53 protein-coding genes and 1 tRNA gene (1 of these 54 cut by a window edge) are annotated in these 56,828 nt (G+C 62.5%); 21 read left to right on the top strand and 33 right to left on the bottom strand.

The window, feature by feature from the left end; genetic code table 11:
• Positions 1-776: the 5' portion of an outer membrane protein assembly factor BamD gene (locus tag B7Y49_RS05480; RefSeq protein ID WP_374126567.1), read on the bottom strand. Its footprint begins 25 nt before the window's first position; the window shows 776 of its 801 coding nt (coding positions 1-776); its start codon is at positions 774-776; its stop codon lies beyond the left edge, outside the window.
• 156 nt (positions 777-932) lie between these two features.
• Here B7Y49_RS05480 and B7Y49_RS05475 point away from each other — a divergent pair, with 156 nt between their 5' ends.
• The 3 genes from B7Y49_RS05475 to B7Y49_RS05465 all read left to right on the top strand — a co-directional run bounded on the left by B7Y49_RS05475 (position 933) and on the right by B7Y49_RS05465 (position 3,469).
• A complete protein-coding gene (locus B7Y49_RS05475; protein WP_374126566.1) occupies positions 933-1,757 on the top strand; it encodes a class I mannose-6-phosphate isomerase in 825 nt (274 codons plus the stop codon).
• Between the two features lie 66 nt (positions 1,758-1,823).
• Positions 1,824-2,252 (top strand): hypothetical protein, encoded by a 429-nt coding sequence (locus tag B7Y49_RS05470; RefSeq protein WP_374126565.1) that lies wholly within the window; start codon positions 1,824-1,826, stop codon positions 2,250-2,252.
• Between the two features lie 32 nt (positions 2,253-2,284).
• A complete protein-coding gene (locus tag B7Y49_RS05465) occupies positions 2,285-3,469 on the top strand; it encodes a glycosyltransferase (RefSeq protein ID WP_374126564.1) in 1,185 nt (394 codons plus the stop codon).
• A gap of 128 nt (positions 3,470-3,597) precedes the next feature.
• Here the strand turns inward: B7Y49_RS05465 and B7Y49_RS05460 are convergent, their stop codons facing one another.
• From B7Y49_RS05460 to B7Y49_RS05435, 6 genes are all read right to left on the bottom strand, one after another.
• Positions 3,598-4,800, bottom strand: a complete 1,203-nt coding sequence (locus B7Y49_RS05460; RefSeq protein WP_374126563.1) for a DUF3089 domain-containing protein — start codon at positions 4,798-4,800, stop codon at positions 3,598-3,600.
• Positions 4,801-4,876: 76 nt separating this feature from the next.
• On the bottom strand, positions 4,877-5,260 hold the full coding sequence (locus B7Y49_RS05455) for an Mth938-like domain-containing protein (protein WP_374126562.1): 384 nt from the start codon (positions 5,258-5,260) through the stop codon (positions 4,877-4,879).
• Positions 5,260-6,240 (bottom strand): protein translocase subunit SecF, encoded by a 981-nt coding sequence (gene secF / locus B7Y49_RS05450; protein WP_374126561.1) that lies wholly within the window; start codon positions 6,238-6,240, stop codon positions 5,260-5,262. Before secF ends, B7Y49_RS05455 begins: the two co-directional genes overlap by 1 nt.
• Before the next feature lie 15 nt (positions 6,241-6,255).
• Positions 6,256-7,854 carry a preprotein translocase subunit SecD gene (gene secD, locus B7Y49_RS05445; protein WP_374126560.1) on the bottom strand — a complete coding sequence of 533 codons (1,599 nt, stop codon included), beginning with the start codon at positions 7,852-7,854 and terminating at the stop codon, positions 6,256-6,258.
• 8 nt (positions 7,855-7,862) lie between these two features.
• Entirely contained in the window at positions 7,863-8,198 is a 336-nt protein-coding gene (gene yajC, locus B7Y49_RS05440; RefSeq protein WP_374126559.1) for a preprotein translocase subunit YajC, read from the bottom strand.
• 99 nt (positions 8,199-8,297) lie between these two features.
• Entirely contained in the window at positions 8,298-9,170 is an 873-nt protein-coding gene (locus tag B7Y49_RS05435) for a LysR family transcriptional regulator (RefSeq protein WP_374126558.1), read from the bottom strand.
• 112 nt (positions 9,171-9,282) lie between these two features.
• Here B7Y49_RS05435 and B7Y49_RS05430 point away from each other — a divergent pair, with 112 nt between their 5' ends.
• From B7Y49_RS05430 to B7Y49_RS05415, 4 genes are all read left to right on the top strand, one after another.
• Entirely contained in the window at positions 9,283-9,657 is a 375-nt protein-coding gene (locus B7Y49_RS05430) for an antibiotic biosynthesis monooxygenase (RefSeq protein WP_374126557.1), read from the top strand.
• Positions 9,657-10,670, top strand: coding sequence for a zinc-binding dehydrogenase (locus B7Y49_RS05425; protein ID WP_374126556.1), 1,014 nt, complete (start codon positions 9,657-9,659; stop codon positions 10,668-10,670). Before B7Y49_RS05430 ends, B7Y49_RS05425 begins: the two co-directional genes overlap by 1 nt.
• Positions 10,663-11,103: a PaaI family thioesterase gene (locus B7Y49_RS05420; protein WP_374126555.1), complete on the top strand. Its 441-nt coding sequence runs from the start codon at positions 10,663-10,665 to the stop codon at positions 11,101-11,103. The genes B7Y49_RS05425 and B7Y49_RS05420 overlap by 8 nt, the downstream gene beginning before the upstream one ends.
• 44 nt (positions 11,104-11,147) lie before the next feature.
• Positions 11,148-11,224, top strand: a tRNA-Pro gene (locus tag B7Y49_RS05415).
• A gap of 158 nt (positions 11,225-11,382) precedes the next feature.
• Here the strand turns inward: B7Y49_RS05415 and B7Y49_RS05410 are convergent.
• A complete protein-coding gene (locus B7Y49_RS05410) occupies positions 11,383-13,665 on the bottom strand; it encodes a penicillin acylase family protein (protein WP_374126554.1) in 2,283 nt (760 codons plus the stop codon).
• A 135-nt stretch (positions 13,666-13,800) separates the two neighbouring features.
• Between B7Y49_RS05410 and B7Y49_RS05405 the strand changes: the two genes are divergently transcribed.
• The 4 genes from B7Y49_RS05405 to hslU all read left to right on the top strand — a co-directional run bounded on the left by B7Y49_RS05405 (position 13,801) and on the right by hslU (position 17,788).
• Positions 13,801-14,691 carry an alpha/beta hydrolase gene (locus B7Y49_RS05405; RefSeq protein ID WP_374126553.1) on the top strand — a complete coding sequence of 297 codons (891 nt, stop codon included), beginning with the start codon at positions 13,801-13,803 and terminating at the stop codon, positions 14,689-14,691.
• A gap of 178 nt (positions 14,692-14,869) precedes the next feature.
• Positions 14,870-15,424 carry an ATP-dependent protease subunit HslV gene (gene hslV, locus B7Y49_RS05400; RefSeq protein WP_374126552.1) on the top strand — a complete coding sequence of 185 codons (555 nt, stop codon included), beginning with the start codon at positions 14,870-14,872 and terminating at the stop codon, positions 15,422-15,424.
• 16 nt (positions 15,425-15,440) lie between these two features.
• The gene (locus tag B7Y49_RS05395; protein WP_374126551.1) at positions 15,441-16,499 is read left to right on the top strand and encodes an aldo/keto reductase; all 1,059 of its coding nucleotides are present in this window, start codon (positions 15,441-15,443) and stop codon (positions 16,497-16,499) included.
• Positions 16,496-17,788: an ATP-dependent protease ATPase subunit HslU gene (gene hslU / locus B7Y49_RS05390; RefSeq protein ID WP_374126550.1), complete on the top strand. Its 1,293-nt coding sequence runs from the start codon at positions 16,496-16,498 to the stop codon at positions 17,786-17,788. Before B7Y49_RS05395 ends, hslU begins: the two co-directional genes overlap by 4 nt.
• A 50-nt stretch (positions 17,789-17,838) precedes the next feature.
• Here hslU and B7Y49_RS05385 read toward each other — a convergent pair whose 3' ends face one another.
• The 13 genes from B7Y49_RS05385 to murC all read right to left on the bottom strand — a co-directional run bounded on the left by B7Y49_RS05385 (position 17,839) and on the right by murC (position 27,856).
• Positions 17,839-18,651: a hypothetical protein gene (locus B7Y49_RS05385; RefSeq protein WP_374126549.1), complete on the bottom strand. Its 813-nt coding sequence runs from the start codon at positions 18,649-18,651 to the stop codon at positions 17,839-17,841.
• A gap of 51 nt (positions 18,652-18,702) precedes the next feature.
• Entirely contained in the window at positions 18,703-19,434 is a 732-nt protein-coding gene (gene gloB / locus B7Y49_RS05380) for a hydroxyacylglutathione hydrolase (RefSeq protein ID WP_374126548.1), read from the bottom strand.
• Positions 19,434-19,862 carry a VOC family protein gene (locus tag B7Y49_RS05375; protein ID WP_374126547.1) on the bottom strand — a complete coding sequence of 143 codons (429 nt, stop codon included), beginning with the start codon at positions 19,860-19,862 and terminating at the stop codon, positions 19,434-19,436. Before B7Y49_RS05375 ends, gloB begins: the two co-directional genes overlap by 1 nt.
• Positions 19,863-19,946: 84 nt before the next feature.
• A complete protein-coding gene (locus tag B7Y49_RS05370; RefSeq protein ID WP_374126546.1) occupies positions 19,947-20,726 on the bottom strand; it encodes a tetratricopeptide repeat protein in 780 nt (259 codons plus the stop codon).
• Positions 20,723-21,448, bottom strand: coding sequence for a S9 family peptidase (locus tag B7Y49_RS05365; RefSeq protein WP_374126545.1), 726 nt, complete (start codon positions 21,446-21,448; stop codon positions 20,723-20,725). Before B7Y49_RS05365 ends, B7Y49_RS05370 begins: the two co-directional genes overlap by 4 nt.
• Positions 21,449-21,650: 202 nt before the next feature.
• Positions 21,651-22,727 (bottom strand): M48 family metallopeptidase, encoded by a 1,077-nt coding sequence (locus B7Y49_RS05360; RefSeq protein ID WP_374126544.1) that lies wholly within the window; start codon positions 22,725-22,727, stop codon positions 21,651-21,653.
• A gap of 15 nt (positions 22,728-22,742) precedes the next feature.
• The gene (locus B7Y49_RS05355; RefSeq protein WP_374126543.1) at positions 22,743-23,834 is read right to left on the bottom strand and encodes a YjgN family protein; all 1,092 of its coding nucleotides are present in this window, start codon (positions 23,832-23,834) and stop codon (positions 22,743-22,745) included.
• 81 nt (positions 23,835-23,915) lie between these two features.
• Positions 23,916-24,851, bottom strand: a complete 936-nt coding sequence (locus B7Y49_RS05350; protein WP_374126542.1) for an alpha/beta fold hydrolase — start codon at positions 24,849-24,851, stop codon at positions 23,916-23,918.
• 5 nt (positions 24,852-24,856) lie between these two features.
• Positions 24,857-25,057, bottom strand: coding sequence for a helix-turn-helix transcriptional regulator (locus B7Y49_RS05345; protein WP_374126541.1), 201 nt, complete (start codon positions 25,055-25,057; stop codon positions 24,857-24,859).
• A complete protein-coding gene (locus B7Y49_RS05340) occupies positions 25,054-25,485 on the bottom strand; it encodes a hypothetical protein (protein ID WP_374126540.1) in 432 nt (143 codons plus the stop codon). The genes B7Y49_RS05345 and B7Y49_RS05340 overlap by 4 nt, the downstream gene beginning before the upstream one ends.
• On the bottom strand, positions 25,482-25,895 hold the full coding sequence (locus tag B7Y49_RS05335) for a hypothetical protein (RefSeq protein ID WP_374126539.1): 414 nt from the start codon (positions 25,893-25,895) through the stop codon (positions 25,482-25,484). The genes B7Y49_RS05340 and B7Y49_RS05335 overlap by 4 nt, the downstream gene beginning before the upstream one ends.
• 263 nt (positions 25,896-26,158) lie before the next feature.
• Positions 26,159-26,413: a DUF6356 family protein gene (locus B7Y49_RS05330; RefSeq protein WP_374126538.1), complete on the bottom strand. Its 255-nt coding sequence runs from the start codon at positions 26,411-26,413 to the stop codon at positions 26,159-26,161.
• Positions 26,414-26,455: 42 nt separating this feature from the next.
• Positions 26,456-27,856: a UDP-N-acetylmuramate--L-alanine ligase gene (murC, locus tag B7Y49_RS05325; protein WP_374126537.1), complete on the bottom strand. Its 1,401-nt coding sequence runs from the start codon at positions 27,854-27,856 to the stop codon at positions 26,456-26,458.
• A 52-nt stretch (positions 27,857-27,908) separates the two neighbouring features.
• Between murC and B7Y49_RS05320 the strand changes: the two genes are divergently transcribed.
• Together B7Y49_RS05320 and B7Y49_RS05315 are read left to right on the top strand one after the other, a co-directional pair.
• Positions 27,909-28,727, top strand: a complete 819-nt coding sequence (locus B7Y49_RS05320; protein WP_374126536.1) for an LD-carboxypeptidase — start codon at positions 27,909-27,911, stop codon at positions 28,725-28,727.
• A 23-nt stretch (positions 28,728-28,750) separates the two neighbouring features.
• Positions 28,751-30,118 carry a M28 family metallopeptidase gene (locus tag B7Y49_RS05315; protein ID WP_374126535.1) on the top strand — a complete coding sequence of 456 codons (1,368 nt, stop codon included), beginning with the start codon at positions 28,751-28,753 and terminating at the stop codon, positions 30,116-30,118.
• Between the two features lie 157 nt (positions 30,119-30,275).
• Here the strand turns inward: B7Y49_RS05315 and B7Y49_RS05310 are convergent, their stop codons facing one another.
• From B7Y49_RS05310 to B7Y49_RS05300, 3 genes are all read right to left on the bottom strand, one after another.
• Entirely contained in the window at positions 30,276-31,280 is a 1,005-nt protein-coding gene (locus tag B7Y49_RS05310; RefSeq protein ID WP_374126534.1) for an alpha/beta hydrolase, read from the bottom strand.
• Between the two features lie 102 nt (positions 31,281-31,382).
• Positions 31,383-32,039: a CPBP family intramembrane glutamic endopeptidase gene (locus B7Y49_RS05305; protein WP_374126533.1), complete on the bottom strand. Its 657-nt coding sequence runs from the start codon at positions 32,037-32,039 to the stop codon at positions 31,383-31,385.
• A gap of 432 nt (positions 32,040-32,471) precedes the next feature.
• Positions 32,472-33,320, bottom strand: coding sequence for a dienelactone hydrolase family protein (locus tag B7Y49_RS05300; RefSeq protein ID WP_374126532.1), 849 nt, complete (start codon positions 33,318-33,320; stop codon positions 32,472-32,474).
• A gap of 400 nt (positions 33,321-33,720) precedes the next feature.
• On the opposite strand from B7Y49_RS05300, the gene thrS reads away from it, so the two are divergent.
• Together thrS and infC are read left to right on the top strand one after the other, a co-directional pair.
• On the top strand, positions 33,721-35,715 hold the full coding sequence (gene thrS, locus B7Y49_RS05295) for a threonine--tRNA ligase (RefSeq protein ID WP_374126531.1): 1,995 nt from the start codon (positions 33,721-33,723) through the stop codon (positions 35,713-35,715).
• Between the two features lie 86 nt (positions 35,716-35,801).
• Positions 35,802-36,335: a translation initiation factor IF-3 gene (gene infC, locus B7Y49_RS05290; protein WP_374126530.1), complete on the top strand. Its 534-nt coding sequence runs from the start codon at positions 35,802-35,804 to the stop codon at positions 36,333-36,335.
• Positions 36,336-36,363: 28 nt separating this feature from the next.
• Here the strand turns inward: infC and B7Y49_RS05285 are convergent, their stop codons facing one another.
• From B7Y49_RS05285 to B7Y49_RS05265, 5 genes are all read right to left on the bottom strand, one after another.
• Positions 36,364-36,687 carry a hypothetical protein gene (locus tag B7Y49_RS05285; RefSeq protein ID WP_374126529.1) on the bottom strand — a complete coding sequence of 108 codons (324 nt, stop codon included), beginning with the start codon at positions 36,685-36,687 and terminating at the stop codon, positions 36,364-36,366.
• Positions 36,688-36,731: 44 nt separating this feature from the next.
• The gene (locus B7Y49_RS05280; protein ID WP_374126528.1) at positions 36,732-37,115 is read right to left on the bottom strand and encodes a VOC family protein; all 384 of its coding nucleotides are present in this window, start codon (positions 37,113-37,115) and stop codon (positions 36,732-36,734) included.
• Between the two features lie 29 nt (positions 37,116-37,144).
• Positions 37,145-39,895: a [protein-PII] uridylyltransferase gene (locus B7Y49_RS05275; protein ID WP_374126527.1), complete on the bottom strand. Its 2,751-nt coding sequence runs from the start codon at positions 39,893-39,895 to the stop codon at positions 37,145-37,147.
• A gap of 60 nt (positions 39,896-39,955) precedes the next feature.
• Positions 39,956-42,085 carry a hypothetical protein gene (locus tag B7Y49_RS05270; protein WP_374126526.1) on the bottom strand — a complete coding sequence of 710 codons (2,130 nt, stop codon included), beginning with the start codon at positions 42,083-42,085 and terminating at the stop codon, positions 39,956-39,958.
• A 79-nt stretch (positions 42,086-42,164) separates the two neighbouring features.
• Positions 42,165-42,332, bottom strand: a complete 168-nt coding sequence (locus B7Y49_RS05265) for a hypothetical protein (RefSeq protein ID WP_374126525.1) — start codon at positions 42,330-42,332, stop codon at positions 42,165-42,167.
• A 146-nt stretch (positions 42,333-42,478) separates the two neighbouring features.
• Between B7Y49_RS05265 and B7Y49_RS05260 the strand changes: the two genes are divergently transcribed.
• Positions 42,479-44,044: a methyl-accepting chemotaxis protein gene (locus B7Y49_RS05260; RefSeq protein WP_374126524.1), complete on the top strand. Its 1,566-nt coding sequence runs from the start codon at positions 42,479-42,481 to the stop codon at positions 44,042-44,044.
• On the opposite strand, the gene mutS is transcribed toward B7Y49_RS05260, so the two are convergent.
• The gene (gene mutS, locus B7Y49_RS05255; protein ID WP_374126607.1) at positions 44,030-46,618 is read right to left on the bottom strand and encodes a MutS family DNA mismatch repair protein; all 2,589 of its coding nucleotides are present in this window, start codon (positions 46,616-46,618) and stop codon (positions 44,030-44,032) included. The genes B7Y49_RS05260 and mutS overlap by 15 nt on opposite strands.
• 131 nt (positions 46,619-46,749) lie before the next feature.
• Between mutS and B7Y49_RS05250 the strand changes: the two genes are divergently transcribed.
• The 3 genes from B7Y49_RS05250 to B7Y49_RS05240 all read left to right on the top strand — a co-directional run bounded on the left by B7Y49_RS05250 (position 46,750) and on the right by B7Y49_RS05240 (position 51,476).
• On the top strand, positions 46,750-49,014 hold the full coding sequence (locus tag B7Y49_RS05250; protein WP_374126523.1) for an NADP-dependent malic enzyme: 2,265 nt from the start codon (positions 46,750-46,752) through the stop codon (positions 49,012-49,014).
• 357 nt (positions 49,015-49,371) lie between these two features.
• Positions 49,372-50,196: a DUF2971 domain-containing protein gene (locus tag B7Y49_RS05245; RefSeq protein ID WP_374126522.1), complete on the top strand. Its 825-nt coding sequence runs from the start codon at positions 49,372-49,374 to the stop codon at positions 50,194-50,196.
• Positions 50,197-51,071: 875 nt separating this feature from the next.
• Positions 51,072-51,476 (top strand): host attachment family protein, encoded by a 405-nt coding sequence (locus tag B7Y49_RS05240; protein WP_374126521.1) that lies wholly within the window; start codon positions 51,072-51,074, stop codon positions 51,474-51,476.
• Positions 51,477-51,534: 58 nt separating this feature from the next.
• On the opposite strand, the gene B7Y49_RS05235 is transcribed toward B7Y49_RS05240, so the two are convergent.
• Together B7Y49_RS05235 and B7Y49_RS05230 are read right to left on the bottom strand one after the other, a co-directional pair.
• On the bottom strand, positions 51,535-52,323 hold the full coding sequence (locus B7Y49_RS05235; protein ID WP_374126520.1) for an SDR family oxidoreductase: 789 nt from the start codon (positions 52,321-52,323) through the stop codon (positions 51,535-51,537).
• 116 nt (positions 52,324-52,439) lie between these two features.
• The gene (locus B7Y49_RS05230; protein WP_374126519.1) at positions 52,440-53,585 is read right to left on the bottom strand and encodes an acyl-CoA dehydrogenase family protein; all 1,146 of its coding nucleotides are present in this window, start codon (positions 53,583-53,585) and stop codon (positions 52,440-52,442) included.
• A 151-nt stretch (positions 53,586-53,736) separates the two neighbouring features.
• Between B7Y49_RS05230 and B7Y49_RS05225 the strand changes: the two genes are divergently transcribed.
• Together B7Y49_RS05225 and B7Y49_RS05220 are read left to right on the top strand one after the other, a co-directional pair.
• On the top strand, positions 53,737-54,564 hold the full coding sequence (locus B7Y49_RS05225) for an SDR family NAD(P)-dependent oxidoreductase (protein WP_374126518.1): 828 nt from the start codon (positions 53,737-53,739) through the stop codon (positions 54,562-54,564).
• Between the two features lie 2 nt (positions 54,565-54,566).
• Positions 54,567-56,003 (top strand): MFS transporter, encoded by a 1,437-nt coding sequence (locus B7Y49_RS05220; protein ID WP_374126606.1) that lies wholly within the window; start codon positions 54,567-54,569, stop codon positions 56,001-56,003.
• 3 nt (positions 56,004-56,006) lie between these two features.
• Here B7Y49_RS05220 and B7Y49_RS05215 read toward each other — a convergent pair whose 3' ends face one another.
• Positions 56,007-56,708 carry a fatty acid desaturase CarF family protein gene (locus B7Y49_RS05215; RefSeq protein ID WP_374126517.1) on the bottom strand — a complete coding sequence of 234 codons (702 nt, stop codon included), beginning with the start codon at positions 56,706-56,708 and terminating at the stop codon, positions 56,007-56,009.
• Positions 56,709-56,828: the final 120 nt, after the last annotated feature.

Genomic DNA, 56,828 nt, shown 5'->3' with positions numbered 1-56,828 from the left:
CGGGGCTTATACTCGCCCATCAGCTTATACGCGCGTTCGTACCAGTCCGTGCCGGGATAGTTGGCACCAAGTACGGCGGCGGTTTTCTTCGCTTCTTCGGGCACGCCAAGCGCGAGATAGGTTTCGGTCAGCCGCATCAACGCTTCGGGAACGTGCGTCGTCGTCTGATAATCCTCGACCACATGGCGGAAGCGCATCGATGCGGCGAGCCAGTCGCCGCGTTCTTCGTAAAAACGACCGACTTGCATTTCCTTGCCGGCCAGATGGTCGCGGACCAGATCGGTCTTCAGCCGGGCATCGGCGGCAAATTTCGTTTGTGGATAGCGGCGCTGCAGTTCGCCAAGCGCATCAAGGGCCTGTTGGGTGATCCGCTGATCGCGCGTCACGTCAGAGATCTGCTCGTAATAGCCAAGCGCGATCAAATAATAGGCATAAGGCGCATCGCGATTGCCGGGGTGGACCGACAAAAAGCGCTGCGCGGATTCGATCGATTTGGCGTAATCGGCGTTCAGATAATAAGCGAAAGCCCCCATCAGCTGCGCCCGTCGTGCCCAGATCGAATAGGGGTGCTGGCGTTCGACTTCATCGAAAAGCGCGGCGGCTTCCTGATAGCGATTCTGGTCGAGCCGGGTCTTGGCCGCAGAATAGAGCGTACCAACGTCGCGCGCGACATAGGGCAGATCCCCCTTGCTCTTCCCACCGGCGCAGCCGGCAATGGTCAAGGAACCCGCAATGATCAGCGCGAGCGTGGCGAAAGGGGACAGGGTTTTACGCATGGATGATGTCATAGCCGAGCAAGCTAGCGGCGAACAATGTTTTTCGTGTGGCAAGTTCCGGTGCGGTGCCATCGCTCGCGCTTGGCGAAGCCGGGGATCGTGTGGCAGGGACAGGCGTTCTCTGTTTCAGGCATCTCGCCGGAGTAAAGATCAGTCATGACTGCCACCCTGCTTACCACCAAGCGTGTCGAAAAGCCCTGGGGTCGTCATCATCTGTGGCCAGGCTTCGCCGATCCGGCATCGGACGGAGCGCCAGTCGGAGAAGTCTGGTTCGAGGCACCGGGTGATGCGGCGCCCGATCTGCTCATCAAATATCTGTTTACCAGCGAAAAATTGTCGGTTCAGGTGCATCCTGATGATGAAGCCGCGCGCGCCGCTGGTTATCCGCGCGGCAAGGATGAGGCGTGGGTAATCCTGGCGGCCGAGCCGGATTCGACGATCGCGCTGGGCACCCTTGCCCCGGTTGAGGTCAATGCCCTGCGCGCAGCGGCGCTGGATGGATCGATCGTTGAGCTCCTCGACTGGAAACCGGTCAAGGCAGGTGATTATTTCTATTCACCGGCCGGTACGGTCCATGCGATCGGCGCTGGTATCACGCTGGTCGAGGTCCAGCAGAATGTCGATCTGACCTATCGGCTTTATGATTATGGTCGCCCGCGTGAATTGCATCTCGATGCCGGGGTTGCCGTGTCGCAGGCGGAGCCGTTCGTGGCCCAGGCAGCACCCGGTGAGGTGGCACCTGAGCGCAGCATTTTGGCGGAAGGCCCCAAATTCGTGCTCGAACGCTGGGCCGCTGGCGAGCATCATGTGTCGCTGCCGGTCGACGTGCCGGGATGGCTGGTGCCGCTCGCGGGGCACGGCGTTGCCGATGATGTGCCGTGGCAGGCGGGACAATGCCTGATGCTGCGCGACCAGGCGCGGATCGATGTGGCGGCGGGGGGAGACGTGCTGTTTGCGTATCCGGGAAGCAATAGGATCTAGCAATCGGGGGCGATAATGGCCGGGGGGACCACATCAATACCGGAATATTGGCGGCCGGGGCGCGGCATGTTAGGGCCTTTGAAGCCCTTGCTCGGTCGCTGGGAGGCCGAAGCGGTAGGGCCAGACGGCGCCAGCACGATGCAATGCACGCGCGAATTCAAGCCGGTGCTGAACGGCCGCTATATTCAGCTTTCCGCTGTTTGGGTGATCGGGCCGAACCGCCAGTATGAAGAGCTCGCGCTGTTCGGCAAGGGCGAGTCGGGACTGATATTCCATTCCTATACTTCGGACGGCAAGCGATCGAACGGCGTTGCGGCGTCGGCGCTTGATATCGATCCGCACGCGATTGCATTCGAGGCAGACATGCCTGCCGGCCGCGCCCGGATGGTGTACTGGCCGGCGGGTGATGGGGCGTTGTTTTTCGCGGTCGAAAGCGAGACGAAAAAGGGCTGGAACCGCTTCATGCAGCACCGATATACGCTGCTGCCCGGCTGACAAATTTAACGGCTTGATGATAGCACTGCCCGATGTTGCGCGTGCTGACCCTTTCGACACTGTTCCCGGATGCCGGGCGCCCTAATTTCGGGGTGTTCGTCGAACGGCAGACATTGGGGCTTGCCGCGCATCCTGATGTGTCGCTGCGGGTTGTCGCGCCAATCGGGGTGCCGCCCTGGCCGCTGTCCCGCCATGCCCGGTATCGAGGCTTTGACGGCGTGCCGCTGGTGGAAGACTGGAAGGGACTGGCCATCCAGCGACCCCGCTTTGCGGCGATGCCGGGTATAAGCGGGCGGTTGCATGTGCCGATGTTGGTGCGCACCTTGCTGCCGGTGCTGGCTGACATCCGGCGCGATTTTGCGTTCGACGTGATCGATGCCGAATTTTTCTTTCCCGATGGTCCAGCTGCCATCGCACTGGGGCGGCATTTCGGTGTGCCGGTGTCGATCAAGGCGCGCGGGGCTGATATCCATCATTGGGGCAAGGGGCCGACGGCAGCGCAGGTGCGCAGCGCCGGTTGTGCGGCCGACGGCGTGCTGGCGGTATCGCAGGCAATGCGGGAGGATATGGCGGCACTCGGCATCCCGGCCGATCGCATCACCGTGCACCGCACCGGCGTCGATCTCGATCGGTTCGTTCTGGTCGATCGCCCGCAGGCCAAGGCGGCGATCGGGATCACGGGGCCGCTGATCGTGTCGCTCGGCGCGCTTATTGATCGCAAGGGGCATGGCATTGTCATCCGTGCGATGACCGGGCTGCCGGGGGTTAGCCTGTTGGTTGCCGGCGAAGGGCCGTCACGTCCCGCATTGGTGGCCGATATTGCCCGGCTGGGACTGAGCGATCGGGTCCGCCTGCTCGGCAGCATGCCGCATGCCGAACTGCCTGCCTTGCTTGCTGCCGCTGATGTCATGGCACTCGCGTCCGCGTCCGAAGGGCTCGCCAATGCCTGGGTCGAAGCGCTGGCGTGCGGCACGCCGATCGTCATTACCGCCGCAGGCGGCGCGGCTGAGGTGGTAACCGACCCCGATTTCGGGCGGATCGCGGCCCGCGAGCCGGCGGCCTTTGCACAGGCCATCGCATCACTGTTGGCCGATCCGCCCGCGCCGGACTCGGTGCGGCGCGGGGCGGAACACTTTACCTGGGCGGCGAACACCGATGCGCTGTACGCGCATCTGCATCGTCTGGTCTCCGCCGGAGATCACGTCGGATGCCTTTAGCTGCCTTGAATCTCACCCCCGTTCGGGCTGAGCGAAGTCGAAGCCAACGCGCAGCGCTTGCCCTTCGACTTCGCTCGGGGTGAACGGAGTAAGGTTTATCCAGTTTAAAGCTGTTGGTGGCCAGCCGATCACCGCGCGCCGGGGCGCTTGAGCCACGTCTTGGCTTGCGAGGCCGACAGCGTGACGAGGTTGCCCATCGCCACCGGCATATCGATCAGGTGCAGGCCCCAATCGGCAAGAATCTGGCCACCGACCGCAACATCCCCGCCGATCGTGTCGGTGCGCGGATCGCTCGGCACCGCATTGACCGTTACCGCAAGGTAGCGGAACTTGCCATTGGCGACGCATTCTGCCGAAAGCAGCCCGGGTGCCTTCACGAATGGTGTGGTCACCGCAGCGCCGTCGCTCGTCCAGGGCGCTTGCTTTGAACTGGCAATCCCCGCGCCGTTGGTGCCCAGATAATTGTCGGTGATGGCCTTGCCACCAGCGAGCATCGCGGGATTGGTGCACGCAGCAACCATGCCGGGCTGCGCGACGACGCCGAAACGGCTGTTGGCGGGCGGCGGTGCATCGGCGCGGAAGGTGACATAGCTGACAATGCAGCCCCATTGATCAGCGCGGCGGCACAGCGGAATGGTCTTCAGCTCGCCACCAACATCGCGGCCTTCGGGTACGCCGACATTAGTGCCGATCAGCATCGCCGAAATCAGCTGCCCAGCGATCGGCTTGCGATCAATCTCCTCGATCAGCAATTGCTTCAAAATGCCGGCACCCTGGCTATGCCCGATCAGCACGACCCCGCGGCCCTGATTGTCGCGGCGCAGATACTCATACCAGGCAGCGCGCACATCGGCATAGGCCAGCGCGCGATCAGCGGGCACAGCCTTGCCCGTCATGATGTCCCGCAGCGCCGTCAGCGTGACCTGGCGGTACAGCGGAGCGAACACCCGGCAATTTTTGGCAAAGCGCGCAGCCTGAAAGGCGGCGACCTGCTTTTCTTCGGGCCCGGCATTCAGATCGCTGTTCGGCGTCGTGTCGAGCGACACGGTGGGATAGACATAAAAGCAATCGAACTTCGGCGCAGCGGCCGGCACGAATGGTTCGATCGTGCGCTTGCCATTGGCTGCGATCACCGTTGCGGTCTGATCGGCGGCGCATGCATCAGCGCGGCCGGGGCGGCAGAGCCAGTCGGCGTCTTGCGTGTAATCGGGCGCGCGAAGGATGGTGGGCGCAGCCGGGGTAGCAGGCGGCGTTTGCGCCGCAGCGGGCGCGATGCCGATCATGGTGGCGGCAATCGCACAGAACACGGTAGATAAAACGAAGCGCTTCACAAATCTCTCCCTGTCGTTTTTGTCACGAAAGGTTAACGCGCCGAGTCCGTTGCGTCGAGGCGCAATTGGTGTTGTCTTAGCCGCGGTGATCGAGCGGATAGAGCGCCGCTGCAATCCAGCGACCTTCCTGGCGCAGCACGCTCCACGCGCGGGCAGCAGCGCGGCTGTCCATCACCTCGATGCCGATGCCTTGCGCCTCAAGCGCGGTCACCAGCGTTCGTGAGGGGTGGATCAGCCCAACGCCGGTGCCGAGGATCACGAATTCGGGAAGCGGATCAAGCGCCGTCAGCGTCGCGACATCGCTCGCCGATAGCGTGGCAATCGCTGGCGGTGTCCAGCCATGCGCGCCTGCCGGGGTGAGCAGCAAGGCGGTGTAGACATTGTCGTCAATCCGGAAGCCGCCGCCCGAAAACCCTTTGATGATCGGGCCGTCGGGGGCGGATTCATGTTCCAGCCGCATCAGACGGGGTCTTTGGGGCCCACGCGTTCGGCGTTGGTGGCGATGTTGGCCTTGCCTGCCGCCTTTTCCAGATTGGGATCGGCGCGCAGGCCAAGCGTAATCAGCAGCGATGACGATACATAGATCGACGAATAGGTGCCGACGACGATGCCCAGTATCATCGCGGCGGTGAAGCCACGCAACACATGTCCGCCAAACAACAGCAGCGCACCAAGCGCGAGCAGGATCGTCAGCGAGGTCATCACTGTGCGGGGCAAGGTCTCGTTGACCGACAGATCGATGATCTCGCGCATGTCCATCTTGCGATAGCGGCGCATGTTTTCGCGGATACGGTCATCGATCACGATCTTGTCATTGATCGAATAGCCGATGATCGTCAGCACTGCCGCCACGATGTTCAGATCGAATTCGAACTGGGTGACCGCAAAGAAACCCAGCGTCATCAGCAGATCGTGGACGATCGCGACGACGGTGGAAACGCCGAACTGCCATTCGAACCGAAAGATCGCGAACAGGCCGATGCCGAGCACCGCGAGCGCCACGGCGGCTGCACCCTTCCAAATCAGCTCATTCGATACCTTGCCCGATACCGCATCCTGCTTGGAGAATTTGGCGGTCGGGAAATCTTTGTTGATCGCGGCCTGCACCTTTTTGACTACAGCGGCGGTGGCATCTTTATCCTGCGATTCCGGCGCTGGCAGACGGATGGAGACGGTGCGCTTGTCATCATATAACTGGAGGCGAACCTCGCCCAGTTCGAGCGCATCGATCGACGTGCGCAGCGTGTCGAGCGAGGGCTCGGCTTGGAACTTCTCTTCGATCATCAGCCCGCCGACAAAATCGACGCCGAGGTTCAGTTTATAGACAAACACTGTCGCCAGCGCCGCGATTGACAACAGCGCGGTCAGCCCGAACGCCCAGAAGCGCAGGCGGACAAAGCCGATATTGGTGTTGTCTGGAACGAGTTTCAGCAGGCGCATGGCTTTATCCGCCGATCAAATGTTGATTTCACTGGGGCGGTTTTTGCGCACCCAGAGCACGACGAGCATGCGCGTGAACGTAACGGCGGTGAACACCGATGTCGCGATGCCGATCAGCAGGACGACGGCAAAACCCTTCACCGGGCCGGAGCCGAGCAGCAACATGATCACACCGGAAATCGCGTGGGTCATGTTCGCTTCGAAAATGGTGCGCGATGCTTCCTTATAGCCGAGCTCGACCGACTGGATCACGCTGCGCCCGCGCCGCCGCTCTTCGCGGATACGCTCGTTGATCAGCACGTTCGCGTCGACCGCGGTGCCGATCGTCAGCACGAAACCGGCAATGCCCGGCAAGGTCAGGGTGCCGTTCAGCAGCGCCAGCACGCCGATGATCACCACGATGTTGATGACGACGGCGATGTTCGCATAGACGCCGAAGCGGCCATAGGTGACGAGCATGAACACGATCACCGCGGCTGCCGCGATGATCGATGCAGTGATGCCGTAGCGGATCGAATCGGCACCCAGATCAGGCCCGACCGTGCGTTCCTCGACCACCTTTAGAGCCACCGGCAGCTTGCCCGATCGCAATGCGATGGCGAGCTGGTTCGCCGTCTCGACCGTAAAGCTGCCCGAAATAGAGGCCGTGCCGCCAAGGATCGGTTCGTTGATATTGGGGGCGGAGATGACTTGATTATCCAGGATGATCGCGAACGGCTTGCCGACATTTTCCTGCGTCACCCGCGCGAATTTGCGACCTCCCTGGCTATCAAAGGTGATGACGACATTGGGCTCGTTCGTCTGTGAATCATTGCCTTGTACCGCGTTGATCAGCTGATCCCCCGAAATGATCACCGACCGCTTCACCGCAATCGAACTGCCGCCTTCGGTATAGGGCAAAATCTGGCTGCCGACCGGTGCATTACCGCGCGGACCCTTGGCGACCTCTGCCGGATCAGCGGTCAGATCGACCAGCTTGAATTCGAGCTTCGCCGTCTTGCCGAGAAGATCCTTCAGCGCCTGCGGATCCTGCAGGCCAGGCACCTGCACGACGATGCGGTTGCTGCCCTGGCGGATGATCGTCGGCTCGCGGGTGCCGAGTTCGTCGATGCGGCGGCGGACGACTTCAGTCGCGTCGGCCATAGCCGTGTCGATCGCCTGGGTCAGACCTGCTTGGGTTTGGGTAAGGACAAAGCGCTGGCCGTCGACCACTTCGATCGTCCAGTCGCGCTGCCCGGTCAGCCCTGCACCATTGGTAAGCGGCAACAACCGTTCGCGCGCTTCATCAACCTGCGTCACGTCGCGCAGGAGGAAGCTTAGCTTGCCGCCCCGCGTCGAGATATCGCCAATCCCTATCTTGGGCGTGCCACGCCGCATTTCGGTTGCCACCGTATCGCGCATCTGTTCGATCCGCGACGCGGCGACATCGGCGGTATCGGCTTCGAGCAGTAGATAGCTGCCGCCTGCCAGATCGAGCCCGAAATTGATCCGCGGCAGCGAAACGCCCAGATCCTTCGTGTAGCGTTCCGGCACGAAGCTGGGGACGGCGAGCAGCATCAGTGCCGCCAGCAAGCCGAGGATCGAAGCTATTTTCCAGCGCGGGAAATCGAGCATTGGTGCGATCAGTCGTTTGCAGGTTTGCCGGCGCCGCTTGGCGCGATCGCGGCCAGCGTTGCCTTGACGACCTTCACCTTCACGCCGGTGGCAATCTCCACCTCGACGATCCGGTCATCGACCTTGATAACCTTGCCGACAATGCCGCCGGCGGTCGTCACTTCATCGCCCTTCTTCACCGCGTTGATCGAATCCTGCAGCACTTTCATCCGCTTTTGCTGCGGGCGGATCAGCAGGAAATAGGCGAGCGGGAGCAGCAACAGATAGGGGATGATCATGGCGATCGATCCGCTGCCATCGGCGGCGGCACCAGCAGTCTGGGCAAAGGCGGGGGGCACGAACATGAATGTCCTGAACGGCTGGAGTGATACGGCGTGTTGCCGCTATCGTTAAGCGGCGCGCGCTATCACCATCGGCCTGTGCGTGCAACGTCCCTGATGAGGTCAGGTGTGCGCCAACCGCGCAAAGGCGCCCGCGATCCAGCGATGCGCGGCCCGGATGGCGGGCAAGCGGCGCACATCGCGGTGGGTGAGCAGCCAGACCGGACGGGGCGGTATCTGAATGGGGAGCGGCAGGCGAACGAGGCCGGCGTCGCGGGCGAAAGTCACTGGCAGCAACGCGATGCCGCCGCCTGCCGCCGCCGCGGTCAACAGCGCGCGCGTACTCCCGGTGCGCAGCGCGACCGCGCCGTCAAGCCCTGCCTTGGCCACCCAGTCGGTCTCGACAATCCGGCCATAGCTATCGTCATAGATCAGCAAGCGTTCGTCACGCAGGCTGATCGCCGCTGCATCGCGCCCGGCAAGATAATCGGCGCTGGCAAAGCAGCCCAGCTCGATTTCATAGATGCGCCGCGCGATCAGGCTCGCACCTTCGGGGCGCGACATGCGCAGCGCGATATCGGCCTCGCGCGCGGCAAGGCTGACGACCTCACCTTGCGCACGCAGCGTCACGCTCAGCCCCGGTGCGGCCTGCCAAAGCTGCGGCAAAGCGGGGGCAAGCACATCGGTGACGATCAGGTCGGTCGCCGATATCGTGACATTGCCTGCCGCGTTCGCTGCCCCGAGCGCCGATGCCGCGCGACCAATGCGCGCCGCCTGATCGACCAGCGGCGCAGCGAGCGTCGCAATTCGGCTGCCCTCGCTCGTCAGCCGCACGCCGTTCGCGCGCCGATCGAGCAGCCGCAGCCCCAATGTCGCCTCGAGCCCCTCCAGCCGCCGCGCGACGGTGGAGACCGCCAAGTCCAGCTGCTTGGCAACCGCGCTGAGCGAGCCCCGCTCATCGAGCATCAGCAGCAGCTTAAGGTCCTCGCTGTCCATCGCTTAAGCCTAGTGGTTTTGCGTTTCATGCGAAAGCGATTTGCATTCATTGATCTTATCCGTTCCCGCCGGCAGGCGTAGATCGGGGCATCGCTTGAACAGGAGCAATGCCATGAAGCTGATCCCGCTAACCCTAGGCGCCGCGCTGATCGCGCTGCCGCTTACCGCCAATGCCCGTCCCGACGCCCCAACGGGTCGGGTCGCGGTGGTCGTCAGCATCGCCACCCCGCCGGGCGTCTCCGATGCCTATCTGAAGGGTGAATTCGACAAGGCGGCTCCCCGCTATCAGGCAATCCCCGGCCTGATCCGTAAATATTTCACGATCGAGCCCAAGCGCTTTGGCGGCATCTACTACTGGTCGAGCAAGGCGGCAGCGCAGGCCTGGTTCAGCGATGCCTGGGTCGCGCGCGCCAAGGCTACCTATGGCAGCGATCCGGTCGTCACCTATTTTGAGGTGCCGCTGGCGATCGATGGGGCCAAACCCTGATGCGGCAGCTGACCTTCGTTCGGCCCGGTCTGGTCGAGTGGCGCGAGGCGGCATCCCCGGTGCTGGCCAGCGCCGGCGCAGCGCTGGTGCGCCCGATCGTGCTCGGGCGCTGCGATCTCGATGTCGGCTATGTCCGTGGGCTCGCGCCAATGGCAGCGGGTGAGCCGATCGGGCACGAGATGATTGGCGAGGTCGTCGAAATCGGTGACGGCGTCCGGCAAGTGCGGCCCGGTCAGCGCGTGATCGTACCCTCGCAAATCAGCTGCGGTGATTGTCGGAACTGCCGCCGCGGCTTTACCGGGCGGTGCCAGTCGGTACCGTTCGCTGCCAGCTATGGCATGGGGCGGCCCGGCAATTACGGGTGTGCCGCCGCTGATCTGGTCGCGGTGCCGTTCGCCGATGCGATGCTGGTGCCCTTGCCGCTGGGGGCTGATCCGGTCGCGATGATCGGTGCGGCCGATATGGCAGCCGACAGTTGGCGCGCGGTGGCGCCTCAGCTTGCTGAGAGGCCGGGCGCGAGCGTGCTGGTGATGGGCGGCCTCGCCTCGGTGATCGGCCTTTATGCTGCCGGGCTGGCGGTTGCGCTGGGTGCGGGGCGGGTGGATTATGCCGATGATGATCCCGCACGGCTGGCGCAGGCCGCGGCCTATGGTGCCAACCCGATCACGCTACCGGGTGAGCTGCCGATGCTTTATGAAATCGTCGTCGATGCGTGCGGGACGCCCGACACGCTGATCCAGGCGATCCGCGCGACCGAACCGGAAGGCTTGCTGACCAGCGTGACGATCCATCTCGGCGCGACTACACCGGTGCCTATGCTGGAAATGTATCACAAGGGCATCGCGCTGCGCACCGGACGTGCCAATGTGCGCACCAACATCCCGCCGACGCTCGATTGCTACCACGCGCACGGCTTTCGCCCTGACCTGATCGAGACTCGGCTTTACACATTCGATGATGCGCCGGCCGCGTGGATGGATGGTGCGCTGCGCACGGCGGCCTCGCGTGCTTGATCCGCCGCCCGGCTTCGCGCCGCATTTCCGCAAGAGCCCGCTCACCGATGCGTGGGAGCCGCTCTACTCGAAGCGCGAGGGCGATGTGCTGACCATCGGTGTATTGGTCGCGACACCACACACCAACGCGCGCGGCATGGCGCATGGCGGCCTGATCGCAGCGCTGGCGGATAATGCGATGGGGCTCGCCTGTGCGCTATCTGGGGCCGGGGTCGGCGGTATCGTGACGGTCAACCTGACCTGCGACTTTACCGGCACCGCGCGGATCGGCGACTGGCTGGAGGTTGCCGCAACTCCCGTTCGCGTTGGCCGCACGCTGGCGTTCGGCGAGGCCCGCGTGACGACCGGCGACCGACTGATCGCCCGGGCCAGCGCGGTTTTCAGTATCCCGCCGGCGGCATCCGTTCCGCCAGCCGATGCACCAGACGGGTAATGCTTGCATCAAGGGCGACAGACGCATAATGCCGCCCCCTCGGTCGGGACGTAGCGCAGCCTGGTAGCGCATCACACTGGGGGTGTGGGGGTCGCAGGTTCGAATCCTGTCGTCCCGACCAAGATTTTCAGCAGCTGCAGGTCGATATTTTGCGTCCGCCACTTCGGATCACACCGGGCGCGGATCAGCCGACAATGCAAAACTCACGCGCCATCCCATCCTCCGTCACCCCGGCACATGGCCGGGGTGACGGCTTTTGGGCAGCGGTAGGTAGCCCGTCTATTCGCTGATCGTCACCGGCTTGCCGATCGTGTCCGCGTCGATCTGCGCCTTGGTGAAAGGCAGGCGGACCCAACGCTTGGCCGAATAGAGCAACGTCTGATCGCCGAAATGTGGCGAGGCGGGGTTGGTGGATTGCGAGTAGCTGAGCACGGCATCGACTACCGGTCCCGTATCGTCGAAGGTCACCGCCTGGACATAGCTCGAGCCATGCGTCGGGGTGATGCCGCCGGGCACCTTCTGCCCCTGCTGCACGTTGAGGACGCCGAGCGATCCTTCGGCACCGTGCACAGCGATCCGCTGGTCGCCACGCTTGGCGAACTGGACATCGCCCCAGCGTGCGTCGAGCGCTATCCCTTCTGCCGACAGCGTCGCAGCAGCCTTGGCCAGCGCAGCGATCATCTTGGTGCCATTATCACCATCGGTGATTGGATCACGGGGGGTGTGGACCGGATCAGCGGGGTCGTATTTGGTTGCCCATAGATTGGCGATCGACCGGATATTGGCGGCGAATACCGCGAAGAGATAGCCGCCCCGGCTGTCGACATCATATTTGCGATCCCATCCGCGCAGGGCGTTACAGGCGGCGGCTACGTCAGGCTTGTCGGCACAAAGCGCGAGCAGCTTGTCGACCACCAGCTCGGCGACCAGGCTCTTATTGGCAAAGGCCATCGCCTCGGCGCGCGGCAGATCGATCTTGGTGCCGGGCAGACCATCGGTGCCCTTGAGCCGCCGCTCGATTTCGATCAGGCCAGATCGCGTCCGCGTCGTGCGCATCGTGCCCCATGCTCCCAGGATCGGCGAGAGTTGACGATAAGGCGCGCTGGCATTGCTCAACCAGTAACTGTCATTGCTGTTCGCCAGATAATCGCGGCGCTCCCAGATCGCCTGTTCATAAGCGGGGAGCAGGCGTCGTGCAGCAGTTCCCGCCACATCGTCCCAGTCGCACGCAGCGCGCTTGCCATCGAGGAGCACGACCCGTCCTGCCAGAAGCGCCGAAGCGGGGGTGGCGCAGTCCTTGGCCTTGGCGGCGGTAACATTGGGGACGGCGGTGACATCAGCATGCAGCGCATTACCGGCGCGGTCGACCGCGATGGTGTTCACCCAAGGAATGCCGAGCGTTTTGGTCACAGCGGACCTGATATCGGCGACCGATTTCGCCTTGCCGATGGCTATCCACGCCGCCAGTCCGCGCTGGTTGCCGGCATTGGCGTCACGCATCGAAAACGCCTTGGTCTTGCCCCAGCTGAGCAGCAGGGCGGGGGCGGCCACCATTGGCCCGAACCGGCTCGAATAGAGCGTCCGGGTGACGGGTGCCGTCCCGGCGGGCATCGGAATGCTGACCGTTTTCGGCGTCATCCGTTCCGATTTGCCGTCGACGATATAGCGGGTCGGATCGGTGGGATCGAGCTCTAGCTCAAACAGCGTAAAATGCTGCGCGGCGGTGACAGTGTGGGTCCAGCCGATATCCTTGTTGAAGCCCAGCGAGACGATTGGCGTGCCAGCAATGCCGACACCCATGACATCATACACCCCGGGGATCGTCAGATGCATTTCCCAGAAGCGCGCGGGGCCATTCCACGGAAAATGCGGATTGCCGATCAGCACGCCGCGCCCGCTTTCGGTCACGTCGCCGCCAAACGCCCAGCCATTGCTGCCAATGCCGATCTTGTCCTGATCGGGAATGGTGACGTTTTGGTCGGCGGCCTGTGCGCCACCGGGAGGGGCTGCGTTCACCACCGCACCCGCCAGCGCGAGCGAGCTTGCCAGCAGCACCTGCTTCTCGGTTAGCCGCAGCATATCGTCGGCGGTGATCGGTCGAACCCAGGCCTTGCCGCGACATTCGGCGGGTACGCCAGTCGGCCCTAAATCGCGCAGCAAGCGGTTATACCCGGCGACATACCCGGCGATCACGTCACGCGCTTCGGGGATCTGCGCAGAAATGCCGCGCCGCAATTTGGGCATGTCGATCGCGGAACGGAAGAAAATGTCCGATGACAGGTTATCGATTTTCTCAAAGCCAAGGATCGCGGTTTCCTTCGGCCCGAAATGCAGCGATCGCTCACCTGCCACCGTCGCAAACTCTTCGGCGATCATGCACAGATTATCCTGGGCGTAGGCGTATCCCACGCCGTAGCCGATCCCGCGCCAGTTGCTCGCGGTGATGTGCGGAATGCCATAGCTGGTGCGCACAATCGACGCGGAAAAGGTCGGCCCCTTGGCAATTGCAGCGCTGCTGCTCACGCCCGCCAGCAGCAGCGCGCCGATTGCGAATTTCCGCATCATTCTCTCCCTGATTGTTTCGACGCTTGCTATGCCGATTCCGCACAGGTGGCAATGCGGGGTAAGGGCGATGGCGGGGCTTGTGCTGGCCCGCGCCGTGCCCCACGCTTAAAGGACAACGGTTGGGGATGCTGCATGACGATTGGGCGGATTATTCTGGGGATAGTGGCCTTGATCGTGGCGGGGCTGGGCTATGCCTATTTCTTTGCGTCGCCGCCGATGATGCTCAACCTGATCGACAAAATGACGCTCGGCCAGCCCGACGCGGTGCAGGTCGCGAAGGACGTCGATTTCGGCACCGCGCCGCGCCAGCAGCTCGATGTTTGGGCACCCGCCAAGCGCGGTGCGGAAAAGCTGCCGGTGGTGATTTTCTATTATGGCGGCGCTTGGACCAAGGGATCGCGCCAGGAATATGGCTTTGTCGGCCGCGCGTTTGCGGGGCAGGGGTTCATCGTCGTCATCCCCGATTATCGGCTGGTGCCCGGTGTGCGCTTCCCGATTTTCGTCCAGGATTCAGCGCTCGCGGTGAAATGGGTGCGCGATCACATAGCGGACTATGGCGGCGATCCGGCGCGGATCACGCTCTCGGGCCATTCGGCGGGGGCCTATAACGCGGCGATGCTCGCGCTCGACGGGAAGTATCTGCGCGACATCGGCGTCGACCCCAAGGTCGTTCGCGCTGCCGCGCTATTCGCCGGCCCCTATGCCTTTTACCCTTGGGAAAGCGACCGCGCGCGCGCCGCATTCTCGGCCTGGCCAACGCCTGCCGAAACCCAGCCGATCACTTATGTGGCCAAAGACACGCCACCGCTGCAACTGGCGCAGGGCACCGCCGATGATGTGGTTAAACCGCGCAACGCGACCCGGCTGGCGAAACGGTTGACCGAACTCGGCGCACGTTTCGAGCTGAAGGAATATGCGGGCAAGAGCCACAACGATCTGGTGATGGGCCTGTCACTGCCGTTCCGCGGCAACGCGACCACGCTAGCGGACAGCACGGCGTTTTTGAAGGCGAATAGCCGGTAACGACTTGTCTTTACTGCCATTCTTCCCCGTTCGTGTCGAGCGAAGTCGAGACACCCTGCGCAGCGTTTGTGGCCCGTCCCTCGACTTCGCTCGGGACAAACGGTTGTTATTGGGAATTGAGCCAGGACAGTTTCGGCACGGATTGCGCACCCGCACCGGCGATCCCATATCGCCGTTCATGAGCAACAAAGACATGGTGTGGCACGGCACCACAATCCTTTCCGTGCGGCGTGGTGGCAAGGTCGTGATCGCCGGCGATGGTCAGGTCTCGATGGGCCAGACGGTGATGAAACCCAATGCCCGCAAGGTCCGCAAGCTGGGTGACGGCAGCGTCATCGGCGGTTTCGCTGGGGCAACTGCGGATGCCTTCACGCTGTTCGAAAGGCTCGAACGCAAGCTGGAACAACATCACGGCCAGCTGCTCCGCGCGGCGGTCGAGCTCGCCAAGGACTGGCGGACCGACAAATATCTGCGCAACCTGGAGGCGATGATGATCGTCGCCGACAAGGACGTGACCCTTATCCTGACCGGTAACGGCGACGTGCTGGAGCCCGAAGCGGGGATCGCGGCGATCGGATCGGGCGGCAATTTCGCGCTCGCCGCCGCGCGTGCGCTTACCGATTACGAAGCCGATGCCGAAGTGCTGGCCCGCAAGGCGATGGCCGTCGCGGCTGACATCTGCGTCTACACCAATGACCGGCTGACCGTGGAAACACTCGACAGCGCCGTCTGATTTTTAAGGAATGTAGATGCTTTACAACCGATTGGGAAATTCGGGCCTGATCGTCTCGCGCCTTTCGTTCGGCACGATGACGTTCACCGGTGGCGGCACATCAATGCCTGGCGTCGCCAAAATCGGCAAAGGGGAAGCGGCCGCCTTGGTCGACGCTGCAATTGCGGGCGGCGTCAATTTTTTCGACACTGCCGATGTGTATTCAGATGGCGAGGCCGAGGAGATTTTGGGCCAGATCATTGCCGATCGTCGGCACGATCTGGTGATTGCGACCAAGGCCGGGTTTCGCCTTGGCAAGGCGTTGGGCGATACGGGGCTCAGTCGCCGCCATTTGCTGTGGTCGATCGAGCAGAGCCTGAAACGGCTTGGTACCGATTATGTCGATGTCTTTATCGCTCACCGACCCGACCCTTACACCCCGCTCGAAGAAACACTGTCGGCGCTCGATACGATCGTGCAGCACGGCAAGGCGCGTTACCTGGGCTTTTCGAACTGGTTGCCGTGGCAGGTCGCCGCCGCCGTTGAGTTGCAGCGCGCCAATGGCTGGGCGCCGTTCACGCACGGTCAAATGTATTACTCGCTCGTCGGTCGCGATCTCGAGTCCGAGGCATTCGGCATGCTGGCGCATTACGGGCTAGGGCTGACGGTATGGAGCCCGCTGGCCGGTGGTTTCCTGAGTGGCAAGTATATGCGTGAAACGCTTAGCGATCCTGATAATCGTTTATCCAGCTTCGACGTGATCCCTTTCGACAAGGAGATGGGCTTTGCCGTGGTCGATGCGCTGCGCGATATTGCCAAGGCGCATGCCGCAAGCGTGGCACAAGTCGCGCTCGCGTGGTTGCTTGCCAAGGATAAGGTGAGCAGCATTCTGGTTGGCGCGTCAAAGCCGCACCAGCTTGCCGATAATCTTGCCGCAACCGACGTTTTACTTGCCCCCGAACAGATTGCGCGCCTCGACGCCTTGACCACACCAGCCGCGACCTATCCGGCGTGGTTCGTCAACGGGTTCGTCGACCGTGCACTTGCCGGCGCGCTTGCCCCCCGCTCTCGCCAAACCCACCCGGAAAAGAAATGAACGACGCCCTTACCCCCAAGACCATCGTTGCCGCGCTCGACGCGCATATCATTGGCCAGACCGATGCCAAGAAAGCCGTCGCGGTGGCGATGCGCAATCGCTGGCGGCGGCAGCAGCTTGGTGCCGATCTGCGCGATGAGGTGACGCCCAAGAACATCCTGATGATTGGGCCAACCGGCTGCGGCAAGACCGAGATCTCACGGCGGCTGGCGAAACTGGCCGATGCGCCGTTTGTGAAGGTGGAGGCGACCAAGTTTACCGAGGTTGGTTATGTCGGCCGCGATGTGGAGCAGATTGCGCGCGACCTGGTCGAGGAAGCGGTGCGGCTCGAAAAGGAACGCCGCCGTGTTGCCGTGAAGGACAAGGCCGAGGATGCCGCGATGGCGCGGCTGCTCGATGCGCTGACCGGCAAGGGCGCGAGCGAGGCAACCCGCGAAGCATTCCGCCAACGCTTCCGCGAAGGCCATCTGAACGCGACCGAGATCGAGATCGAAGTGGAGGACGCCCCCAAGGCCCCGTTCGAAGTGCCGGGCCAGATGGGTATGATCAATCTGGGCGAGATGATGAGCAAGGCGATGGGCGGCAACCAGCTCAAGCGCCGCAAGCTTTCCGTTCCTGCAGCCTGGGACAAGCTGGTCGAGGAAGAGGCCGACAAACGGCTCGATCAGGAAGAGGTGAGCCGGGTAGCGCTCGCCGATGCCGAGGCGAACGGGATCGTGTTCCTCGACGAGATCGACAAGATCGCGGTCAGCGATGTGCGCGGCGGCTCCGTGAGCCGCGAAGGTGTGCAGCGCGATTTGCTGCCGCTGATCGAGGGCACCACGGTGGCCACTAAGTACGGCCCGATGAAGACTGACCATATCCTGTTTATCGCGTCAGGCGCGTTCCACGTTGCCAAGCCCAGCGACCTGCTGCCCGAGCTGCAGGGCCGCCTGCCGATCCGCGTCGAGCTGAAGGCGCTGACCGAGGCCGATTTCGTGGCGATCCTGTCAGACACCAAGGCATCGCTGCCCGCACAGTACAAGGCGCTGATTGCGACTGAAGGCGTGACGATCGACTTTACCGAGGATGGCATCCGCGCGGTGGCGAAGATCGCGGCGGAGGTGAATGCCGAGATCGAGAATATCGGTGCGCGGCGCCTGCAGACGGTGATGGAGAAGCTTCTCGAGGCGATTAGCTTCGAAGCGGAAGACCGCGTCGGCGAGACGCTGCTGATCGACGCGGCTTATGTCGAAAGCCAGCTGAGCGCGATTGCGCGCAACACCGATCTCAGCCGGTTCGTGCTGTAGCGATCGGCGCGGTCGGGATTGCCCGACCGCGCGCGATAGCCGCTGCGATGTTACGGTTTCGTCACCCGGTCATAGGGCGTGAAATCGCCGAAGAAACAATAGCCCGCGGTCACGGGCGAGCCGCTTGGCCGCACGCCGATGCGCTCACCACGGCAGACTTGCGAGCCGAGCGTTTCGAACACCAATGTCCGGTCGCCGCGCAGCCAGCGGCATTCCTCGCGTAACGTATTCACCCAGATCCGTTTGCCCGACTGGCGATAGATGATTGTGCGGGTACCGATTATCTCGGGCGGGGCAGCTGCCCGGGTCGGGAAATAACATTTCTCCGATTTGCCGGGGACGCGCCCTTCGAGCGCCTTTGCCAGATCCTGCGCCTCGCGATCGCGCGTGCGATCGAGTGCGGATGGTCCCGGTGGAGAGGCGGTAGCAGCAGCCAGTGGCAGCGCCAGCGCGGTGAGCATCAGCAATGTCCGCATCTCACTTCGCCTTGGTGTAGGGGACGAAGGTGCCGAGCGCGCAGCCACCGGTTTCGATCGGATGATGTTGCCGCGACACAGCTGCGATCCGAAATTGCGGACGATCAGCGTGTCTGACCCTGGCGTGGCGCTGCACCCACCCGTGGTGTCGTTGCGATAGACCAGCCGGTTGTTGACCCGGTACAGGATGGTGTCGCCGATTGTTTGGGTGTTGTAGCTCGGGCGGAATTGCGAAATGCAGTTCACGGGCTTGCCGGGCGTCAGCCCCTTCAGCGCGCGCGCCATCTTGCCTTCATCACTCTTTGGATCGGGCGAAGTCGATTCGATGGCGGGGGCCGCCCCGCCGCATGCGATAAGGGCAAGCGATGCAATCAACAGTCGACGCATGATAATCTCCTGCGCAAATGGCCATCCCCTGCCGCAATCATCTTACCGCGATCAGCTTCGAAATGCATCCTTTTTTGCACGTCGCTCGGCCAGCTCCGTAGCGCTGCTTGCCCGCATGAACGGGTTGGTGGCGCGTTCCAGGCCGATGCTGGTCGGCACCGTCGCTTCGCCGCGGGCGCGGGCGGCAACAACATCGGCCATCCGGCTGACGATCGCCGCATTGTCGGGCTCTGCCACCAGGGCATAACGCCCGTTCGATTCGGTATATTCGTGCGCGCAATAGACGGTGGTTTCATCCGGAAGTTGCGCGAGGCGCTGCATATTGGCGAACATCTGTTCGGCCGTCCCCTCGAACAACCGGCCACAGCCCATCGCGAACAGCGTGTCGCCGGTAAAGGCGATCGCATCATCGGCGAAGTGGTAAGTGATGTGCCCCGCGGTATGCGCTGGTGTTTCGAGCACGGTGGCGATGTGGGCGCCCAGCTTGACGGTGTCGCCCTCCGCCAACTGCATGTCGAGCGTCGGTATCTTCGCAGCCTCGGCGGCGGGGCCATAGATCGTCGCGCCGGTCGCGGCCTTGATCGCCGCATTGCCGCCGGTGTGATCGGGGTGCCAGTGCGTGTTCCAGATCGCGCTGATCGTCCAGCCGCGCGCGGTGGCAGCGGCCAGCACCGGTTCGGCGACAGCGGGATCGACCACCATCGTTTCGCCCGATGCCGCGTCGTGCACCAGCCAGACATAATTGTCGCTGAGGACAGGGATGCGGACGACCTCGATTGCCATCACCAATGGCCCGTATTCGGCATCGATGCCCAGGGCTCGGCGGGCGGCAGATGACCGTCCTGCAGCAGCTCGATCGAGATGTTATCGGGGCTGCGCACGAACGCCATGTGCCCGTCGCGTGGCGGACGATTGATCGTGACACCTGCGTCCATCAACCGCTGGCAGGTCTCGTAGATGTTGTCGACGCGATAGGCGAGATGGCCGAAGTTGCGGCCTTCGCCATAGACTTCGGCCTCGCCCTCAACCGGTGGCCAGTTGTACGTCAGCTCGACCTGCGCCTGCTCATCGCCGGGCGCAGCCAGGAAGATCAGCGTGAAACGGCCCTGCTCGCTGTCGAAGCGCTTCTGCTCCTCCAGCCCGAGCAGATTGAAGAATTTCACCGTCGCATCGGGATCGCTGACCCGGATCATCGTGTGGAGATATTTCATGGTCGCGCTCCCGCGTGGTTGGCGTTGATGCCGTTGGCGGCGAGATAGGGCGTGGCGAGGGAATTTGCCAGCGGGTCTGGGCGATTACGGTTGGGGAGGTGCATCCGAAAACTGCTTCAGCGCATCGCGCGCGCTGGCGGCGGCTTCGCTTGAGGGGGCGACGCGTATCGCATCGTTCCAGGCCGATTTCGCGCCATCGGCATCGCCGGCAAATGCCGCGATATTGCCGATTTCGAGATAGACGGAAGGATCATCCGATGATCGCCGAAACGCCTCGGCGATATCCTTTCGCGCGCGGGGCAGATCATCCATCCGGCGAGCGAGCGCGGCCGATGCCAGCCAGATCAGCGGATCATCCTCAGCCAGGGTCAGCGCCTGATCGATATCGATCCGCGCACTTTCCAGATCGCCAGCGACCACCATCGTCCGGGCGCGATCGAACAATGCTTCGCCGCGTTGCAGCCCGACCAGCGTGCCAGCGGCAAGGGCTGCATCGAGCGCAGCTCGTGCCTTTGCCGTATCGCCGGCGGCGAGCCGGGCATTGCCGGCCTGCGCCCAGAATTGCGCGGCACGGGTGCTGCGTGCGACCTCTGCCTCTTGCGCTGCTGCCTCGAATTCCTGTGCGGCGGGCACCCATTTCGCCTGATTGGCATAGGCGATCCCCAGGCACTGGCGGGCATAGAAACCACCGCCATTCGCGCGCCAGCCCGTGCCCTCGATCACGCCTTCGGGCGGATTGCCCGTCGCGAGATCGACGCAGCGTTCGTAGCGCGCCTCAATCGAGTCGACAGGCTGCGTACCGGCGGATGGGGGTGACGGCGTTATGGGCGCTATGGTCTGGGCGATCAGCAGCAGCAACATCATGGCAGGTCGGTCACTTCCTCCACCGCACGGATCAACAGCGCGATATCGCTGTCGCGCGACAAACAGTGATCACCATCCTTGATGATCGTCAGCTGCACATCGGCTGAACGGATCAATTCGGTCAGCCGGATCGCGCGGGCGATCGGCACATCGCTGTCGCGCAGGCCGTGGAGCAAGCGTACCGGCACATCGATGCCGATCACGCCGTGCATCAGCCGGTTCGCCTCGCCTGAGCTCCAGAAGACGCGGGTATAGACAGTCGGCTGGTCAGCATAGGGGGAAGGTCGCTCGATCCGGCCGTTGCTGAGCAGCGCCAGCTTTTCGTCGGTCGAAAAGCCCCAGTCGGTGAAATCGGCTGCGGCCGCGACGCCGACCAGTGTCTTTACCCGATCGGGCCGGGCAAGGGCGGCGAGCAGCATCAGCCACCCGCCCATCGACGACCCCACCAGCACCACCGGTGCGGGCGCGACCAGATCGATCATCGCCAGCACATCATCACGCCAACCCGCCAGCGCCTGTTCCTCGAACGCGCCCTCGCTTTGTCCGCAACCGCCATAATCGAAGCGCAGGAATCCGCGCCCGGTGCGCTGCGCCCAGGCTTCGAGCGCCAGCGCCTTGGTACCGCTCATGTCCGATGCATAGCCGGGCAGGAAGATCGTCACCGGCCCGGTGCCCGGGGTGTGGAAATAGGCAAGCGCGGGGCGGGTGGGCTGATCAGACATGGGGGGCATTTAGGCGCGTAGCCGGGGCTTGGGAAGCAGTCGCCCTGGGACGGAATGACTTTGGATCCAATCACTACCAACTGCCGTTCGTGTCGAGCGAAGTCGAGACATCCCGCGCAGCGCTTGCGGCAGGTTTCTCGACTTCGCTCGACACGAACGGGTTCGAGAGTGATCGTACAAGTTAGCGAAGAGTCATCAGACTTTAAAAACCGATCATTGTCTTCGATGCCGGTTTCGCGCCCTTGCAGATCGACTTGAGTGCGGCCCAGTGCTCGGCATCGAGTGCCGGACGATCGCCGGTGCTGCCAGCGGCGGCGGCTTCGAAGCGATCGGCACGCACCGCCGATACCGGGTGTGACGAGACATAGGCGAGCACCGATGCCGCGGTCGATTTGTTCAGCGGATCCTTGCCGCTCAACCGGCGGAAAAATGCGGCGGTTGGCTTCGTCGAAATGTTGCTCTGCTTCAGCGCGGCGATCGCGAAATCATCGGCGCGGGTCTCCGCACTGCGCGAATAGGCGGTCGACAGGACCATATTGGTATAGCCGCCGATATTGCCGTCGAGCCCGCCGAGCAGCACGCTCAGCCCCAATTGCCGGAGCAGCGATTCGAGCACGTCACGGTTGGCGACATGGCCCAGTTCATGCCCCAGCACGCCGGCCACCTCATCGGGCGACGTCGCATCCCGCAGCAGGCCGTTGAAGATGATGATCCGCCCGCCGGGCAAGGTGATCGCATTGTTGGCCGCGATATTGGCCACCCCGATTTCGCTGTCGAGATAGGCGGGCCCCAGCCGCGCCTTGAGCGCCTCGATCGCCGCCGTGCCGCCCGGATCGGTGCAGAGTCGTCCGCCGAAATCGCCGATCATCGCATCGCCCAGCTGGCGTTCGATGGCGGGCGGCACCAGCTTGGCGAGCACTGATGGCGTTTGCGCCACCACATACAGCGCAACGGCGGCGACCAGCGCGAACAGCGCCACCATCGGCCATAAACCGGCCCGGTCGATGATCCCGCCATAGCGTTGCAGCGGCGGGAGCTGGTAGGTGATCGCAGGGGGCGCTTCCTCGGCGAGCGTGATGCTCCAGCCTGGCGTCCGCTTCAGTCCGAACACACGCTGCCCGCCCACCGGCTCGCGGGCGACCAGATCGGCAAAGGCGAAGGGGCCGCTGGTTGCATCGCCTTCAGCCAGGACGAACCGGTTGCCATCGGCGACCAGCGTCGTGTCGCGCCGCCGCGCGACCTGCCCGTCATAATGCCAGACGCGCACGGTTTCGCTCATATCGTGCCACTCACCTCAGAACGCGCCGACATCGAACGCGTCGAGCAAGCCCTCGCCTTGCCCGGGCTCGCGCGTGGTCGATTGGGTCAGCGCGTCGATCCGCACTTCGCCATAGGCGCGCATGTGGCGGATAAAAAAGGCCCAGTTGCGATAGCCGAGGAAGATCTGGCCGATCCCCAGTGTCAGCACCACCAGCAACAAATTGCCGATGGCCAGCTTCAACCAGTCCCAGGTGCTGGCGGTGAAGTCGAACGACAGCTCACCCAGCGTCAGATTGCCGATCACCTCGCGGAAATAAGCGGCGTAATAGACCAAAGCGATCAGCCCCAGCACCACGAAGAACAGCAGATAGGCGGCGATCAAGATGAGGAACACCGTCTGGCGGAGATCAGCAGGGGGCGGGCGCAGCGCGCCGGGACCTGGCATCATTCCCCAATAAGCGAGCAGGCCGAACAGGATGATGAAGGCAATCGGCGAGAGATAGAAGAGCAGGAAGCGCGCAAAGATCGGCCCGGCCCGCGCGTTCGATGCAAACTCCATCGGGCCGAAGCTCATCGCGTTCCAGCGCTTGTTCCACAGCGATACCATCGACCACGGGATCAACAGGCCGAGCAGTAGCGAGCCCACCAGCGTGCGCCAGATATAGCTGAACCCATAGCTCAACCCCTGATCATGGCTGCCACCACGGATGCCGCGCCAGAAAGTGCGGCTGAGCCGATAGCGCAGCGCGCGGAAAATCGCGACGCCGATCAGATAGAGCAGCAGGAAATAGAGGATGATGCCGCTGATCGCCGCATAGCCGCCATAGCCGCGCAACACTAAAGCCTGCAGCCCGAATTGCAGCGCGGCGACGGGCAGACCAAACAGGACGATCGCCAAGCCGTAACCGATCAGCAGCTCAAGCGCGGTGCCCGTCCATTCGAGCCGTTCGTCGATGAAGCGGGTGTTGCTCCACAGATAGCGACGTTCGCGGGTGCGGGCCCAGAAGGTGTAGATGCCGAGTGTGACGATGCAGAGCAGCAGGTTGGTGAACGCGATCGGCGCGAATTCGCGCCAGTCGCCGCTGAACGCGAATGCGCCCTCTTCGTCATCGCTCGACATCGTCATTCCCCCCGGCCTCGCACCCGAGTGGAGACGAGTGCCGGGCCGGGGTCAAATGATTCGCGTCACCTCAGTGGCTTGATCGCATCATTTCGGACCAAGAAAGTCCTTCAGGGCCTTTGCGAAGGCTGCGGGCTGATCGAGCATGATGAAATGCCAGCTGTCGGCAATCGGCACCAGCGTCGCGGGCGAACCGGCATAGCCGAATTCCCATATCTGCTTCGCCTGCGGCCCCGCGCCCGTCGCATAGAGCACGGCGAAGGGTTTCGCGGTAACCTTTTTGAGTTCGGGGCGCAGATCGGTTGTCATCACTTCGTACAGCGCCTGCGCGGTCACGCGCGGATCGGCCTTGTTGCTCCAGTTCGCGACCTTGATCCGCCCGGCGGCGGTGTTCGACCAGATGCCGCCGGGGTCCGCCGTGACGGGCTCGGTCGGCACGGGTGTGGAAAGCGTCCGCGCGCGCGCCTGTTCGGCAAAAGGGCGGGCGCTGTCGACGGTCGCAGTTGGGCCGAACAACAGGCTGAAAAAGGGCAGGCTGTCGACGACCAGCACGCTGCCGGTCGACGCCGGATAGCGCGCGCCCATCATCATTGCGAGCAGGCCGCCCATCGAATGGCCGGCGATCGCCGGGTTCTTGATCTTGTTGGCAACGATATAGCCGTTCAGATCGGCAGCGATCCCGTCGAGCAGGCCAGCCTTGTCCCCAGTTTTATCATTGCCCTTGATGTCGCCGCCGGCAAAGCCGTGGACTTCGACCAGATAGACCCGGTGCGTTTTGGCGAGATCGGCGACGACGCCGTCCCACACTGCGCGGGGCGAGGCGAGGCCGGGGATCAGGAATATCGCCGGGCCCCCGCTTTTGCCGGTGCCCGTGGTGGCGATGCTGATGTGCGGCAACTGGGTGATGACGGGGTCGAGCGCTGGCGCGGCAGCGGTCGGGGTCGTCTGGGCGAGGGCGGGGGCAAACGGCATCGCGGTGGCCAGCAGGGCCGCAACGCCGGGGGCGGCTATACGGTTGAACATCGGGATTACTCCTTGGTTGGACTGATAAAAATGGCTTCGATCGGCAGGTCGAACAGTTCGGCGATCCGGAAAGCGAGCGGCAGCGATGGGTCGTATCGACCGGTCTCGATCGCGTTGACGCTCTGGCGCGACACTTCGAGCCGGTCGGCCAGATCGCCCTGGCTCCATTCGCGCTCGGCCCGCAGCACGCGCAGGCGGTTCTTCATTCGGTGATGTCCGCACGGGATCCGCGCGTCATCAACGCATTGACGGCAGAGCCCAGACCCAGGCCGCCGAACCACAGGATCGGGACGGTGAACAGCGGCAGATGCGGCGTCTGGGCATAGACTTCCAGAAAGCCCCAAGCACACGCTGCAGACATCGCAAAGCCGGTCGCGACCAGCGCCTTCCTGATTTCGAGCATCCGTACATATTCGTCGCGCAATTCGATCAGCAGCATGCCGATGATCCAGAATACGGCCATCAGCGGCAGCGCGGGCAGAATGGCGATCGCCCAAAGCAATGGCCCCTGCGGGTGCAGCGCATAGATCAGCCCCGGGCTGATAAACACCAGCGCGACATAGATTGCCATGGTCGGGAAAAACCGGCGGAGATAGGCCCGAAAAGCCGGATCGGTGTGGGATGATCTGCTCATGCTTCTGCTCGCCGAGTCATGGCATTGGCGATGGCACCGAGACCAAGGCCGAAGAACCAGAGCACCGACACCCAATAAGCGTCGAAGTGATCGACCAGCCCGAACGATTCGAAAAAGCCCCAAATTGTCGCCATGCTCAGCGCGAAGCCGCTGGCCCACAGGCCCTGCCGAACCATCAGCATCCGAAGATATTCGTCCTGCTCCTCGATCAGGTAACGACCAAGCGCGACGAACATGCCGATGATCGCCAGCGCGGGCAGGGCAGCGGCGATCCATGGACCGGCCCCGCTGAGCAACTGATGCTTGAAGGCATAGGTCGCCCCGACCAACGCCACCGCATAGGCGATGCTCGCCCAGATGAACCGGCGGTTATACCGCCTATAGGCCATCGTAGATGGTTGACTGGTCATGACAAGCGTCCTTTCGAATCAGTGAAGGACGCTTTACATCAATGCAAACGAGGTGACAAGGAAACTTTCCACGTCGAATTGGGCGGAGGATGGTTGGGTAGGCGCATCTATGGCCGCCCCCATCGTCATTCCCGCGAAAGCGGGAACCTATGGATGGTGTGGTGCTCAATGGTGGGGGCAGTGCTCACCATGGGTCCCTGCTTGCGCGGGGATGACGGGGGAGGTTGAAAAACGTCAGCACGAACGGTCGCGCTACCTGCCACTCAGATGATGTAGTCGACCGTCTTCATCTGGGTGGTGGCGGCGCGCTTTGCCTCGCGCTTGGCGACCAGCCGGGCGTGGAGCGTATTGATCGTGTCGCTGCCCCGGGTCTTGCATACAAAGGGCAGGAATGCGTGCACCACCGCGCCGAGGCCGCCGATGATCATCGCGGTGCCGAAACCGCTCGCGACCCGGAAATGCTCGACATAGCTTTCGCCGACTGAAGCGGGGTGATCGAGGAAAAGACGGCGGAACATCGGCAATCCCATCAGCGGTGAACGAGGGCGCATCCTACCATATTACCCCCGCGATGCCAGCGTCCCCAGCATATCGGCGGCGAGCTGGCTGAGCGTATCGTCGCGCGCGCCCATGACGATGATACGGTCGCCGGGGCGGGCCTGATCGACCAGGAAGGCGGCGGCTTGGTCGCGCGCCGCGATGTGGTGCGCCTGGCGACCGGCGGCGGCGATATCGGCGATGATGTCCGCGCTCGTCACTTCTCGGTTCACGGTACCGCCGTGATACACGGGATCGGGCAGCACGAGCACATCCTCTGCCCCCATGCGTTCGACCAAGCTGGTGACGAGTTCACGCCGCATCACTTTCAGCGGGCCATAGCCGTGCGGCTGGAACAGGATCAGCAACCGGCCCGGAAAAGCGTGGAGCGTATCAAGCGTCGCGCCGATCTTGTCGGGGTTGTGCCCGAAATCGTCGATCACCGCGATATCGTTCGCGCGCCCGACCAGATCGAACCGTCGTCTCAACCCGGTAAAGCCGGACAGCGCCGCCGCCGCCTCATGCAGTGATACCCCCGCCGCGCGCACCGCGCCGATCGCGGCGAGCGCATTCGCGACATTGTGGCGCCCCGGTACCTGCAGCGCGACTTCGACGATCAGATCATCCTGCGTGACGATGAAGTCGACCCCGAACGGCGCTTCCTCGATAAAGATCGCCTGCAGATCGGCGGCGCGCTCGATCGAGAAGGTGGTGACGCGTTCGGGCGGCAGTGCGGCGGCGAGCGCCTCGGCATCGGGATTGTCGATATTGACGATCGCATGGCCTGCCCGCCCGATGAAATCGGCGAACAGAGCGCGCAGCTCATCGAGCGATTTGTGGTCGAGGCTGACATTGTTGAGCACCGCGACCGCTGGCTGATAGAGCGCGATCGATCCGTCGCTTTCATCGACTTCGCTGACGAACAGATCGCCCGCGCCGACCAGCGAACTGGCGAACGGCACATCGGGTGCAGCGAAATTCTTCATCACCGCACCGTTCATGACCGTCGGATCGCGGCCGAGCGCGTGGAGCATCCAGCCGATCATCCCCGTCACGGTCGATTTGCCGCTCGTCCCCGCTACGCCGATCGCCTGGGGCGCGGCGTTGAACAGCGCGCTCAGCAATTCGGCGCGGCTCATCTGGGTGGCACCCACCTGCGCGGCGGCGACCATGTCGGGCACGGTCGGTTCGATCGCGGCGGAGGCGATGACGATCTGGTCGGCGCTGGTGATGCCGCTGCCATCCTGTGGGAACAGCGCGATGCCGAGTTTACGCAACTGATCGAACTTGGCGGGCAGTCGTGCCTGATCAAGGCTGCGATCGGACCCAGCGACGGTTGCGCCTTGGCCTGCGAGGATCATCGCGAGCGGCATCATGCCGCTGCCGCCGATGCCGATGAAGAAGTAGGATTTGCCTGCGCTCATGGCCCCGCGCTATCGCGGTATTTCACACGCTGGGCAAGCAGGGGACGGCAGCATGCGGATCGGAATTGTTGCACCTGCCAAAACGCTCGACCGGGCGGTCGCAGCAGAGGTGCAGGGGTTCGCTGCGGTTACCTTTCCCAAGGTGGAGCTCGTCATCCATCCGCAATGCTATTTGTCCGACGGTCATTTCGCTGGACCCGATGCAGCGCGCGCGGCGGCGTTCCTAGACTATGCCAATGATCCCGCAATCGACGCGATCTGGTTTGCGCGCGGCGGCTATGGATCGAACCGCATTCTGGGCAGCGTGATGGGCGCGCTCGGCGATGCGGCGGCCGCCAAGACCTATCTCGGCTATTCGGACATGGGGTTCCTGCTCGGCGCGCTCTATGCCCGGCGGATCGGGCGGCCCGTCCACGGCCCGCTGGTGATGGACATGGCGCGCACCGGCGGTGACGCCAGTGTAGCGCGCGCGCTCGGCTGGCTGACGACGCGTGACAAGGCCGGGCTGGAACCGAGTATCGCCGGACGGCCGGTTGCCGCGTTCAATCTCGCTATCCTGGCGGCGCTGGCCGGCACGCCCTGGCTGCCTGATCTGACCGATCATATCCTGATGATCGAGGACGTGTCCGAACCGCTCTACCGGATCGATCGGATGCTGTTTCAGCTGGCGAATGCGACGCAATTGAAAGGGATTGCCGGGATCAGGCTCGGCCGCATCGCCGATATCCAGCCCAATGATCCGCCCTGGGGTGAGGCGATCGAGGTGATGATCACCCGCTGGGCCCGCGATCTGGGCGTGCCCTATCTTGGCGCGGCGGATATCGGCCATGATGCGGCGAACAAGCTGGTGCCGTTCGGAATGGTGGTGTGAGGGATAGAATGATGAGGAACGCAATGACATTCACCCGACATATCGTCGTGGCGCTTACCGCGCTGGCGCTGATCACCCCCGCCGCCGCGCCGGCCCGCCAGAAGCAGCGCTGGACGGTGAAGCCCGAATGGGTGCTGGCACATGAGACTTTCCTGGCCGGCCCCGAACTGCAGGGACGCGGCAGCGCGACCCGGGATGAAGCGATTGCGGCCGCCTATGTCGCGGCGCAATTCCGCGGCTTCGGGCTGAAGCCTGCGCCGGGGCTGACCGGCTACACCCAGTCCACCAATATCACGCGGATGCGGCTGAACGGGCGTGCGGTGCTGACGGCAGCAGGGACGCCGCTGGCGGGCGCGGCGCTGCTGATCGCAAGCGGGCAGGGTGTGCGCGGTCCGCTGACGGTGTTTGCGGGCGACGACCCCAAGGATCTGCCCACCGCTGATGTCGTGCTGGCCACCTCGACCAAGGCGAACGGCTTTGCCCTGCTGCGCGCGGCGACCGCCAAAAAGATCAAGCTGCTGATCATCCCTGAAAGCGATCTGACCCGCGCCCGGGTGGCGATGACCGGGGGTGAACCGCAACTCCCGCTCTATGCCGAAGGGGCGGCACCGCCCTCACGCACTGCGCTCGCCAGCCTGCCCGCCGCCGTGATCGAGAAACTGGCAAAGGGGGCTTGTACGGACATCGCGCTTCGCCTCCCCGAAATCGTGCTGAGCACTGGCCCCACCACCAATGCGGTCGGCTTTTTGCCCGGCACCGATCCCAAGGCCGGGGTGTTGCTGATCTCCGCGCATCTCGACCATATCGGCGTGCGGGGTGATGGCGTGGTGATGCCCGGCGCGAACGACGATGCCTCCGGCACCACCGCCGTGATCGAACTCGCCCGCGCCCTAGCGGCCGGCAAGCCGATGAAGCGCGGCATCCTGTTCGTCGCTTATGGCAGCGAGGAAGCGGGCGGTTTCGGCGCGAAATATTTCGTCGATCACCCGCCGGTGCCGCTGACGCAGATCGTCGCGAACCTCGAAATCGAGATGATCGGCGCGCAGGACCCTAAACTCCCCAAGGGCGTGATGATGATGACGGGGTATGACCGGTCGACCTTTGGCGAGGCGCTGAAAAGTCACGGCGCGCTGGTGACGGCGGATCCGTACCCCGAACAGAATTTCTTCCAGCGATCGGATAACTACGCGCTCGCGCTGCAGGGCGTGGTTGCCCACACCGTCTCAGGCTGGGCAGTGGTGCCGACCTATCATTCGCCCAACGACACGGTCGAAAATATCGACATCGCCTTCATGACCGCGGCGATCCAGTCGCTGATTGAGCCAATGCGCTGGCTCGCGGACAGCGGTTACGTGCCGGCGTGGAAACCGGGCGGGAAGCCGGGGAAATAAGGGACACGTGCAGTAGGAGTCTGATGATATTACGTTAACCCGTTCGTTTCGAGCAAAGTCGAGAAACATGCCACGAACGCTACGCAAGGTGTCTCGACTTCGCTCGACACGAACGGACATTTGTATTGATTTAATCCAAAATCATATCGCCCTAATGTCATTGCATCCCGATGTCGTTTAGCCATTGCTTCACATGCCCCGGCCACTCTGTCGTGATGGGATCGGCGGTCGGTCGCATGCCGAAGGCGTGACCACCTTTCGCAAATAGCCGCATGTCGACCGGGACGCCCGCGTCATTCAGCGCCAGCGCATAGGCCATCGGTTGCCGGACATCATCGACAGGATCGTTCATCGCATGGATGATCAGCGTTGGCGGGGCGTTTTTGCTGATTTTCACCCAAGGTGCCAGCTCGAGGGTGTTCTTCGGTTTGCTCGTATCGAGCACGCGGGCGGTATAGGCGATAATCGCGAAATCGGGCCGTGTGGATTGCTGATCGGCGACATCAGTCAGCGGATAGGTGCGCTCTTCGGCATTGCTGATGTTGGCGACCAGATAGGCGCCAGCCGAAAAGCCGATCACGCCGATCTTGTGCGGATCGATGCCGTAGGTTGAGGCCTGCTGCCGCAGCAACCCTATCGCCCGTTGCGCATCTTCCAGGCCGAGAAGAGTTTTGGGCCGCTGCTGGCGGCCGTTCGCTGTTGGCCACACCTGCGGCGTCCGGTATTTCAGCACCACGCAGGTCATGCCCTGCTCGATCACCCAATCGCAGATTTCGGTGCCTTCAAGGTCCATCGCGACGGCATAGAATCCGCCGCCGGGTAGGACGAGCATTGTCGCCCCGTTATTGCGTCCCTTCGGCCGATAGATCGTCATGGTCGGACGCGTGACATAAGTCGCCCAATGCCATTTCCTGCCCCCGACCAGCGGCGAGCCATTGCCCGTTGTTTCAGGGCGATCGCCCGAATCGGGTTTGGCGAGCGGGACGTTTGCGGGCCAAAGCGGCACCTGCATGCCGCCGGGAGTAGGTTGCCAAACGCCCTCGCGTTCGACCTTCGGCACCTCGACTCTTTCCGGCGGGCTGTCGGCCTTGCTTGCCTGACCACAGGCTGCCCCAGCGATGCCAAGGCAGAGCAGCACGACAGCAGGCGAGAACCGCGACAAAACCGTATCTCCCCTTCTCGAAGCGCGCTGTTGCGCTTGATTAAGCTAGGCTACCCCATGCGCCTTGAAATGCGCCAGCAGTCGCGCCCAGCCGTCTGGCTTTTAGTCGTCCCTAACGCGAGCAAACTGAGCCATCGCTGCGTCTAGGGATTGCGACAGGCGTACGCCCTTTCGGTGAGCGATCACGAAGGCCGCCAACGCAGAAAGCAAGATTGCGCTTCCTGCCACGATGCCTCCTTCAATACTCTGTCCTTGCCCGAGCCAGATGTCGGCGTTGGACCGTCGAGTGAACTGTACCAGCGCATGTCCGCCATTGGCAGATCCGATCGTGGCGAGCCCGAGGACTGAGTACTGCATGAAGTTCCAAGCTGCGTGCCAGCCGATCGCAAAAGCGAGATTCCCCGTGGCAAGACGAATAAGGGCGAAGAAAATCGAACCGATAACAGCCGCCGACACGAACCCCATTCCAAACCCCGAGCTCATGACATGCAAGGCCGCGAAGGGAACGCTTATAAGGAGCATAGCGGCCCAGGCAGGCAAGGATCCTGCATGGCTGAATAGCGAGCCACGGAACACTAGCTCTTCCAGAAGCGCTCCAGCCAGTGCTGCTGTTAAGCCGAACCCAAGCAGTGCTATCATCATGATGGGCGAGATCAAAGGCGTTGTCGATATCGTCACTAGACCGAAACCGAGATCGACAGCGGCGACTAGTCCAAGGGTTGCTGCCCCCACCGCAAACCCAACCAGAAAAAAGCCCATGCCGTTGCTAATGCTGCCCAGCCCATACCATCGACCGTTGGTTCCGGGGGGGGCTGAGGAGCCGTACCACGGCCCACGCAAGCACTGCGATGATGCCCGCGCCAGAAGCAGATAAACCGAGCCGCGAGACGTCGGGCGTTACGGTTGCGAGACCATATTCCTCGATCTCCGAAGCGGCGATCGCCAGAACGAAAAAGCTAACTAGCAGCGCAACAATCCTAAGCGCACCCACAACAACTTTTGACAAACTTAGTGCCTGCATTGCTTACCTAACGGTTGTTCACAAGTGTCATCAATGTAAGTGATATGTCAAACACCTCGAGTGTTGACAAGGCCGAAATCTAACCCCGTATCAATCTTATCATCCGCAATAATGGCAATTCACGGCACCATTTGGGCGCAACTCTTTTCGGCTCCAATAGTCGCGGGAGTTTAGACCACCCCATGCGCTTTGAAATGCGCGAGCAGTCGTGCCCAGCCGTCCTTTGCATCGGCAGCGTTGTAGCTGGGGCGGTAATCGGCGTGGAAGCCGTGCTGGGCGTCGGCATAAACATGGATGCCGCTGCCGCTTTTGCCCGCTGCTTTCAGCGCTGCGACCATTGCCGCCACATCGGTCTGCGGAATGCCGCTGTCGAGCGCACCGTACAGGCCGAGCACCGGTGCCTTGAGCTCGGCGGCGCGGGGGATGAGCGGCTTCAATTGCCCGTACCACGCAACGCCCGCCTTGATATCGGCGTTGACCATGGCCGTGCGCCACACGACCGCGCCGCCCCAGCAAAAACCGGTGATGCCGATCTTGCCGGGTTTCGCGAACTTCGCCGCCTTGATCCAGGCGGTGGTCGCCTTCACATCGCCATCGACCTGATCGGGCGTCGCCTTTTGCACCACGGGCAGGATTTCCTTGAAATCCTTCAGCGCGGGCAGGTTGACGCCCGAACGATAGAAGAAATCGGGCGCAACCGCGACATAGCCAAGCTTTGCCAGCCGCTTGCACACATCCTTGATGTAATCATGAATGCCGAAAATCTCGTTGCAGACGATGATCGTCGCGTGGCGTCCCGCGCCCTTGGGCCGGGCCACATAAGCGGGCAGGGGCTTGGCCGCGCCATTGGGGATGAGAACTTCCTCGATCACCAGCCCGTCGGCAGGTGTCGTCACCGGCTTCGCGTTCGCCGCCACCGCTGCCACGGCGTAGCCTGCGAAAAACATGCTGACCGCGGTTCGGCGTGTCAGGTGAAAATCCTGCGGTTCCGATCCTTCGGGGCGGGTGAGGTTCAGCATGGGTGCGACTCCTTGAGGGGTACGGGAAGGGTAGGCGGCGCCAAGGGGTGGGTGCAATAGGCGCCCCACCCCCGATCGTCACCCCGGACTTGTTCCGGGGTCCACCGCACACCAATTTGCTGACGTGCGTGAGGATCGGTGGACCCCGGAACAAGGCTCTCCTGAGCTTGTCGAAGGGTCCGGGGTGACGGCTAGAAAGTTGGACCGACTCACGCGCACCACCACCCGGGGCTTCCCGGGGGGCTTGGGGTTGCGCGTCACCGGTTGACGTCCACGCTTCAGGCTCCACCCGGGAACGGGGGAGGCTGGCGTCGCTCTCTCGTTCTCCTCTTACCCCTGACGCTGCCCTTTCTTCTGGCGCGGCTTTATGCATAAGCGCGCCCATGCGACAGGAACGATCATGACCGAATTTTACGCGATCACGCTGCCCGATGGTGCCGTTCGGCAGGTCGCGCCCGGCACAACTCCGGCGGATATTGCCGCCGCGATCGGCCCCGGCCTTGCCAAGGCGGCGATTGCCGCGCGCGTGGACGGCGAATTGTTCGATATCGGTCGCCCGTTCGAGGGCGATGCAACGCTCGCGCTCGTCACCAATCGCGACGAAGCCGATGCGCTGGAAATGGCGCGGCATGATTTTGCGCATGTGCTGGCCGAAGCGGTGCAGCAGTTGTTCCCCGGCACGCAGATCACCTTCGGGCCGTCCACGGACGACGGTTTCTATTATGATTTCGCGCCCAAGGATCGCCCGTTTACCGATGACGATTTGCCCGCGATCGAAGAGGCGATGCGCGGCATCATCCGCGCGAACAAGCCGCTGCGCCGCGAAGTGTGGGACCGCGCTACCCTGATCAGCCGGTGGAAGCAGCAGGGCGAGACGTTCAAGGCCGAATGGGCCGCTGAACTGCCGGGTGATGAGCCGCTGACGGTATACTGGTCGGGCGATGACTGGCTCGACATGTGCCGGGGGCCGCATCTGGCCTCGACGGGCAAGCTCGACCCCGATGCGTTCAAGCTGACGCGCGTGAGCGGTGCCTATTGGCGCGGCGACCAGAACAACCCGCAGCTTTCGCGCATCTACGGCACCGGCTGGCTCAACAAGAAGCAGCTCGCCGAACATCTCGTGCGGCTGGAGGAAGCCGCCAAGCGCGATCACCGCCGCATCGGGCAGGAAATGGACCTGTTCCACCTGCAGAGCGAAGCGCAGGGCTCGGTCTTCTGGCATCCCAAGGGCTTTGTCCTGTGGCGCCAGCTGGAGGCCTACATGCGTCGCCGGCTCGACGCGGCGGGCTATGCCGAGATCAAGACGCCGCAGTTGATGGACGTGCGCCAATGGGAGCGCTCGGGCCATTGGGGCAAGTACAGCGAAAACATGTTCGCGGTGCCCGATGAGGTGCCCAATGCCGAAGGCGAAGGCCCGGTGCTGCACGGCAAGGGCGACATGATGGCGCTGAAGCCGATGAATTGCCCGGCGCATATCCTGGTGTTCAAGCAGGGCATCAAATCCTATCGCGACTTGCCGATCCGCATGGCCGAATTCGGCTGCTGCCACCGCAATGAACCGCACGGCGCGCTCCACGGCATCATGCGCGTGCGTCAGTTCACGCAGGACGACGCCCATATCTTCGTGCGCGAAGACCAGCTGATCGATGAGGTGAAGGCGTTCTGCGATCTGCTTGATTCGGTCTATCGCGATCTCGGTTTCGACAAATATGCGATCAAGCTCGCGCTGCGGCCCGAAAAGCGCTTCGGCAGCGAGGAAATGTGGGACTGGTCGGAGCAGTCCTTGCGTGACGCAGTGAAGGCCAGCGGGCGTGATACGGCCGACTATGGCTGGGAAGAGCTTGAAGGCGAGGGGGCGTTTTATGCACCCAAACTCGAATTCCATTTGACCGACGCGATTGGGCGGACTTGGCAAGTCGGCACGATTCAGACCGATACGGTGCTGCCAGAACGGCTCGACGCCAGCTATGTCGGCGCCGATGGGGAGCGTCACCGCCCGATCATGCTCCACCGCGCGATCCTCGGCACGTTCGAACGATTCATCGGCATCCTGATCGAGCATTATGCCGGTCGCTTCCCGCTCTGGCTCGCGCCGGTGCAAGCGGTGGTCGCGACGATCGTGTCCGATGCCGATGATTACGCGGCAGAGGTCGCGGCGAAGCTGGCAGCGGCGGGAATCCGCGTCGAAACCGATCTGCGCAACGAAAAGATCAACTACAAGGTGCGGGAGCATTCACTGGCGAAGGTGCCGAACCTGCTGGTGGTGGGGAAGCGCGAGGCGGACGAAGGCACCGTCGCCCTTCGTCAGCTTGGAAGCGACCGGCAGCAGATGATGTCGCTCGATGACGTGGTCGCGATGCTCGTCAGCGATGCCACCCCGCCCGATTTGCGCTGATCGGCGCGCACGACCCTTTCGCATTCACGCAAAAAACTCTATATAGATCGCTTACAACCACAGGAGCTTTACCCATACGTCCTCCCATGACCCGGCGCCCACTCGCGCCCCCGCCGATCAACGGTCCGCGCTTCAATGAATTCATCGTCTCGCCCAAAGTGCGCGTGATTGACGAAAATGGCGAAAATCTGGGTGTGATGTACACCCGCGAAGCGATGGAGCAGGCGCAGGCCGTCGGGCTCGACCTTGTCGAAGTGTCGCCCAACGCCGATCCGCCCGTCGCCAAGTTCCTGGATGTCGGCAAGTTCAAATATGAGGCCCAGAAAAAGGCCAACCTCGCCCGCAAGAGCCAGAAGACGCAGGAGATTAAGGAGATCAAGATGCGTCCGAACATCGACGATCATGATTATGATACGAAGATGAAGAAGGTGCTCGAATTCATCGATGAGGGTGACAAGGTGAAGATCACCCTGCGCTTCCGCGGGCGCGAGTTGAGCCACGGCCAGCTCGGCATGGCGCTGCTCCAGCGCGTGCAGGCCGATGTCGTCGAGACGGCAAAGGTAGAGGCCTATCCGCGCATGGAAGGTCGGCAGATGCTGATGGTGCTCGCGCCGAAGTAACGACTAACCCCGGTCGGGCGGGCGGCGATCAGTCGCCCCCGCCTCCGCCGTCACCGCCGCCCCCACCGTCGCCGCCCCAATCGCCGCTCGAATGGTCTGACGCGTGGCTATCCTTGTGATGGCCGGTGTCCGAACCGCCATCGTACATCATCGTGTCGCTGCCATTGCCGTCACCCCGCTTTCTCGCAGCGCTGCCGCGATTGGCGGCAAAGGCGGCGCCGAGCGACACGAAAACGGCGGCGAGTGCGATCCACACGGCGCTGCCACCCTTCTTTTCTGCCTTGTCGTCGGTTGCTGCGGTCAGCATCAGCATGGCGGGCATGACGACCAGCGTCAGGGCTTTCCACGGCATTGCTTTGCGAGTCTGGTGTTTAGATTGATCGATCGGGTGCTGGTTCATGCGGCGGGTGGCTCCCATAGTTCGATGGCATTGCCTTCGGGGTCATGGATACGCGCAAACTGGCCAACCGCGGGATCATCCCATTCCGCCCGGGTCTCAACTTTGATCCCGGCCGCGTTCAGCTGCTCAAGCATGCCGTCGAGATCGTCGACACGCAAGTTCAGCATCCATTGCTTGTCCGCCGCGAAATAATCGGTGTCGGCCTTGAACGGCGCGAACACGACTGGCCCGCCTTGCGTTTTCCAGGTCCATTCGTCGACGGGACCAGTGTCTGCCGCCGCACAGCCGGCACCAATGCCCAGATGCTCGCGGTACCAGGTGTTGAGTGCGTCCGGGTCGTGCGCTCGGAAGAACAGTCCGCCGATTCCTAACACCGCCATGTCATTGTCTCCCCGTCTGGTGCCTGAAATCAGGCGGCACGCGCCCATTCGCCTTCATTGGCCGCAGCCCCCAACAAGCGCCGCTCGATCGATTTGAGCCGCTGGGTGCTGCTGATCTTGTCGCCCAGAAGGTCGGTCAGGTAAAATGTGTCGACCGCGCGTTCGCCATAGGTCGCGACATGCGCCGAGTGGATCGTCACTTTCGACTGGAACAGCGCCAGCGCAAGCCGGTTGAGCAGCGCCGGGCCGTCGCGGGCGTTGACCTCGATCACGGTGAAGCGGTTCGATGCCTGGTTGTCGATCAGGACAACGGGCGCGATCTGAAACGCCTCTGCGCGCGTGCGTGATAGCGGCTTGGCGTGGAGCCGTTCGTTGAGCTTGCCGCGATTGGCGAGCGAATCCTCGATCGCGGTTTTCAGCCTTTCAAGCTGCTCGGGCCGGTCGAATGGTCGACCGAACGGATCCTGCACCAGGAAATTGTCGAGCGCCATGCCGTCCCGCGTCGTGTGGATGCGCGCATCGATGATGTTGCCACCTGCGACGTGAATCGCGCCTGCCGCGCGGTAGAACAGCCCCGGATGATCGGCGGCGAACAACGTCACCAACGTCGCACCGCGTTCGGGATATACCTGCGCCTCGATCGACAGCGGTGCCTGCCCGGCCGCTGCAATCAGCCGCGCGTTGCGTTCGAGCACGTCGTCGGGCTCGGCCACCCAATAAGGTTCGGGCAGCCGCGCGACGAGCGCCTTGAACCGTTCCGCTGGCCAGCCGAGCGCGGTGGCCAGTGCCTCCTGCTTGGTCGCGATCCGCTCGCCGCGCCCCCGCTGCTTGTGGCCCAGGCGAAGCACCTCTTCGGCGGCTTCGTACAGGTCGGTCAGCAACTGCCGTTTCCAGCTGTTCCAAACGCCGGGCCCAACCGCGCGAATATCGACCACGGTAAGTGCGAGCAGCAAACGGAGCCGTTCGGGGCTCTGTACGATCTCGGCGAAATCGAGGATGGTCTTGAAATCGGAAAGGTCGCGCTTGAACGCGGTGGCCGACATCAACAGGTGGCAGCGCACCAGCCACGCGACCGTTTCGGTCTCTGCCGCTGTCATGCCAAGCCGGGGGCACAGTCGCTGCGCAACCTCTGCGCCCAGCACCGAATGATCGCCGCCGCGCCCCTTGGCGATATCGTGGAGCAGCACCGCGACGTATAACACGCGGCGCGATACGATCCGCTTCAGGATTCCGGCGGCCAGCGGATGATCCTCGGCCAGCTCGCCGCGCTCGATCCGGGCGAGCAGACCGATCGCGCGGATCGAATGCTCGTCGACGGTGTAATGATGGTACATGTCGAACTGCATCTGCGCGACGACGCGACCAAAATCGGGCACGAACCTGCCGAACACGCCGGCCTCGTTCATCCCGCGCAGCGCCGCTTCTGGATTGCGCGGACTGGTCAGCACGTCGAGGAACAGCGCATTGGCGCGGGCGTCGGTGCGAATATCGTCGGCCAGCTTTGCATCGCGCGCGGCAACCCGCATCGCCAGCGGGTGCACTTCCAGCTCATGTTTGTCAGCCAGAGCGAACATCTCGATCAGCCGCACAGGATCGCGCGCGAACCAGTCGTCCGACGGAAGTGCGAGGCGCCCGCGATCGAGCACGAAGCCGTTCAAATTGCGCGGTGCCCGCCGCATCAGCGGCAACCCGAACCGGCGCCCGCGCGCAGCGAAACTCTCGTCGAGATGCGCCATGAACACGCCCGTCAGGTCGCCCACGGTTTTCGCCTGCAGGAAGTAATGCCGCATGAAGCGTTCGACCCGCGACGCCCCCGCGCGGTCGGCATAGCGCATCCGCTCGGCAATCTCGCGCTGCACGTCGAATGTCAGCCGATCCTCGGCGCGACCGGCGATGCTGTGCAGATGACAGCGCACCGCCCACAGGAAATTCTCGGCGCGGTGGAACTGGCGATACTCGATCCGCGTCAGCAGCCCGGCCTCGACCAGTTCGGCAACGCTGCGAACGTTATAAGCATATTTGCCCATCCAAAAGAGTGTGTGGAGATCGCGCAGGCCGCCCTTTCCCTCCTTGATATTGGGTTCGACGACATAGCGGCTGTCACCCATCTTGCGGTGGCGCTCATTCCGCTCGGCGAGCTTGTCCGCAATGAACTGGCGCGCGGTGCCGGCCTGCACTTCGGCTTTGAAACGCCGCGATGCCTCATCATACAGATCGGTATCGCCCCACACATAGCGTGCCTCGAGCAGCGCGGTGCGGATCGTCATGTCGCCCTTGGCCTGGCGCACCATTTCATCCAGCGATCGCGATGAATGGCCGATCTTCAGCCCCAGATCCCACAGCGCATAGAGCATCGATTCGATCACTTGTTCGGACCAGCCGGTCTGCTTCCAGGGGGTCAGAAAGCCGATATCAACATCGGAAAAGGGTGCCATCTCGCCGCGGCCATAGCCGCCGACCGCAATCAGCGTCAGCCGCTCACTCGTGGTGGCATTGGATTTCGGGTAGAGCCGTTCGGTGGTAAAATCATAGAGCAGCCGGATGATCTGATCGATCAGAAACGCCATTGCCGCTGCTGCTTCCAGGCCGCGCGAGGGATGTTCGATCAGTCGCCGGGCAATTTCGGCACGCCCTTCGGCAAGCGCATCGGCGAGCAGTTTGGTCGCCCCACGCCGCATGCTGGCGGCATCGGTCGTGTCGAGCGCCGCAAGCGCATCGGCAATCACCCGCCGATCGATGATCGCGCGGCGGTGCGGCAGGGTTTCGAAACGACTGGCCATGATTATACCTTTAGGCGCTTCGGCGTGTAGCGCCATCACCCGATGCGTTGGTTGCATCGGCTACTTGGTGCTGTCCGTTCTTGTAACACCGGAAAACGTGAGCACCGCCAGCGCAAGCACGATCGCGCCCCCCAGTGCATAGCCGACCTCCGCTACTTTGAGCGGTATCTCCGAGGGATCGATGCCGCAAATGCCGCCCGTAATTTGGGGCAGCGGTACCATAAGCTGCAAGGCATGAAGAGCAGCGTAATAATCTACGCAGGATCCGTTGAGCACGCCGTCCTTAACAACGCGAATCTTCCCAGCCTCTTGTGCCCAGAAGAGCAGATAAGTACCGCCCAGCCAATAGAGCGCCAGGGTTATTGCGGCGCGCCCCGGCGCGACGCCGTAGCCGAAGGTTATCTGATACAAAAGATTGAGTACCCAATGGACCGGAGACGCCTCGCCTGCCTCGCGTCGCGCTACCCGTTTGGCCATGAATACCTTGCGCGCATCGTCTTCGCGGCCTTCGTCGCGGAAAATCTTTGACAACTGTTCATAAGGTTGCGGGTAATATACCCGCGCACGCACGTGCCCCGCATCTTGGCGCGTCAACCAGTTGCGTCGAGCCTTCCATAATGACCCATTGTGGTGATCGTCGGCATGAAAGCGGCGGTAGGTAAAGCCGTTCAAGCGCAGGGCAATGCCTCGCCGCTTTTTCCGCCAGGAGCGATAGGGGTGTTGGCCCCATCCGAGGCCATGGGCGTCATTCAGTGTTCCCACCTGCAACCCCGACAAATCGATAATGCCGCCTGCTGTCGATTGTGTGACCAGGTCTCGAACACGAAGGTGATTTTTGATTTCGGCGTTGGTGAGTGACAATAGGATCTCGTCAGTTCCTGCCTTCAATATCGTGCCACTGAGGTTCATATTGCGGCCGATTGAAGCACCATCCAGCGCCATGCGGCCTCCAATGAACGTTGTTGCGCCATCATCTGTCGTATCGAGGCGTAGATCGCCGCCAATCGTGATTCCCTCTGCGGTAATCGCTTCGGTTTGGGCAGGGCCGTTCAGTTGAATCGCACCTTCTGGAGCGGGATTGCAAGATGCGCCGCGCAAAATCCACTCACTACCAATCTTCGCGCGCCGCAATCCGATCAGTCCGTGGGCAATAAATGGGCGTGTGATAGAGGCAGTCATTCTTACGTTACCATCAATCACGGCATCGCGCGCGGCGATCGCCCACCCGGTACCCTCACCATCCGTGGCCGCAAAAATCTCGCACCCGGTCAAGTCCCAATCGCCGGTGCAACGCATTCCCATGGCTGTCATGCCACCGTGGATCGTCATATCTTGCATCACCAAGGTGCCATCAATCCGCGCGCCAGTTAACGTAATACCCATTAAGATCGTGCTTTTGAACATCTCGAAATCGACATGTGCGTGGATGTTTCCAGCGTCGATCGATTCAAAGCAGTTTCTGCTTAATTCCACTTTTCCTGAAAGGTTAGACTCGTAGATGCTCAATCTCGCTGGAATTTTTTCTGTTCCAGTGACCCGGCCCAGCTGGCTGAAAAGTGTTCTTCCGCGCACGTTCATCTGGAACGCGTTAATTGTATAGCTGGTGACGCCCGGCCTTACGCTAATACCGTCCGCCGCAAGCAATCCGCCGATCGTGGCCCAAGAGATCGTGATTTGTGGATTGAGCGTACCGGTCAGTACAACTTCCCAAAGTCCAAGAGGCCCCTCAACTGTTACAAGTTCGCCGCTTAACGAGGGTAACAGTGAATGTGAAAAATCCAGATTGCTGAACATTGCGCAGTCGACATAAACTGTGGTGTCGAAGTGGCAATATTCCAACACCAGCGCTGGCAGTGCACCGCCACCTAATCGTCGCCCATCGCGCAGGTTGAGTTCGCCGATAATGCGCAGGCCGGAAAGCCGCAGGCCCTGCACAGCGACCGGCCAACCATCTTCTATACCGAGAATCAATCGGCGCAAAAATTCGGCGCGTACTGACGGAGCGTCGATTAGCGGATGATCTTCGCCGTCATATCGAGCAATCTCATTAGCATAATCATCCGGTTCGGGTGTGAAGGTGTCGAACCCGAACGACCATCCCGTCGCATAGGGGTTGCCTCGCCTGACCGCGTCAAGCACTTGCTGTTCAGTATCAGAAAGCGCTTTCGCATCGAAATCAGGCGTCGCCACTAACGTTCTCCCAAGTAACCGATGGTTGATTGTGATTCGTTAGGCTAATTGCTCGGCTCGCAGGATCGCTGCCCGGACGCTATTCGTCAACCATCCTCTTTAACCGGTATAGTATTTCTATCGCATCGCGCGTCGTGAGGGCGTCGACGTCGTTCGCTTCGATCTCCGCCTGCACCGGATCGCGCGCCTCTTCGACTTTTTCGGCCGCCGCGGCGAACAACGGCAGGGTTTCGGAGCGGCTGGCCATGGTGGGATTATTACGCCATTCGGTTACCGGATCACCTACGGACCGGTAGGGGACGGCTTAGGATTTCGACATTTTTAACCCTGTTCGGTTAAACAAGGGCAATGCTGATCAAGTCTCAATCCCGTGGTTCGCCTTGGATGATGTCGATGGCGCGTCATGCCCAGTCGTTCATCGCCGTCGATGATCTCAGCCGGGCAGAGCGGACCGCAGCAACGGTCCGCATGATCATTCGTTTCGCGCCGATCAACGTTGTTACCGCCGTGGCGATGTGTGTTGTTTACGCCATTCGGTTCGATCAGCCTTTCATGGCCTTCGCAAGCCTGCCCGTCGCGATCGTGACGCTGGTGTCCATGGCGCTGTTCCAGGGGATGTTCCATGCCCGCTGGCAGCTGAATCCGGAAACGATCGATCGGCTGATGAATGTCTATGCGCTTGCGATCGGGCTTGGCTGGTTTGTCACGATTGGGGCGTTGAATACCGTACCGATGAGCGAAGACCGCGTGGGTATTTCGTGCGTCAACGTTGCAATCATCTGCCTGGGCGGTACCGTCTTCACGTTGCTGCCCGAAGCGGGGCTCGTTTTCATGGCAACCGTTGGCACGCGGCTGGCGATCGATCTGGGGATGATCGTCGCGGTACCGGCGCTTTATGTGATCGCCATTATGGGATTTGTGCTGATGCTGTTCGCCATGGCGATCGGGCAGGCGCGGCTGTTTGCCGATCGCGTGCGAACCCAGGCCGATCTCGCCGATCTCGAACGCCGCCGAACCGAGGATGCGCAGCGCGTCGCCGAGGAGCAGCGGGCGCTCGAACGCGCGCATGAACGCCGCCGTGCTGACGAACAACAGGCCAGCGCAGATGAACAGCGCGCCTTAATGAATGATCATGCCCAGCGTTTCGAAACCTCGGTTGCCGCTGCCATCGGCATCTTGAGCAGCGCCGCGTATGATTTGAGCGAATCGACCGCCAACCTGACCGAGATGGGCAAATTGAGCGGCGCGCATGTGTCTGCCGTGCGCGGGCGTGCCGTCACCGTCGCGCAGTCGATGGCCGATGTGCAGCGCGCAGCAGCCGAACTGCGCCAGTCGATCGGGGAGATCTCCTGCGAAGTCGCGGGCCAGGTCCAGGCCACCGCCAATGCCGAAATCGCCTCATCACTCGCCCGCGCCCAAGCCCGCGCGCTGGCGGATAGCAGCGCGGTTGTGCGTGGCATTACCGCCAAGATCGAACGGATCGCGCAGCGCACCAATACGCTGGCGCTCAATGCCCTAATCGAGGCGACGCAATCGGGTGAAGCGGGGGCGGCCTTTGCGGTCGTCGCTGGCGAGGTGAAAGCGCTGGCAGCGCAAACGCGTGAGGCGGCGCTTGAGATTGGTCATCACATTGCCGACATGAACGCCAATGCCGATGACGTTGCGGCGTCGGTGGAAGTGATCGCCAGCGATGTCGGCAGGATTGCCGCCGGTGCCAACGATATTGCTAGGACAATCGACGCTCAGCGGCTGTCGACCGGCGGGATTTTTGCAGGCGTGGACAGCGCCGGTCATGGGGCCGAGGCCGTTGGCGCGGACTTGCAGGCGCTTGCTGACAAGGCCGATTCCGCGCTGGCGCTAGCCAGCAAGATCGAACGCGTCGCCAGCAATATCGGGGTTCAATCGCAGCGGCTGGACGAAGCCAGCTCTGCGTTCGGCGCGCGGTTACGCCGCGCCTGATCCGGCACGCGCGAGCGCCTTCAGCTTATAGACCAGATCGAGCGCCTCGCGCGGGGTGAGGGCGTCGACGTCGACATTCTCGATTTCGGTGCGCAGCGGATCGCGCGTTTCTTCCACCTGTTCGGCCACGGCGGCGAACAGCGGCAAATCGTCCAGCCCTGCGGCCAGCCCGCCCGTCTTGGCACGCCCCGCCTCCAGTTTTGCCAGCACCGATTTGGCGCGCGCGATCGTCACCGGGGGCAGCCCCGCGAGCCGCGCTACCGCCAGACCATAGCTCCGATCCGCCGGGCCCTCCGACACCTCGTGCAGCAGCACCAGATCGCCCTTCCACTCGCGCGCTCGCACATGATGCAGCGTCAGCGCATCGCAGCGCTCGGCCAGCCGGGTCAGCTCGTGATAATGCGTCGCGAACAGGCAGCGGCAGCGATTATCCTCATGGATCGCCTCGACCACGGCCCAGGCGATGGCGAGGCCATCATAGGTGCTGGTCCCGCGCCCGACCTCGTCGAGGATGACGAAGCTTTGCGGCGTGGCCTGTGCCAGGATTGCAGCGGTTTCGACCATTTCGACCATGAAGGTCGATCGCCCCCGCGCCAGATTGTCCGACGCGCCGACCCGGCTGAACAGCCGGTCGACCAGCCCCAAAGTGGCGGAAGTGGCGGGGACATAACCGCCTGCTTGCGCCAGCACGGCGATCAGCGCGTTCTGGCGCAGAAAGGTGGATTTGCCGCCCATGTTCGGCCCCGTGACCAACCACAGCCGATTATCCTCCGACAGGCGGCAATCATTGGCGACAAACCGTCCGCCGGCCTTTGCCACCGCCGCCTCGACCACCGGGTGCCGCCCGCCTTCGATCTCGAAACAGGCATGATCGACGATTTGGGGCCGTGCCCAGCCGCCTTCGCTGGCGCGCTCGGCAAGCGCCGTCGCGACATCGAGCCGCGCAATCGCATCGGCGGTGGCGGCAATCGCCTCGCGGTTGGCGAGCGCAGTATCGGTGAGTTCCTCAAGATGCGCCGCTTCGGCCGCCAGCGCATGGGCGCCGGCCTGCGTTACCTTCAGCGCCACCTCATGCAGATCGGGCGCGTTAAAGCGCACGGCGCCGGCCATCGTCTGGCGATGGGTGAAGCCGCTATCGGGGGCCATCAGCGGATCGGCGGCGCGGGCGGGTACCTCGATATGATAGCCGAGCACGCCGTTGTGGCGGATTTTCAACGCGGAAATGCCGGTGCGGGTGCGGTACTGGGCCTCCAGAGCGGCAATCGCGCGCCTGCCGCCCGCGCCGCTGTCGCGCAGATCATCAAGCGCGGCATCGAACCCAGGCGCGATATAGCCGCCCGCCGACGTATCGATCGGCGGGGACGCGACAAGCGCGCGCGTCAGCAGCTCGATCAGCGCACCGTGACCGCGCAATTGCGGGGCGAGCCGGGCGAGCAGCGCGGGCTTGTTATCGACTTTCTCGAGCCGCTCGCCGAGCCGCCATGCCGCATCGAGCCCATCCCGCAATTGTCCCAGATCACGCGGGCTGCCCCGCCCCGCCGCCAGTCGCCCGAGCGCACGGCCGATATCAGGGAGCGCCCTAAGAGTCGCCCGCAGGCTATCGCGCAGACCCGCATCGTCGTGAAAATGCTGCACCAGATCGAGCCGCGCTTCGATCGTCGCGCGCTCCATCAACGGTGCGCCGATGTCCGCCGCCAGCAGCCGCGCGCCGGCTCCGGTCACCGTGCGGTCGACGGCATCGAGCAGGCTGCCTTTGCGCGCGCCATGGGTCGTCTGGGTCAGCTCAAGACTCTCGCGGGTGGCCGCGTCGATCGCCATCGTCTCGGCACTTCGCGTCAGACGCGGCGGGCGTAAAAAGGGCAGGGAACCCTTTCCGTTATGATCGAGATACCGCACCAGCCCGCCTGCCGCCGCCAGCGCGGCGCGGGAGAAGCTGCCGAAACCATCGAGCGTCGCCACCCCGAATAGCGCCTTCAACCGTTCCTCGCCGCTGGCACTGTCGAATTCCGATCGCGGGCGGTGGCCTGTGGCGAGGTCGGCAAAGTCGGTTGCGTCCGACGCGATCGTCTCCGCCGGTGACAGCCGTGCGAGATCGGCGGCGACTGATGCGGCATCGCTCTCGATCAGCTCGAACCGCCCGGTCGAGATATCCGCTACCGCAATCGCGACGCCGCCTGCCGCCTCGCCAATCGCCGCACACCAGTTGGCCGCCCGCGCATCAAGCAGCGCTTCCTCGGTCAGCGTCCCCGCCGTGACGACGCGCACGATCGCCCGCCCGACCAACGTCTTGCCGCTGCGCTTCTTCGCCTCGGCCGGGCTCTCGGTCTGTTCGGCAATCGCAACGCGGTGCCCGGCCTTGATCAGCCGTGCGAGATACCCTTCTGCCGCATGCACCGGTACCCCGCACATCGGGATCGGCACCCCGTCATGCTCGCCCCGCGCGGTCAGCGCGATATCGAGGCAGGCAGCGGCAATCTTCGCATCTTCGAAAAACATCTCGAAGAAATCGCCCATCCGGTAGAAGAGCAGACAATCCTGCGCCTCTGCCTTCAGCGCCAGATATTGCGCCATCATCGGGGTGGGGGCGGTGCCGGTCATCGATCGGGTGATACAGCCAAGCAACCTATGTTCAAGGCGATGCGCGCCAGGGGTGGAAGAAACAAGATCGTCCCCGTAAAGACCGGGTATCAGCTGAAGGGCCAGCCATGACCGATGAATCGACCGTCCAGTTTTCCGAGCGTGAAGCGCTGCTGTTCCATTCGGAAGGGCGCCCCGGCAAGATCGAGATCATCGCATCCAAGCCGATGGCAACGCAGCGCGATCTGGCGCTTGCTTATTCCCCCGGCGTCGCAGTGCCCGTCCGCGCGATTCACGAAAATCCGGCGGCTGCGTATGAGTATACCGCCAAGGGCAATCTGGTCGCAGTGATCTCGAACGGCACGGCGATTCTGGGTATGGGCAATCTGGGTGCGCTTGCCTCAAAGCCGGTAATGGAAGGCAAGGCGGTGCTGTTCAAGCGCTTCGCCGATGTGGACTCGATCGACATCGAACTCGCCACCGAAGACCCCGAGGCCTTCATCAACGCGGTCGCGCTGATGGAGCCGAGCTTTGGCGGCATCAACCTTGAGGACATCAAGGCCCCTGAATGCTTCATCATTGAGCAAGCGCTGAAAGAGCGCATGAACATTCCAGTGATGCATGATGACCAGCACGGCACCGCGATCATCGCCGCCGCCGGCCTCATCAACGCGCTGTTCCTCACCGGGCGCGACATCAAGGATACCAAAGTCGTGATGAACGGCGCGGGCGCGGCGGCGATTGCCTGTGCCGAGCTGATCAAGGCGATGGGCCTGCCGCATGACCAGCTGATCATGTGCGACAAATCGGGCGTCATCTATCAGGGTCGCGAACATGGCGACATGAACCAGTGGAAATCGGCGCACGCCGCCAAAACCGATCGCCGCACGCTCGAAGAAGCGCTGAACGGGGCCGATGTGTTCATGGGGCTATCCGCCAAGGGAGCGCTGCTCCCCGAATATCTGATGAAGATGGCGGACAAGCCGATCGTCTTCGCGATGGCCAATCCCGATCCTGAAATCACCCCGCCCGATGCCAAGCGCGTGCGACCGGACGTGATCATCGCCACGGGCCGGTCGGATTATCCGAACCAGGTCAACAATGTCCTCGGCTTCCCGTTCATTTTCCGCGGTGCGCTCGATGTGCGGGCAACCGCGATCAATAACGAGATGAAGGTCGCCGCCGCCCGCGCGCTTGCCGCGCTCGCCCGCCAGCAGGTGCCGGAAGAAGTCGCGGTCGCCTATGGTGTGCGCCACAGCTTCGGGGTCGATTATATCATCCCCGCCCCGTTCGATCCGCGCCTGATGGAAATCGTGCCCGTTGCGGTTGCCCAGGCCGCCATGGACTCGGGCGTCGCCACCAAGCCGATCATCGATATGGAGGCGTATCGCCAGCAACTCCGCGCGCGGCTCAACCCGACCACCTCGGTGCTCACGCTCGCCTATGAAAGCGCGCGCGCCAACCCGAAGCGGGTGCTGTTTGCCGAAGGCGAAGAAGAAGTCGTGTTGCGCGCCGCGATCGAGTTCAAGGCGGGCGGATACGGCACGCCGGTGCTGGTCGGCCGCGACGATGTGTATGATCGGTTGCGCGCGCTCGGCGTCACTGATCCCGAGACGTATGAGCTGCACAACAGCCGCAAATCGCCGCTGGTGCCCAAGATGGTCGAGTTTCTCTACGAGCGGCTCAAGCGGCGCGGCTATCTGCTGCGTGACTGCGAACGGATGATCAACCAGGATCGCAACATCTTCGGCGCGGTGATGCTGCAGCTGGGGGAGGCCGATGTGATGATCACCGGCACCACCCGCCCCTATGCGCAGACGATGCGCGAAGTGCGCCGCGTGATCGACCCCATCAAGGGCCGCACCGCGTTCGGCGTGCATGTGATGGTCGGCGCCAAGCACACCGTGTTCATGGCCGATACCACGATCAACGAACGCCCAACGGCGGAAGAACTCGCCGATATCGCCGAACAGACCGCATTGGTGGCAAAGCGCATGGGCCACGAACCGCGCGTCGCCTTCCTCAGCTATTCGAACTTCGGCAATCCTGAAGGGCGCTGGCTGGAAAATATCCGCAACGCCGTGTGCGTGCTCGACGAGCGATCGGTGACGTTCGAATATGAAGGCGAAATGGCGCCTGATGTCGCGCTCAACCCGCGCCAGCTCGCGAATTACCCGTTCGCGCGGCTCTCCGGCCCCGCCAATGTGCTGATCATGCCCGGTCTGCAAAGCGCCAACATCTCCGCGAAACTGCTCCGCGAATTGGGGGGTGACGCGGTGATCGGCCCGATGCTGGTCGGCATGGAAAAGAGCGTCCAGATCGCCCCGATGACGAGCACCGCAAGCGAACTGGTAACGCTGGCGGTGCTCGCGGCGGGGGGGATTGCGGGGTAAGAAGTTGTGGTGGATTTGATGGGAAGCTAACTTTGATTTGGATCGTTTCATTGGCCGATATTGGGCTGGTTGTAAAACTTCGGTGATGATCTCTCGTTCCGTGATAGTCGACGTTCGCCACTTTCAGTTTTCGACCAAATAGAGCAATTTTTTGTGACATAAACGGCGCAAGGTTAGATGCAAGAATCGAAAAAATGCCGAGTAAGCGGAGGGGATCTAAAGTAATTGTGGTGGAGCCGAATTCCTTTGCGAAAATGTAACGACGGCAATCCAGTTAACGGGCAGTGAGCGCCTGAGGAGCTGCGCGTGCTGCTAAGCGATCATCCTAGTTTCGACCGACCCCCGGTAACAACCCGGTTGTGGCGCTACACCGATCTATCGAAATTCATCGACCTTCTTTCGTGTGGCAAGCTTTGGCTTTCGAATGCTGAAATTCTGGCTTCGGACGACCCTTTTGAAGGTACGCTTGGAGCTGTCCAGTTTCCTCATCGCATGTGGCGAACCCTCGACGAGGTGCCAGAGCAACTTCGTGTCCAGATTCTGGAGATGTGCAGCCGAGGGACCGATGGCACGCCCGAAGCAGCCTTCAGGAGTTGGTTTATGGGAGAAGAGCAGCGTTGTATCATGATGCAGTCAGGGCGGCGCAACTATTTTGTCAACTGCTGGCATGCCTCTGACCACGAGTCTGCCGCGATGTGGAAAATATATGGCTCCCCTGGTGCTGGTGTCGCAATCGTTACGAACGGCGCAAGACTAGAGACTGCTTTGTCGAAAAACAGTGAGGATTTTTACCTAGGTGCTGTACAGTATCGTGATCCTTCATTTGTTCAGATCGGATGCTCGAACGCTTTCGATACAATTATGATCAAACGCTCCAGTTACAAATATGAGCAAGAGGTGCGCTTGGTGCATCGGCATACGAGCGATTTCCACGATGCGCTTGCAAACTTTGAATGGAATGACAACACTATGCGCTTTGACAATATAATCGACGACCCTCGGCCAGTTGTACCGGGTAAATCCTTCAATTGCGAAATCGATGTTTTGATTGAAAGAGTTATTGTGTCGCCGTTCGCCCCTCCCTGGTACGCACCAATGATCGAAAGAGTGCGGGAGCGCTTCGGTCTTAGATTTCCAATTCATAGATCAACGCTGCTCGATGCGCCGCATTCGCTTCCCTGACCAAAGTGATGGCCGACTGTCGTGCGGTCGTAGACCATGTCACAGTGCCAGTCGTCAACATCGAGAACTGATTGGCGGAACCTTATTGCCCCTTTGTGGTAAGAAAATCGTGGTGCAGCAGAGGTCCGCCTAAGGAAAGTGCCGTCGTCGCTGTGAATGGCCGTTGCTGAGGTGGAAAGCTTTCTTTGGATGAAATATCCGCAATTGTGGCGTTAGTTGCCCGTTGCAATTCGTCACCCCGGACTTGATCCGCGGTCCCGCTTTTCTTGGGCGGGCAAGGCAGCGGGACCCCGGGTCGAGCCCGGGGTGACGGGTTTGGGTGGGGCGCATTTGGGCGAGCTCCTTGGGGCAGCGCTCGCTGACGTTAGCCAAATCGGTCGCACCAATGGCCGACGTGCAAATCACCTCCACCGCCGTCAAACCATTTTCCTACAGTTATCCGTTCGTGATAGGTTTTATCTCGCTCTTTCACATCGTTGAACCGCGTGGTCATTCTAGGCCACCGCACCAGGCTGGGCAAAACTGCGCGAGACCCGCAACTTCCGCAACTTCGCCTCAGCGATCGTGACCTCCTCCCCGCATCGCGCACAAACCCACTTCGTCATTGCTTCGCTTCGCTCGCAATGACGGAGAATGCGAACTGAGGTTCAACGTTGAAAGCTACGGTCCCATGCTCAGCGGGCATGACCGCATGTGACATTAAGCCCAATTCCCGGCGCATTTGTTGCGGCTGGGCAAAACTGCGCCAGACCCGCAACTTCCGCAACTTTACCCCCGCACCTTCGAGTCGCCGCCTGGCTCAAGCTGTTACCCCATCGGGGCCGATGCGCTCATCCATGCGTTGATGCGCCATTCCCTCAACGCAAGGACACCCGATGAAAATCCCACAAGGCGCGCTTGTCGCCATCGTCGATGGCGAGATTTTGAACTTGTTTCGCAACACGGGGGATGAGGCCGCACCGTCGCTCACCGCGGTGCCCGATGTCGCTGTATCGACGGAGAATAAGGGCTCGGGCGGGCGGCATAACAGCAGCTCCGCCAACCCTGCCGACAGCCAGCAGGAGGAGGATAGCTTTGCCGCCGGGGTCGCTGCGATCCTCAACAAGCGGGTGCTCGATCATAAGGTCGAGCAGCTGATCATCGTCGCCGCGCCGCGCACGCTCGGCGAATTGCGCAAGCACTACCACAAAGCGCTCGAAGCGATTCTCGTTGGCGAAATCGCCAAGGACCTGACCGGGCATTCGACCGCCGATGTCGAAAAGATCATCGCGGCAGCTTAAGCCGTTCGGGTGCGCAGGCCGGTGTCAACAACCGGCCTACGCTTCCCGGAAATCAGCCTTATGCGTCGATGCTTGTGCCCAGCGCGCCGTACACCAGCCCGCCATCGACCGCGATCGTCTCGCCCACCACATAATCGCCCGCCCGGCTGGCGAGGTAGATCGCGGTGCCGGCCATATCCTCGTCAACGCCGATCCGCTTGGCGGGGATGCCCTTGGCAATCGTCTCGCCGTGATCGCGCGCGGCCTTGTTCATCTCGCTGGCGAACGCGCCGGGTGCAATCGAGGTGACGTTGATGTGATCCTTGATCAGCCGCGCCGACATCCGCTTGGTCAGGTAGATCAGCGCCGATTTTGACGCGTGATAGCTATAGGTTTCCCAGGGGTTCAGCCGCAGCCCGTCGATCGAGGTGATGTTGATCACCTTGGCGGGCTGACCGGCACTGGCGCCGGCCTTCAGCGCTTCGTGAAGGGCCTGGGTCAGGAAGAAGGGCGACTTGACGTTCAGGTCCATCACCTTGTCCCAGCCTTTTTCGGGGAAGGTCTCAAAGCTCTCGCCCCACGCCGCGCCCGCGTTGTTGACGAGAATGTCGAGCTTGTCGGTATGCTCAGCGAGCTGCGCGGCGAGCGCCTTGCACCCCGCGACGGTCGAAACGTCCTGTGGCAGCGCGATGCACTTCTCGCCGAGCTCCTTGGCGGTTTCGAAGCAGGCATCGGCCTTGCGCGAGGAGATGTAGACCGTCGCCCCCTGGGCGATAAAGCCCGCCGCGATCATCTTGCCGATGCCGCGCGAGCCGCCGGTGACAAGCGCGATCCGGCCGTCGAGCCGGAAGAGGTTGGTGGTGTCCATGTGTCTTCTCCTATCATCCGTTCGTTTCGAGCGAAGTCGAGAAACGATGGGCGGCGCTTGTGGCCTGTTTCTCGACTTCGCTCGAAACGAACGGGGTTGTTATTGTTGAGCCTTGATTATCCCCCGCGCTTGATCGTTTCCCGCGCGATGATGATCTGCTGGATCTGGCTGGTGCCTTCGTAAATGCGGAACAGGCGGACGTCGCGGTAGAGCCGCTCGATGCCGTAATCGGCGATATAGCCCGCCCCGCCGAAAATCTGGACGGCACGGTCGGCCACGCGGCCGACCATCTCGCTGGCATAATATTTCGATGCCGCCGATTCCATGACGACGTCCTTGCCGGCATCCTTCGCCGCCGCTGTCTCCAGCATCAGTGCGCGGGCGGCGAGCGCTTCGGTTTTGCTGTCGGCGATCATCGCCTGGATCAACTGATGCTCGGCGATCGCCTTGCCGAATTGCTTGCGTTCAGTGGCGTAAGCGACGCAATCGGCGATTAGGCGCTCGGCGACCCCCACGCAGACGGCCGAGATGTGGAGCCGCCCGCGATCGAGCACGCGCATCGCGATCTTGAAGCCTTCGCCCTCGGCGCCGAGCCGATTCTCCACTGGCACCGCGACATCGTCCATGATGACATCGGCGACCTTCGCACCCTTTTGTCCCATCTTCTTTTCCGGCTCGCCGATCGACACGCCCGGCAGGTCGCGCGGGACGAGGAAAGCGGAAACGCCGCGCGCGCCGGGTTCATCGCCGGTGCGGGCCATGACGGTGAACAGGTCGGCCTTGTCGGCATTGGTGATGTAGCGCTTGGTGCCCGACAGGCGGTAGACATTACCGTCCCGCACCGCGCGCGTCTTCACGCTGCCGGAATCGCTGCCGACATCGGGTTCGGTGAGCGCGAAGCTGGTGACGATTTCACCCGACGCGATTTTCGGCAACCACTCGGCCTTCTGCTCGGGCGTACCGGCCATCACCAACCCCTGGCTGCCGATGCCGACATTGGTGCCGAAGGTGGAGCGGAACGCTGGCGTCGTGCGGCCAAGCTCGATCGCGACGCGACATTCTTCGCTCATCGTCAGGCCAAGCCCGCCATATTCCTCGGCGATCGACAGGCCGTACAGACCCATTTCCCGCATCTCGCGGATGATGTCGGCGGGGATGGCATCATCGGCCTCGACCTGCCCCTCGAGCGGACGCAGCCGTTCGCTGACGAACCGCCGCACCATGTCGATCAGCGCATCAAAGGTTTCCGGGTCGAGCGCCACGCAAATCATCCTCTCGATTGTGTCGCACCCGCGCTATCCCAGCAGGCGCAGCGCTGCAAGTTGTGCAAACCCGAAATTCCAAAAGCGAGTGACGGGAAGGGTCGGGCACGTTACTAGCATAGCCAAAATAAGGATGAGAGGATCGTTGTTGATGCGCTTTTCGGGCAAGCGCGCCGTGGTAACCGGCGCTGCATCGGGCATTGGACGCGCCACCGTGCTGAGGCTGGTTGATGAGGGCGCTGAAGTCTGGGCGGGCGATATTGACGAGGCGGGCGGGCAGGAGCTTGCTCAAACCTCCAATGGGCGCATTCATTTCCAGCGTACCGATGTTACGAAAGCCGAAGATATCGAGGCGCTGATCGTGGCTGCTGATGCGGCGGGCGGCATCGATGTGCTGTTCAACAATGCAGGCGCAGGCGGCGCTCGGGCGAAGATCGATGCGATTACGCCCGATGAATGGGACTACACGCAGAACCTGCTGCTGCGATCGGTCGCCCTCGGCATTCGCTATGCAGCCCCGTTGATGGCCGCCCGTAGCGGCGGCGCAATCGTCAACACGGCCTCCATCGCCGCCCTGCAGACGGGGGCGGCCCCCACTGCCTATTCGGTCGCGAAGGCAGGTGTGCTGCACCTGACCAAGATGGCCGCCGCCGATCTGGCGCAGCACCGCATCCGCGTGAACGCGATATGCCCCGGCTTCATCACCACCAACATCTTCACCAGCGCCATGGAGATCGAGGGCGATAATCGCGACCGGGCAAACGACGCGATCGTCTCTATCGCTGGAAGCGCCCAGCCATTGCAGCGCGCCGGCGTTGCGGCGGATATCGCCGCCGCCGTCGCCTATCTCGCCAGTGATGATGCCAGTTTTGTTACCGGCACGCATATCGTCGTCGATGGCGGGATGACGATTGGCCCGCGTCACAGTTGGGACCCCGCAACCCCATCGCTGTTTGCGATGCTGGAGGCTTTCAAGTGAGCATGACGGTCGCGGTGCCGCCCGCCCGCGTGTTGCCGATGCGCAGCCGGCTGGCCTTTGGACTCGGGTCGATCGCTTACGGTGTGAAGGATAATGGCTTCGCGACCTTCCTGCTGCTGTTCTACAATCAGGTTGTCGGCCTGTCGGCGGCGAGTGTCGGCATCGCGATCATGATGGCGATGATGGTTGAGGCGTTCGTCGATCCGGCGGTTGGTTTCCTGTCGGATCATACCCGCAGCAAATGGGGGCGGCGGCACCCCTGGATGTATGCGTCTGCGATACCCGTCGCGATTGGCTGGCTGCTGTTGTGGAATCCGCCAACTGGGTGGAGTGAGACGGGGTTGCTATTCTATCTGTTCGGCAGCGCGTTGCTGGTGCGCATCGCGCTGTCGGCATTCGAGATCCCCGCTTCGGCGCTCGCCCCTGAGCTCAGCTCGGATTATGACGAGCGCACCAAGTTGTTTTCCTATCGCTATCTATTCGGCTGGGTTGGCGGGTTGGGCATGCTGTCGCTGGCTTACGGTGTCTTCCTGGTGCCTGATGCGACCCATGCGGTGGGGCTTCAGAACGGTCCCGGGTATTCGAGCATGGCGACGATGGCCGCGATCGTGATGGCGGTCGCTATCCTGGTGTCGTCCTGGGGCCTCCATGGCGAGATCAAATATCTGCCAAAACTGGCCGAAAGCGATGAGACGCTGGCCGATCATTTCCGCGCCTTTCGTCAGACGATTTCGAACAAAGCGTTCGTTATTCTGATGCTCGCCGGGGTGTGCGCCTATACCGCGCAGGGCATATCATTCGCGCTGTCGAACTATATGTATCAATATGTCTGGGAATTCAGTGGCGGCGATTTTCAATGGTTATCGCTGGCGCTGCTGACGGGCGCGATCGCCGCCTTCATTCTGGCCCCAAGGTTGACCAAGGGCGGGGATAAGGCCCGGATGGGGACCATCCTCTCAATTCTTAGCGTCATGCTGCTCGTGACGCCTTATGTCCTGCGACTAATGGGGCTATTTCCATCGCCGCAATCGCCAATCATCCTGCCATTGCTGCTCACCATCTTCACCGTCAATACAGCCTGCGGCGTTAGCGCATTCATCATCGGTGCATCGATGCTCTCCGACGTGGTTGAGGAATCCGAACAGCGCACCGGCAGGCGCTCGGAAGGCGTATTTTTCTCCGGCAGTTTCTTCGTGCAGAAAATGGTCGGTGGGCTCGGGATCTTCATGGCCGGCGCCATCCTGTCGATCGCGCAATTCCCTGAATCAGCCAAGCCCGGCCAGGTACCCGTGGCAACGGTGGATCGGCTGACCCTGATCTTCATCATTCTGTTGTTGATCTTTTACGGCCTCGCCGCCTTCATCTATTCGCGCTTTCCGTTTGGTCGTGCCGAACATCAGGCGCGGCTTGAGCGGCTGGGGGCCAAGCCGTCAGTCTAATCGTCAGGCGGGTTCGAGGCCCTGATCATTCAGCACGCCGCGCCGGTGCAGAAACCGGAAGACGGGATTGAGGAACGGGTTAGACCAGCCGCAATTGGTCGCGAAATCGCGTTGCAGGCTGTCGTGATGAATCTGGTGCGCGGCGGGCGTCATCAACAGGCCCAGGCGGCGCATCAGCCGGATGATGCCGGGAATATCGTCGCGGTGGAGCGTGCCGTGGAAATACTGTGCGAGCACACCGCCGACCAGCAGGGTGGTCGCCCCGGCCATGAACCAGGCTGGCACCGGCCAGACGAACGACGCAATATTGAGGAGCAGGGACACGGGCAGACCGACGGCGAAGATCGTTGATCCGACCAATGTGAGGAATGATCGGCGGCCCAGCGCATCTGGGCGCGGATGGTGGTTCTTAAAATCGAACACGAGCCGTTGAAACGGGCCGATCTTCGCCATCGTCTCCCGCCGCAGCGCCAGATAATCGTCCGATTCGCGCGATCCCTGGTAGTGGAACATCGTCCCCAGACCGATGCCGGGTGGGCAGGGCAGATAATCGAGCGCCATATGGATCGCGCCCGATGCCAGATCGGCGAGGAACCAGCCGATCAGCAGCGCAGGCAGCACCGTCCAGTCGAGAGGACCCAGTGCCCAACGACTGTTCAGCGCGAGCGACAGGACGAACAACAGGATGGCGAAACGCTTCAACATGGCGGCGCCTATATCGTGAAGGTTCGATTTTGGCGAGAGTCAGCGCATATTTTGCTGCAGAGCCGACCGGCGAAAACCGGGTCACCCCCCGCTAAACACGGTTCGTCGGAAAAGGTTCCC

This window comes from Sphingomonas sp. 28-62-11 (assembly GCF_002278865.1).
Lineage (GTDB): Bacteria > Pseudomonadota > Alphaproteobacteria > Sphingomonadales > Sphingomonadaceae > Sphingomonas.
Note: the sequence above shows the minus strand (reverse complement) of the source record. Positions and strands in the feature narration are given on the sequence as shown.

Bases quoted from the DNA above. Each gene is read 5' to 3' on its own strand.
- B7Y49_RS05285 (WP_374126529.1), bottom strand. From the start codon at position 36,687: ATGCCGTGGAAAGCCCTGACGCTGGTCGTCATGCCCGCCATGCTGATG.
- B7Y49_RS05260 (WP_374126524.1), top strand. From the start codon at position 42,479: ATGGCGCGTCATGCCCAGTCGTTCATCGCCGTCGATGATCTCAGCCGG.
- B7Y49_RS05240 (WP_374126521.1), top strand. From the start codon at position 51,072: ATGAAAATCCCACAAGGCGCGCTTGTCGCCATCGTCGATGGCGAGATT.
- B7Y49_RS05215 (WP_374126517.1), bottom strand. From the start codon at position 56,708: ATGTTGAAGCGTTTCGCCATCCTGTTGTTCGTCCTGTCGCTCGCGCTG.
- yajC (WP_374126559.1), bottom strand. From the start codon at position 8,198: ATGTTCGTGCCCCCCGCCTTTGCCCAGACTGCTGGTGCCGCCGCCGAT.
- B7Y49_RS05225 (WP_374126518.1), top strand. From the start codon at position 53,737: ATGCGCTTTTCGGGCAAGCGCGCCGTGGTAACCGGCGCTGCATCGGGC.
- secF (WP_374126561.1), bottom strand. From the start codon at position 6,240: ATGCGCCTGCTGAAACTCGTTCCAGACAACACCAATATCGGCTTTGTC.
- B7Y49_RS05365 (WP_374126545.1), bottom strand. From the start codon at position 21,448: ATGTCTGATCAGCCCACCCGCCCCGCGCTTGCCTATTTCCACACCCCG.
- B7Y49_RS05330 (WP_374126538.1), bottom strand. From the start codon at position 26,413: ATGTTCCGCCGTCTTTTCCTCGATCACCCCGCTTCAGTCGGCGAAAGC.
- B7Y49_RS05455 (WP_374126562.1), bottom strand. From the start codon at position 5,260: ATGCGGCTGGAACATGAATCCGCCCCCGACGGCCCGATCATCAAAGGG.
- B7Y49_RS05465 (WP_374126564.1), top strand. From the start codon at position 2,285: ATGTTGCGCGTGCTGACCCTTTCGACACTGTTCCCGGATGCCGGGCGC.
- B7Y49_RS05410 (WP_374126554.1), bottom strand. From the start codon at position 13,665: ATGCGGAAATTCGCAATCGGCGCGCTGCTGCTGGCGGGCGTGAGCAGC.
- B7Y49_RS05370 (WP_374126546.1), bottom strand. From the start codon at position 20,726: ATGATGTTGCTGCTGCTGATCGCCCAGACCATAGCGCCCATAACGCCG.
- B7Y49_RS05470 (WP_374126565.1), top strand. From the start codon at position 1,824: ATGTTAGGGCCTTTGAAGCCCTTGCTCGGTCGCTGGGAGGCCGAAGCG.
- hslU (WP_374126550.1), top strand. From the start codon at position 16,496: ATGAACGACGCCCTTACCCCCAAGACCATCGTTGCCGCGCTCGACGCG.
- B7Y49_RS05265 (WP_374126525.1), bottom strand. From the start codon at position 42,332: ATGGCCAGCCGCTCCGAAACCCTGCCGTTGTTCGCCGCGGCGGCCGAA.
- B7Y49_RS05235 (WP_374126520.1), bottom strand. From the start codon at position 52,323: ATGGACACCACCAACCTCTTCCGGCTCGACGGCCGGATCGCGCTTGTC.
- B7Y49_RS05405 (WP_374126553.1), top strand. From the start codon at position 13,801: ATGACGATTGGGCGGATTATTCTGGGGATAGTGGCCTTGATCGTGGCG.
- B7Y49_RS05350 (WP_374126542.1), bottom strand. From the start codon at position 24,851: ATGTTCAACCGTATAGCCGCCCCCGGCGTTGCGGCCCTGCTGGCCACC.
- B7Y49_RS05315 (WP_374126535.1), top strand. From the start codon at position 28,751: ATGACATTCACCCGACATATCGTCGTGGCGCTTACCGCGCTGGCGCTG.
- B7Y49_RS05250 (WP_374126523.1), top strand. From the start codon at position 46,750: ATGACCGATGAATCGACCGTCCAGTTTTCCGAGCGTGAAGCGCTGCTG.
- B7Y49_RS05305 (WP_374126533.1), bottom strand. From the start codon at position 32,039: ATGGGCTTTTTTCTGGTTGGGTTTGCGGTGGGGGCAGCAACCCTTGGA.
- B7Y49_RS05430 (WP_374126557.1), top strand. From the start codon at position 9,283: ATGAAGCTGATCCCGCTAACCCTAGGCGCCGCGCTGATCGCGCTGCCG.
- secD (WP_374126560.1), bottom strand. From the start codon at position 7,854: ATGCTCGATTTCCCGCGCTGGAAAATAGCTTCGATCCTCGGCTTGCTG.
- B7Y49_RS05275 (WP_374126527.1), bottom strand. From the start codon at position 39,895: ATGGCCAGTCGTTTCGAAACCCTGCCGCACCGCCGCGCGATCATCGAT.
- mutS (WP_374126607.1), bottom strand. From the start codon at position 46,618: ATGATGGCGCAATATCTGGCGCTGAAGGCAGAGGCGCAGGATTGTCTG.
- B7Y49_RS05360 (WP_374126544.1), bottom strand. From the start codon at position 22,727: ATGAGCGAAACCGTGCGCGTCTGGCATTATGACGGGCAGGTCGCGCGG.
- B7Y49_RS05375 (WP_374126547.1), bottom strand. From the start codon at position 19,862: ATGAAATATCTCCACACGATGATCCGGGTCAGCGATCCCGATGCGACG.
- B7Y49_RS05220 (WP_374126606.1), top strand. From the start codon at position 54,567: ATGACGGTCGCGGTGCCGCCCGCCCGCGTGTTGCCGATGCGCAGCCGG.
- B7Y49_RS05340 (WP_374126540.1), bottom strand. From the start codon at position 25,485: ATGAGCAGATCATCCCACACCGATCCGGCTTTTCGGGCCTATCTCCGC.
- B7Y49_RS05280 (WP_374126528.1), bottom strand. From the start codon at position 37,115: ATGGCGGTGTTAGGAATCGGCGGACTGTTCTTCCGAGCGCACGACCCG.
- B7Y49_RS05355 (WP_374126543.1), bottom strand. From the start codon at position 23,834: ATGACGATGTCGAGCGATGACGAAGAGGGCGCATTCGCGTTCAGCGGC.
- gloB (WP_374126548.1), bottom strand. From the start codon at position 19,434: ATGGCAATCGAGGTCGTCCGCATCCCTGTCCTCAGCGACAATTATGTC.
- B7Y49_RS05475 (WP_374126566.1), top strand. From the start codon at position 933: ATGACTGCCACCCTGCTTACCACCAAGCGTGTCGAAAAGCCCTGGGGT.
- thrS (WP_374126531.1), top strand. From the start codon at position 33,721: ATGACCGAATTTTACGCGATCACGCTGCCCGATGGTGCCGTTCGGCAG.
- B7Y49_RS05385 (WP_374126549.1), bottom strand. From the start codon at position 18,651: ATGCGTCGACTGTTGATTGCATCGCTTGCCCTTATCGCATGCGGCGGG.
- infC (WP_374126530.1), top strand. From the start codon at position 35,802: ATGACCCGGCGCCCACTCGCGCCCCCGCCGATCAACGGTCCGCGCTTC.
- B7Y49_RS05300 (WP_374126532.1), bottom strand. From the start codon at position 33,320: ATGCTGAACCTCACCCGCCCCGAAGGATCGGAACCGCAGGATTTTCAC.
- B7Y49_RS05425 (WP_374126556.1), top strand. From the start codon at position 9,657: ATGCGGCAGCTGACCTTCGTTCGGCCCGGTCTGGTCGAGTGGCGCGAG.
- B7Y49_RS05320 (WP_374126536.1), top strand. From the start codon at position 27,909: ATGCGGATCGGAATTGTTGCACCTGCCAAAACGCTCGACCGGGCGGTC.
- murC (WP_374126537.1), bottom strand. From the start codon at position 27,856: ATGAGCGCAGGCAAATCCTACTTCTTCATCGGCATCGGCGGCAGCGGC.
- B7Y49_RS05395 (WP_374126551.1), top strand. From the start codon at position 15,441: ATGCTTTACAACCGATTGGGAAATTCGGGCCTGATCGTCTCGCGCCTT.
- B7Y49_RS05435 (WP_374126558.1), bottom strand. From the start codon at position 9,170: ATGGACAGCGAGGACCTTAAGCTGCTGCTGATGCTCGATGAGCGGGGC.
- B7Y49_RS05345 (WP_374126541.1), bottom strand. From the start codon at position 25,057: ATGAAGAACCGCCTGCGCGTGCTGCGGGCCGAGCGCGAATGGAGCCAG.
- hslV (WP_374126552.1), top strand. From the start codon at position 14,870: ATGAGCAACAAAGACATGGTGTGGCACGGCACCACAATCCTTTCCGTG.
- B7Y49_RS05335 (WP_374126539.1), bottom strand. From the start codon at position 25,895: ATGACCAGTCAACCATCTACGATGGCCTATAGGCGGTATAACCGCCGG.